This window comes from Streptomyces sp. NPDC127100, from assembly GCF_042724095.1.
Lineage (GTDB): Bacteria > Actinomycetota > Actinomycetes > Streptomycetales > Streptomycetaceae > Streptomyces.
On the sequence record NZ_JBHXFL010000001.1, the window covers coordinates 556558 to 597074 of the forward strand.

Below are 40517 nucleotides of genomic sequence, written 5' to 3' on the forward strand. Positions count from 1 at the left end.
TCGCCACCGACGGGCCCGGCACCGCCGGCAGCAACGGCTGGCTGGTGAGCGGCGAGCGGACCGTGACCGGGCACGCGGTCATCGCCGGCGACCCGCACCGCTACATCGAGGAACCCGGCGTCTACCAGCAGATCCACCTGTCCTGCCCGGAGTTCGACGTGATCGGCCTCGCCGTGCCCGGCGTCCCCGGCATCGCCCACTTCGGCCACACCGGCACGGTCGCCTGGGCCATCACCAACGCCATGGCCGACTACCAGGACCTGTACCGCGAACGGCTGCGCCGCACCGGCGCCGGCATCGAGGCGCTGGGCCCGGACGGCGCCTGGCACCGGGCCGCCCGGCACACCGAGCTGATCACGGTCGCGGGGGAGGAGCCCGTCGAGGTCGAGGTCGTCGAGACCGACCGGGGCCCGGTGATCGCCGGCGGACCCGAGGGCCTGGACGACGGCACCCCCCTCGCCCTGAGCCTGCGCCACCCGCCCCGCGTCACCGCCGACCTGGGCTTCTCCGCCCTGTTGCCGCTGCTGCGGGCACGCCGGGCCGCCGACGTGGACCGGGCCCTGGACGCGTGGACCGAACCGGTCAACGTGGTGCAGGCCGCCGACACCGAGGGCGGGCTGCTGCACCGCGTCGCGGGCCGGGTGCCGGTGCGGGCCGCAGCCAACGGCACGGGCCCGGTGCCCGCGTGGGAACCCGGCCACGAGTGGACCGGCTGGCACACCCCGCCCCGCGCCGGGTTCACCGACGGCGTCGCCGTGATGGCCAACCAGCGGGGCCCGGCCGGCCCCCTCGGCGTCGAGTTCGCCCCGCCGCACCGCGCCGAGCGCATCGCCGCCCTGCTCGCCGCCAAGGACCGCTGGTCGGCCGCCGACATGCCCGCGATCCACACCGACACCCACCTCGCCTCCGCCGGACCCCTCCTCGACCACCTGGCGGCCCTCGAAGACCTGCCCCCCGAGGCCGGCGCCCTGCGCGACCGCCTCCTCGCCTGGGACCGGCGCATGGACGCCGGCAGCACCGGCGCGGCGGCCTACGCGGCCGTGCGGGGCGCGGTCGTCCGGCGCCTGGCGGCCCACCCGGCCCTCGCCGCGGCCGCCGTCCCGCCCGCCTACCCCGAGGTGTTCCAGCCCTGGCTCGCACTCGTGCCGCGCGTCGCCTACGCCCTCGAACACCTGCTGCGGGCCGAGGATTTGTACGGCGTCGACCGCGCCGGAGCGGTCCGCGCGGCGCTGGAGGAGGTGGCCGCGAGCGAGCCCTCGGGCACCTGGGGCGACACCCACCGCCTCGCCCCCTGGCGGGCACTGCCGGACGCCTCCCCGCAGGAGCCCGGCCTCTCCGGCGACCACGACTGCGTGCTGTGCACCTCCGCCGTCCCCGGCCTCACCGACCGGGCCGCGCGCGGCCCCGCCGCCCGCTACGTCTGGGACCTGGCCGACCGCCAGGACAGCCGCTGGGTGGTTCCCCACGGCGCCTCCGGCGTCCCCGGCTCGCCCCACCACCGCGACCAGCTGCCCCTGTGGCTCGCCGGGGAACTCGCCCCGGTGGTCACCGACTTCGACCGGCTCGTGAAGGAGACCGATGTCTGACCCGTACCTCTCCCGCAGCGCCGTCCACGAGCAGGTGCTCGACGGTTTCGGCACCGTCCGGGTCCTGCCCCTCGACCCCGCCGCGGACGCCGGGGTGATCCACGGCTGGGTGAGCGAGGAGCGGGCCGCCTTCTGGGGAATGAACGGCCTCACGCGGGATCAGGTGGCCGGGATCTACGCCCACATGGCCGGCCTGGACACGCATCACGCCTTCCTGGTGGTCACGGACGGCGTCCCCGTCGCGCTGTTCCAGACCTACGAGCCCGGGGCCGACCGGGTGAGCGAGTGCTACGACGTTGAACCCGGCGACATCGGCGTCCACCTGCTGGTCGCGCCCACCGGGCCGGGCGGCACGCGGCCCGGCTGGACCGCCGCGCTGACCGGCGCCCTCCTCGCGTACGTCCTGCTGGGCCTGGACCGCGAGCGGGTCGTGGTCGACCCGGACGTGCGCAACGCCAAGGCCATCGCCCGCTTCGCCAGGCAGGGCTTCACCGCGGGCCCGCGGGTCGTGCTGCCGGAGATCGACCTGCCGGACGTGTACCTGCCCGAGAAGAGAGCGCAGCTCGCCTTCCTCCGCCGGGAGGTAGCGTTCCCGGGGTGACCCCGGTGACCCCTGAGGACCTCGTCGCGCACTACGGGCTGGAGCCGATCCCCCGCGAGGGCGGCCTGTTCCGGCAGACCTGGGCCGGCCCGCCGCGTCCGGACGGACGCCCCGCCGGCACCGCGATCGTCGCCCTGCTGACCGCCCGGCCGGGCGACTTCTCCGCCCTGCACCGCCTGCCCACCGACGAGGTGTGGCACTTCTACCTCGGCGATCCGCTGGAGCTGCTGCTCCTCGCCCCGGACGGCAGCGCGCGCACGGCGGTGCTCGGACCGGACGTCCTGAGCGGACAGCACGTGCAGTGCACCGTCCCCGCCGGCACCTGGATGGGCGGCCGGGTGGCGGCGGGCGGCGCGTGGACGCTGTTCGGCTGCACGATGGCACCCGGTTTCACCTACGGGGACTACGAGCACGGTGACGCGGCCGCCCTCACGGCACGCTGGCCGGCCGAGGCCGCGCGGATCGCGGCACTGTCCCGGCCGTGACGCCCCCGGCGACCGCACGGCCCCGGGCGAACACGACGCAGTGAGGGCCGCCCGCTCCCCGGTGAGCGGGACGGCGCCCGCGTCCGTACACATCGCCGACGGCGAGTCCCGGCGACGGAGATGTGACGTGAGGCGTGGCGGCACGGGTGGCACGGGTGTCACCGGCGGGACCGGCGGTACGGTCCGAAGTCCCCGGCGGCCCCGTGGCCGTCGGCTGGTGCGGGGGCCGGCGCTGCTGGCGGCCGTGCTGGTCCTGCTCGTCCTCGGCGGCGCGGCGCCGGCGTCCGCCCACGCCGCCCTCCGCTCCACCGACCCCGGGGACGGCACCGTCCTCCCGCGGGCGCCCCGCGCCGTCACCCTGACCTTCACCGAGTCCGTCGGCCTGCGCGACGACTCCTTCCGCGTCCTCGACCCCGGCGGCCACCGCCTGCGCACCGAGGACGCCGGGCACGCGGACGGACGCTCCGACACGGCCCGCGTGACCCTGCCGGACGCGCTCGGCGAGGGCACCTACACCGTGGCCTGGCGGGTGGTCTCGGCCGACAGCCATCCCGTCTCCGGCGCCTTCACCTTCTCCGTCGGCAAGCCCTCCGCGACGACCGCCGCGAACGCCGCCGGCCCCACCGAGGACCCGCTCACCGCCACCCTCCACCGGATCGCCCGCTACCTCGCCCACCTGGCCGCCGCCCTGCTCGTCGGCACGGCCGCCTTCACCGCCCTGTGCCGCCCGCCGGACCCGGCCCCGCTGCGCCGCCTCCTGGTGACCGGCTGGTGGACCCTGCTGGCGGCCACCGTGGCGCTGCTGGTCCTGCGCGCCCCGTACGAGGCGGGTACCGGCCCCGCGACGGCCCTGAACGCGGACGCCCTCGGCCGCACAGTCACGAGCCGTCCCGGCGCGCTGCTGCTGACCCGGCTGGCGCTGCTCGCGCCGGCCGCGCTGTTCCTCGCCCGCGTCCCCCGCCGCCGCGAGCACGGTCCCCTCACGACCGTGGCGGGCGCCGCCGTGGCCGTCGGGCTGGCCCTGACCTGGGCCGCCGCCGAGCACGCCGTCGCCGGTCCCCTGGTCCCCCTGGCGGTGACGTCGGCCGTGCTCCACCTGCTGGCCACGGCCGTCTGGCTCGGCGGCCTCGTGGCCCTGCTCACCTCCCTGCGCGGGTCCCCGGACACCGCCACGGTCGCCCGCTTCTCCCGCGTCGCCCTCGTCTGCGTGACCGTCCTGGCCGTCACCGGCGTCTTCCAGTCCTGGCGCGGCCTCGGTTCCTGGCCGGCGCTCACCGGGACGACGTACGGGCGGCTGCTGCTCGCCAAGCTGGCCGGGGTGTCCGTACTGCTGTCGGCGGCTGCGGTGTCACGGCGGTGGACGGCCGCGCTGGTGACGACGGAGGCGGCACGGGCTCCCCGGCCGAAAGCGGCACGGGCCCCGGCGGTGGAGGCTCCCGTGCCGGTGGGCGCCTCGCCGCGGACCGCCGCGCCCCTGCCACCGCCCGCCCCCTCGCCGGCCGGGCCGGGACCGGGGCCCGCCGGTCCGTCCGCCGGGGACGAGGCCGCCGACCCGGTCGCCTCCCACCGCCGGGGCCTGCGCCGGTCCGTCCTGGCCGAGGCCGTCGTCGCGGCCGTCGTCCTGGTGCTCACAACCCTCCTCGCTGGCACCGTGCCGGGCCGGGCGGCGGTCGAGGCGGCACGGTCCGCACCGGCGGGCGGGGTGCTGCCCGCGTCGGTCACCACTATCCCCTTCGACGCGGGCACCGCCGGCGGCCGGGGCACGGTCCAGATCACCCTGGACCCCGGCCGCACCGGCGACAACGCGGTCCAGGCCGTCGTCTTCGGCCCCGACGGGAGCCTCGCCGCCGTTCCCGAACTGCGCCTCTCCTTCACCCTCCCCGACCGGGGCATCGGCCCGATCGCCGCCGAGCTCGTCGACCGGGGCGGCTACTGGAGCGCCAACTCCCTGACCCTCCCCCTCCCGGGCACCTGGACCATGAAGGCGACGGTCCGCGTGACGGAGGTGGACCAGGTGAGCGAGTCGCGAAGGATCAGGATCCTGCCCTGAACCGGTGCGCAGCGGGCGGCAACGTCGAAGGGCCCCACCGCGAACGGTGGGGCCCTTCGACTTCGTGCCCGGTGAGGCACTGGCGGAGGATACGAGATTCGAACTCGTGAGGGGTTGCCCCCAACACGCTTTCCAAGCGTGCGCCCTAGGCCTCTAGGCGAATCCTCCGCGGCAAACATTACATGACGCCGGAGAGTGCTTGCGAACTCGTATCCGGGGCCCCTGATCGGGTAACGTGTGGGCCAGCCCCTCACGCGGCGCTATCTGACTGAACTCCCCCAGGGCCGGAAGGCAGCAAGGGTAGGTCGGCTCTGGCGGGTGCGTGGGGGGCGCCTGCGTTCGCGGGGCGGTCCGGTTGTCGGTGGGCGCCTATAACCTCGTATGCGTGTCGTCTCTCGCGCTCTACCGCCGTTACCGCCCGGAGTCCTTTGCCGAGGTCATCGGGCAGGGGCATGTCACCGACCCGTTGCAGCAGGCGCTGCGGAACAACCGGGTCAATCACGCGTACCTCTTCAGCGGTCCGCGCGGGTGCGGCAAGACGACCAGCGCGCGCATCCTGGCCCGGTGCCTGAACTGCGAGCAGGGCCCCACGCCGACGCCGTGCGGCGAGTGCCAGTCCTGCCGCGACCTGGCGAGGAACGGGCCGGGGTCGATCGACGTCATCGAGATCGACGCCGCTTCGCACGGTGGTGTGGACGACGCCCGTGACCTGCGGGAGAAGGCCTTCTTCGGGCCCGCCTCCAGCCGGTACAAGATCTACATCATCGACGAGGCCCACATGGTCTCCCCGCAGGGCTTCAACGCCCTGCTGAAGGTCGTCGAGGAGCCCCCGGAGCACCTGAAGTTCATCTTCGCGACCACCGAGCCCGAGAAGGTCATCGGGACCATCCGGTCGCGGACCCACCACTACCCGTTCCGGCTCGTGCCGCCCGGCACCCTGCGCGACTACCTCGCCGAGGTGTGCGGCAAGGAGGACATCCCCGTCGCGGACGGCGTGCTGCCGCTCGTCGTGCGGGCGGGTGCCGGTTCCGTGCGTGACTCCATGTCCGTCATGGACCAGCTGCTCGCGGGTGCCGGTCCCGACGGTGTGACATACGACATGACGACCGCCCTCCTCGGCTACACGGACGGCTCGCTGCTCGACTCCGTCGTCGAGGCGTTCGCCTCCGGAGAGGGCTCGGCCGCCTTCGAGGTCGTGGACCGGGTGATCGAGGGCGGCAACGACCCGCGGCGCTTCGTCACCGACCTGCTGGAGCGGCTCCGCGACCTCGTCATCCTCGCCGCCGTGCCCGACGCCGCGGAGAAGGGGCTCATCGACGCCCCCGCCGACGTCATCGAACGGATGCTGGCCCAGGCGCGGTCCTTCGGCGCCGCGGAGCTGAGCCGCGCCGCCGACCTCGTCAACGAGGGCCTCACCGAGATGCGCGGCGCCCACTCGCCCCGCCTCCAGCTGGAGCTGATCTGCGCCCGCGTGCTGCTGCCCGCCGCGTACGGCGACGAGCGGTCGGTGATGGCCCGGCTGGACCGGATCGAGCGCGGGGTGCAGTTCTCGGCGGGGGCCGGGGCGCCCGCCGCGGGGTACGTGCCCGGGCCCGAGGCCCATGCCGGTCCGGCCGGTGCCGCGGGCCCGGCGGCCGCCGCGCCGCTCCCGCCGGGCGGCGGTCCGGCCGCGGCCCGGGCGGCGGTACGGGGGCCGGGTGCCGGCGGTGGCACGGCGGCCGGCGAGGGCGCGCCCTCCATGCCGGGCGCCGGTCCCGCTCCCGCCCCTGCCCCGACGCCCGCACCTGCCCCCGCCCCTGCTCCGACGCCCGCACCTGCCCCCGCCCCTGCTCCGACGCCCGCTCTGGCGTCCGCACCCGCCCCCGGCGCCCCGGCTCCCACCGCGCCCGCGCCGGGCGCCTGGCCCACCGCGGCTCCGGCGGGCGGCGGGCGGCGGCCCGGAGGTTTGCCCACGGCAGCTCCGGCGGGCGGCGGACAGCCCCCCGCCCCGGCCGCGCCGGCCGCCCCGGCCCAGGCTCCGGCCGCGTCCGCCCCGGCACCCGCGCCGGCCGCCGCCGTGCCGCCCGCGGCCCCGGTGGCCCCGAGCGGCGGCCCCGACCCGCGCTCGCTCTGGCCCAACATCCTGGAGGCGGTCAAGAACCGCCGCCGGTTCACCTGGATCCTGCTCAGCCAGAACGCCCAGGTGACCGGATTCGACGGCACGACCCTCCAGATCGGCTTCGTCAACGCCGGGGCCCGCGACAACTTCCTGAGCAGCGGCAGCGAGGACGTCCTGCGGCAGGCCCTCGCCGAGCAGTTCAACGTGCAGTGGAAGGTCGACGCGGTCGTCGACCCCTCCGGCGGTTCGGCACCCCCGCCCCCCGCCGGCCCGCCCGGCGGTTACGGCGGCGGCGGTGGCTACGGCGGCCACGGCGGGCCGGCCGGCGGTGCGCCCGCTCAGCGTCCGGCGGCACCGGCACCCGCGAGCTCGCCGTCCCGGGGCCCCGGCTCGCCCGCGGCGCCCTCCGCGCACGGCTCGGCGGCGTCCGCCCCGGCGGCCGACCCCGCTCCCCGGCCCGCCGCGCCCGAACCGCCGCCACCGGTCTCCCCGGAGGACGACATCCCGGAGGACGACGACCCGGACCTCGACGAGTCGGCGCTCTCCGGCAAGGACCTGCTCGTGCGGGAACTGGGAGCGACGGTGGTCGAGGAGATCGCGCACGAGTAGACGCCCGCCCGGGGTGCACCGGGCACAGGCGCTGTACAGGAGGACGGCGACTGGAGGAACGCACGAGCCCCCGCCGTCCGCCCCTTCGGAAGCCCGCACAAACCGGCCGGGCCCCTGCCCATTAGGCTGGCCCCCGTGAAGGTCCTTGTCATCGGCGGCGGCGCCCGCGAACACGCCCTGTGCCGTTCCCTGTCCCTCGACCCCGACGTCACCTCGCTGCACTGCGCACCCGGCAACGCCGGTATCGCCGAGGTCGCCGAACTGCACCGGGTCGACGCCCTCGACGGCGCGGCCGTGACGGCGCTGGCCACCGAGCTCGGCGCCGACCTGGTCGTGGTCGGGCCCGAGGCGCCCCTCGTCGCCGGGGTCGCCGACGCCGTGCGCGAGGCGGGCATCCCGGTCTTCGGCCCCTCCGGTCGGGCCGCGCGGCTCGAGGGCTCCAAGGCCTTCGCGAAGGACGTGATGGCCGGCGCCGGGGTCCCCACGGCCCGTTCGTACGTCTGCACGAACCCGGCCGAGGTCGACGCGGCGCTCGGCGCCTTCGGCGCCCCGTACGTCGTCAAGGACGACGGGCTCGCCGCCGGCAAGGGCGTCGTCGTCACCGACGACATCGAGGCGGCCCGGGCGCACGCCAACGCCTGCGAGCGCGTGGTCGTCGAGGAGTACCTCGACGGCCCCGAGGTGTCCCTCTTCGCCGTCACCGACGGCGAGAACGTCCGGCCGCTCCAGCCCGCCCAGGACTTCAAGCGCGCCCTTGACGGCGACGAGGGCCCGAACACCGGCGGCATGGGCGCCTACTCGCCGCTGCCGTGGGCGGACCCCAAGCTGGTCGACGAGGTCGTCGAGACCGTCCTGCAGCCGACCGTCGACGAGATGCGCCGCCGCGGCACCCCCTTCTCCGGCCTGCTGTACGCCGGACTCGCGATCACTTCGCGCGGTGTCCGCGTGATCGAGTTCAACGCCCGCTTCGGCGACCCCGAGACCCAGGTCGTGCTGGCCCGCCTCAGGACCCCGCTCGCCGGTCTGCTGATGGCCGCCGCCACCGGCAACCTCGCCGACCTCGAGCCCCTGCGCTGGAGCGACGACGCGGCCGTCACCGTGGTCGTCGCCTCCCACAACTACCCCGGCACCCCGCGCACCGGCGACCCGATCACCGGGCTCGACGAGGTGGCCGCCGAGGACGCCCCGCACGCCTACGTCCTGCACGCCGGCACCCGTCGCGAGGGCGACGCCGTCGTCAGCGCCGGCGGCCGCGTCCTGTCCGTCACGGCCACCGGGGCGGACCTCACCGAGGCCCGCGACCGTGCCTACCGGGCCGTCGCCCGCATCGGCCTCGACGGGTCCCAGCACCGTACGGACATCGCGGCGAAGGCGGCGGCGGAGAGCACGACCGGGGCCTGACCGCCCCGGCGCGCGTCCGCGCCGCACCCCGCCCGACAGGCCCCGGCTCCGACCCAGGAACCGGGGCCTGATCCTTGCTGTCCGTCATCCACCTTTCCCCAAAGCCATTCCATCGAGTGACCGATCCGCCATACGGCTGACGGGCGTGAAGGCCCCAACTAGGGTGCCGCGCAAGCGTTCCGGCACTTGGCCCACCGGCATTGCGATGTCGGTGCCGGGTGCCACAGTGGGGGAGTGAGCAACAGCGGGAGCGCAGTCCCAGGGCAGCGAGGAGGGGGTGAGGTCCGGTCGTGACCGGTACCGGTGGTGTGGAGATGGGCGCGCGTGCGGCGCGCTCCCGGGCGCTGGCCGTGCTGCGCGTCCGCGGCCGGGCACTGGCCGTCGCCCTGCTGCCCGCCGCCGCCGCGGTGATCCTGCTCGCGGGCGGCGCCACCGGCCACCTCGTGGGCACGGGCTGGGACGCCGCCCGCTGGACCGTGTCCGCGCTCGCGCTCCTCGTGCTGGCGGCCGCCGCGGGGGTCGCCCTGGTCGTCGCCCGCGCCCGGCCCGCCATGACCCCGACGGTCCCCGTCGCCGAGGAGTCGGCGCCGGACCTCTACCGGATGGTGCGCGACCTCGCCGACCGGCTCGAGGTGCCCGCCCCGTCCGCGATAGCGCTCACCCCGGACTGCGACAGCTGGCTGGAGGACCGCACCCACCCCGCCCACGGCCCGCCCTCCGGGGAGCGGCACGACGACGTCCCGGGCGGGTCCGGCCGCCGGCGCGCCCCCGCCGCGCCCGTCCTCGTCATCGGCTCGCCCTTCCTGTGGTGGATGCGCGTGGGCGAGCTGCGCGCGGTCCTCGCCCCGGTCGTCGCCGGTACGGGACCGTCGGCGCACCCCGACATAGCCGCCGCCCGGCGCTTCGTACGGGGCCTGGACGCGGCGGTGGCGGTGGCCGCGGCCCGGGACCGCTGTCTGCTGTCCCGTGCGGTGTGCGCCGGCCTCGGTCGGGTCTCCCGGCTGCTGCTGCGCGGCTGCCGCGTCCACGCCGCCGAGATGGAGCGGGGGGTCGCGGCGGCGGCCGCCGAGCGCGCGCAGGCCGTGGACTACGGGCTGCGGATCGTCGCCCAGGAGCAGGTCGGGCTGGCGTACGCGGGCTGGGACCGGCTGCTGACCCGGGTGGCGCTGCCCGCCTGGCGGATGGGCCGCTGGCCCGCCCGGCTGGACGTGGGCGTCGTCGCGGCCCTCACGGAACTCTCCCGCCGCGACCGCCTGGCCGAGGGCTTCACCTCGCGCCTGGGCGAGCGTCCCGCCTGCGACCTGCTCGAGGAACCCGGGTTGATCGACGAGTCGGTCTCCCTGCTCGCCGCGCGTCTCTTCCACGGCGGACCGGCGGAGAGAGGCCCGGACTGGGCGCCGGTGGGGTGGGACGAGTATCCGGAGGAGGTCGTCGACCGGACCTGGCGCACGAACGCGGCCCGTCTCCACCGCGTCCTCGACACCCTGGGCGTCCGCCGCACCGCCGAGGAGACGGCCCCCGGCACCGACGGCCCCACCCTGGCCCGCGTCCTGGACCACCTCACCGGCCGCTCCGCCCAGGTCGCGTCCGGCCCGTCGCCGGACCGTGACGGGCGCCCACGGCCGGAGACTCGGCCGGAGACACGGCCCGGGACGCGCACCGAGCACGGCACGGAAGCCGCGTCGGACGTCCCCGACCCGCTGCCCCCCGCCGACGCCGGCCCGAACCGGGCCCCCGAGCCCGGCACCCCCGCCCCCGGCGACGACGATGACGACCTCGCCGACACCACGCCCCGCGGCGCCGCCCTGGCCGCCGGCCTGAGTGCGCAGCTGGCCCGCGAGGAGGCCGGGACCGCCGGAGCCCTCGCCCCCGCCCCGGGAACGGCGGCCGCCGGGCAGGCGGGCCCCGACAGCGTCCTCTGGGACGACCGCGCGCTGCCTCTCCTCCCGCTCCAGCCCCCGCGCACCGGCCGGGAGGTCCTCACCGACCACATCACGGCGATGGTGTGCTGCGCGGCGATGGACACCGCCGGCGCCGCTCCCGGCCTCGACTGGCTCGACGGCCCGTCCCTGCTGGTCAACGGCGTCCGCGCCGCGGACCTGGCCCCCCGCGTCCGCAGCCTCGTCGAGACCGGCGACCCGGCTCCCCTGCGCGCCTGGCTGACGGAGCTCGGCGTACGCGCGGAGAAGCCGGTGCGCCTGGTCTGACACCGCGATCCCCTGGAAGCGGATTCATGCACTCCACTTTCGGTCACTTCGCGACGAACAGTGACAGGACACGCGCTGAATGTGATGTGCTGGGACCGATCGCGCACATGGCAAGAGCGTTCGTCATACGCACGACCACGGGGGCACGAGGGAGGGGGCAGTCCCATGGGGCCCGAGCACATCCGCCGCTGGGAGTCGGGAGCACTCGCGCACGCCGTGACGGACCCTTTCGGCCAGGGGCCCGTGCCCTGGCTGCGCGGTGACGAGGCCTACTTCGGCGACACCGGCCAGGTCGTCCCCTGGTACGCGGACCCCGACCCGGCCGGAGCCGAGTCACGCACCCGGACGGGCCGGCAAAGTTCCGAGCGGCGCACCACCGGTGGCGGTCCCCGCGCCGCCGACGACGTCCGCCGCCAGATCAAGGGCTTCACCGCCACCGGAGCCGCCGCCCCCGGCGAGGCCATCGACTTCCACATCACCGTCGACCCGCCGCAGGAGTTCGCCGTCGACGTCTACCGGATCGGTCACTACGGCGGAGACGGCGCGGCCAAGATCACCACCAGTCCCCGGCTGTCCGGCATCGTCCAGCCCGCGCCGCTCACCGCCGACCGCACGGTCTCCTGCCACCACTGGTGGCTGTCCTGGCGGCTGCAGATCCCGTCGTACTGGAACATCGGCGCGTACGTCGCCGTCCTCACCACCGCCGACGGCTACCGCTCCCACGTCCCCTTCACGGTCCGCGACGACCACCCGGCCGACCTCCTGCTGCTCCTGCCGGACATCACCTGGCAGGCGTACAACCTCTACCCGGAGGACGGCCGTACCGGCGCCAGCCTCTACCACGCCTGGGACGAGGAGGGCCGGCTGCTGGGGGAGGCGGACGCCGCGACGACCGTCTCCTTCGACCGCCCCTACGCGGGTGCCGGGCTGCCCCTGCACGTCGGCCACGCCTACGACTTCATCCGCTTCGCCGAGCGCTACGGCTACGACCTCGCCTACGCCGACGCCCGCGATCTGCACTCAGGCCGCGTCGACCCGACCCGCTACCGGGGCCTGGTCTTCCCGGGCCACGACGAGTACTGGTCCGTGCCCATGCGCCGCACCACCGAGCTGGCCCGCGAGCACGGCACGTCCCTGGTCTTCCTCTCCGCCAACACCATGTACTGGCAGGTGGAGCTGGCGCCCTCCCCCTCCGGCGTCCCCGACCGCCTGCTGACCTGCCGCAAGCGCCAGGGCCCCGGCCGGCCGGTGCTGTGGCGGGAGGCCGACCGCGCCGAGCAGCAGCTGCTCGGCATCCAGTACGCCGGACGCGTCCCGGAACCGCACCCGCTGATCGTCCGCAACGCCGGCCACTGGCTCTGGGAGGCGACCGGCGCCCAGGAGGGCGACGAGATCGAGGACCTGGTCGCCGGCGAGGCCGACCGCTACTTCCCGCGCGCCCCGCTCCCCCGGCACGACGAGCGCGTCCTCCTCGCCCACTCCCCGTACACCGACGTCGACGGTGCCCGGCGCCACCAGGAGACGTCCCTGTACCGGGCGCCGTCCGGCGCCTGGGTGTTCGCGTCCGGGACGTTCGCCTGGTCCCCGGCCCTGGACCGCCCCGACCACGTCGACCCGCGTGTCCAGCGGGCCACCGCCAACCTCCTGGACCGCATCTGCAAACGCGACTGACCGCGTCCGCGGCCACCCCGGGCGGAGACCGATCGCCGCATACGGGAGAATCGACGTACTTGGACAGAACCACGGGGAGGAACCGTGTCCGGATTCGTCGAAAAGCCCGAGCCGCTTGAGGTTCCGGGCCTGGTGCATCTGCACACCGGCAAGGTGCGCGACCTGTACCGGAACGAGGCGGGCGACCTCGTGATGGTCGCCAGCGACCGCATCTCCGCCTACGACTGGGTGCTGCCCACCGAGATCCCCGACAAGGGACGGGTGCTCACCCAGCTCTCCCTGTGGTGGTTCGACCAGCTCGCCGACCTGGTGCCCAACCACGTCCTGAGCACCACGCTGCCCGAGGGCGCCCCCGCCGACTGGCGCGGCCGCACCCTGGTCTGCAAGTCACTGCGGATGGTCCCCGTGGAGTGCGTGGCCCGCGGCTACCTCACCGGCTCGGGCCTGGCCGAGTACAAGGAGACCCGTACCGTCTGCGGCCTCGCCCTCCCCGAGGGTCTCGTCGACGGCTCGGAGCTGCCCGCCCCGATCTTCACCCCGGCCACCAAGGCCGAGGTCGGCGAGCACGACGAGAACGTCTCCTACGAGGAGGTCGCCCGCCAGGTCGGCGCGGACACCGCGGCCGCCCTGCGCCAGGCCACCCTCGCCGTCTACTCCCGCGCCCGGGACATCGCCCGCGAGCGCGGGATCGTCCTGGCCGACACCAAGTTCGAGTTCGGCTTCGAGGGCGAAGAGCTCGTCCTCGCCGACGAGGTCCTCACCCCGGACTCCTCGCGCTTCTGGCCCGCCGACCAGTGGCAGCCGGGCAGCGCGCAGCCGTCCTACGACAAGCAGTTCGTGCGGGACTGGCTGACCTCGGCGGCCTCCGGCTGGGACCGGAAGAGCGAGCAGCCCCCGCCGGCGCTGCCGCAGCAGGTCGTGGAGGCGACCCGCGCCAAGTACGTCGAGGCCTACGAGCGACTGACGGGCGTGCGCTGGTAGACACGGAGACACGAAGAAGCCCCCGGCCTGGACCGGGGGCTTCCTTCGTGGAGCGAACGACGAGGTTCGAACTCGCGACCTCAACCTTGGCAAGGTTGCGCTCTACCAACTGAGCTACGTTCGCCTGCGCCGCGGGCTGCGCCGTGGTGCGAGAGCAACTATACCCAACCCCGCTCCCGTGCGAGGCGCACTGCCGCGTGCCGGTTTTCCGCGCCGAGTTTCGTGGCGGCCGACGACAGGTAGTTCCGCACGGTCCCCTCGGCGAGCGCGGCCCGCTCGGCGATCTCCGCGACGGGCGCCCCGTCGGCCGCGTGCTCCAGCACCTCGGCCTCCCGCGCGGTCAGCGGCGAGTCCCCGGCGGAAATCGCGTCCGCGGCCAACTCCGGGTCGACGTAGCGGTTTCCGGCGTGCACGGTGCGGATCAGCTCGGCCAGCCGCTGCGCGCTGACGGTCTTGGGGACGAACCCGCGCACACCCGCCGCGAGCGCCCGTTTCAGATGCCCGGGCCGCCCGTGGCTGGTCACGATCAGCACCCGGCAGCCGGGCAGCTCGGTGCGCAGGGATGTGGCGACCTTCACACCGTCGGCGCCGGGCATCTGGAGATCCAGGACCGCGACATCCGGTGCGTGCGCCCGCGCCATCGCCAGGGCCTCGGGACCGGTGGCCGCCTCGGCGACCACCACGAGATCGTCCTCCAGGGACAGCAGGGCGGCCAGCGCGCCGCGGATCAGGTGCTCGTCGTCGGCGAGCAGCACGCGCACCGGGGCCGTCACGACGCGGCCTCCAGCACCACGCCGGCGGCCTGCGGCAGCGGCACCTCGGCCGTGAGCCGGAACACGCCCCCGCCGACGGGCCCGGCCTCCAGCGTGCCGCCGACGGCGGACAGCCGCTCCCGCAGCCCGGCGAGTCCCGAGCCGTCGGAGGCGGCAGCGCCGCCCGGAGCACCGGGCGAATCCGCCCCGGCCGGCTCCGTCACCCCGTCGTTCTCCACCGTCAGCACCACATGCCCCTCCGACAACCGCACCACCACGGCACACTTTCCCGCGTCCCCGTGCCGGAGCACGTTCGTGGTCGCCTCCCGCACCACCCAGCCGAGCGCCGACTGCACCTCGGCGGGCAGCCCGGCCGGGTCGCCGCGGACCTCGCAGGAGATCCCGGCCGCCCCCAGCACGCCCCGGGCACCGGCGAGTTCGACCTCCAGGTCGGCCTCCCGGTAGCCGCGGACGACATCGCGGACCTCCCGCTGCGACTCCTGCGCGATCCGCTGCACCTCGATCATCTGCTCCACCGCCTCGGGCCGTCCCCGCCGGGACAGCTGCACGGCCAGCTCGCTCTTGAGCGCGATCACGGCCAGGTTCCGCCCCATCACGTCGTGCAGGTCACGGCCGAACCGCAGCCGCTCCTCGGCGACGGCGAGCCGGGCCCGGGTCTCCCTGGCCTCGTCCAGCGCGTAGACCGCGTTGAGCAGCCACACGGAGAAGACCGAGGTGAAGGCGAGGAACCCGCCGCCCAGCAGGACGACGCACGCCACCACCAGCGAGCCGAGCCCCGGCATGCCCAGCGGGAAGGACACGATCCCGGCACCGAACGCGAAGCCGCTGACGACGGCGACCACCCGGCGCCGGTTGTGCACGCCGAGCGTGATCATGCCGGCGCCGAAGCACAGCACACCGCCGAAGACCCCGCCCGCCGCGGAGTCCACACCGGGCCCGGCCGGTCCGCGCTCGGCGACACCGACCGCCCCGACGGCGATCACCGCGGTGAGCGCGGCGAGCGCCCACAGCAGCCGGACCGGCTGCGCCCGCCGCCCGCGCGTCCAGTCCAGTGCCCGCGACGCGACCAGCATGCAGAGCACGGCGTGCACGACGACCAGCGAGCACAGAACGGTCGCGAGCCGCGGCCCGACCTGGTGGAAGTTCGGCACCCCCAGCGCGAGGACCTCGAGGACGCCGAAGAAGTGGAACGACCACCGGGTGTAGGTCTCCACCTTCGCCGGCGTGCTCTTCCGCCGCCACCAGTGCCGCGTTCCGCGCATGTCCCCGCTCACCCCGTCTCCCCGGTCCCGGCCCGTCCGTGCCTCAGCGTCGCGGTTCCCAGCGGAACCACCGCCGTACAGCAAACACCGCCACCACCGTCCAGGCCACCGCCGTGGCCAGCGCGCCCAGGGCCGCGGACGCCGACAGGTCGCCGGTCCAGGCGCCCCGGACCAGCGTGACGACGGGCGTCAGCGGCAGCAGCTCGCAGACGCCGGCCAGCCGGTCGGGCATCAGTTCCAGCGGGACGGTCACACCGGAGCCGAGCATCGAGACGATCATCAACGGCATCGGCGTGACCTGCGCGCTCTCGCCGGTCCGGGTGAAGCCGGCGGTGACCGCCGCGAGGCCGGCGCACATCACGAGGCCCAACAGCACGCCGGCGACCGCCAGATGCGGCGCGGGCGGCACGGGCAGGTCCAGCAGGACCGCGCAGCCCGCCGTCAGCAGCAGGCACTGCACGAGCCCGATGACGGTGGCCGGGAGCGCCGCGCCCCCCAGGATCTCGGCGTCCCGCAGCTCGCCGGTGCGCAGCCGCTTGAGCACGAGTTCCTCGCGCCGGACGACGAAGACGCCGACGAGGGCCGAGTAGACGGCGAACAGCAGGGAGAAGCCGACGGCGGCGGGCAGGACGACGGTGCCGACCGTCAGTCCGGCCCCGGTGAGGTCCATCTCCTTGGCCGCCGAGCGCACGCTGAGCGGCAGTACCAGCGGCACGAACAGGGCGGCGACGAGCGTGCCCCTGCTCCGTCCCAGCAGGGTCAGTTCGGCCCGGGCCAGCGCGGTCATCCGGCCCAGCGGCGTGGTGGCGCCCGCCCCGCCGGCCCGCGCCGTGCGTCCCTCGGTACCGATGGCGGTGCCGCTCACGCCGCGTACTCCTTCGTCGCCGTGGTCCCCGCGGACGCGTCCTCCGCGATCCGCAGGAACGCCTCTTCCAGGGACGCGGACCGCACGTCCAGCCCGCGCAGTTCGACACCGGCGCCGTCGGCCCACTTCAGCAGCGCGGTGGCCGCCCGCTGCAGCTCCCGGGTGCGCAGCCGGACCGTGCGGCCGTCGACCCGGTGCTCGCCGACGCCGAGCTCGCCGAGCGGCGGCAGGTCGCCCACGAACCAGCCGTCGGGCAGCTCGAAGGAGATCCGGGAGGGCTGGGTGGCGGTCACCTCGGCCGGGGTCCCGGTGGCGGCGATGCGGCCCTCGTGCAGGATCGCGAGCCGGTCTGCGAGGTCCTCGGCCTCCTCCAGGTAGTGCGTGGTCAGCAGCACGGTCGTCCCCCCGTCGCGCAGCGAGCGCACCAACTCCCAGGTGTCGCGGCGGCCTTCGGCGTCCAGTCCGGTGGTGGGCTCGTCGAGGAAGAGCACCTCGGGCTCGCCGAGCAGCGCGAGCGCCAGGTCCAGCCGGCGCCGCTCGCCGCCGGAGAGCTGCTTCACGCGGGTGCCCCGCTTGTCCGACAGCCCGACCAGCGCCAGCACCTCCGCCTCGGGCCGGGCCCCGCTCACGCAGCCCGCCCACATCCGCGCGGTCTCGGCGACGGTCAGCTCGGAGGGGAAGCCGCCCTCCTGGAGCATGACCCCGGTGCGGGGGCGTACGGCGGCCCGCTCGGTGTACGGGTCGTGCCCGAGGACGCGCACCCGGCCGCCGGCCGGTGCCGCGAGGCCCTCGAGGAGTTCGACCGTCGAGGTCTTGCCGGCTCCGTTCGTGCCCAGCAGCGCGAAGATCTCCCCGCGGCGCACGGAGAAGTCGATCCCGCGCACCGCCTCGAACCCGCCCCCGTACACACGCCGCAGGTCGGTGACCTCAATCACGTGTTCGTGTCCGTTTGCTCGCATGCTCCGAGCATCCCGGCACCGCGGACCGCGCGGCAGTGCGGAGCGTCATCGCTCGGCATGACAAATGTCAGGAGGGGTTCCGGTCCGGGGCACACGAAAAGACCCCGGTCCTCGGAGGACCGGGGTCTGATTCCCGAGCGGACGACGAGGCTCGAACTCGCGACCTCAACCTTGGCAAGGTTGCGCTCTACCAACTGAGCTACGTCCGCATTGCCGCCGACCGGCTTTCACCGATCGGTGCGAGCACCAGCCTACCTGATCCAATCGAGTGGCCGGTACGGCGATGCAGAGCGGGTGACAGGAATTGCACACTGCGCCTTCCCCCTGGAAGGGGGATGTTCTACTACTGAACTACACCCGCATGTTCCGTGAGCTGGGCCTTTCGGCCTCGCCCCTCGGCGTGCTCCAGACTTTAGCTGATCACCCGGGGTGCTGCGCAAGTCGGTTGCCGTGGGGGGCGGCTGAGCGGCCGTCGGTGATCCGCGCGGGACCGCCGGCCGCCGGTGCGGGGGTGTCCGGCGGGCGCGCGACCGGCGCGCGCCACGGGCTTCCCGCGCCACGGGCTCGCCGCCCACGGCTCACCGTGCGCCGGCTCACTGCGCCTCGGCGAACGCCTCGTAGACCTTCTTGGGGATCCGGCCCCGCGCGGGCACGTCCATCCTGTTCGCCTGGGCCCAGGCGCGGACGGCCGCCGGGTCGGGGGCGACCTCCGTCTGCCGGTACGCCTTCCCGGACCGCGAGCGCTTCCGGCCCGCCGACACGTAGGGCTCGAGAGCCTTGCGCAGTTCCCGGGCATTGGCTTCGTTCAGGTCGATCTCGTACATCCGGCCGTCGACTCCGAAGGCGATCGTCTCCGCCGCTTCCGAGCCGTCGATGTCGTCAAAGAGAGTGACCACGACACGCTGCGCCACGAATATCGGTCCCTTCGTGCGGCATCTCCGCGATGACGTGCCAGGACACGGCGAGGATGCCGACTGTTCGCCTGTAATTGGGCAAAGTATCGGCTAATGACATTTCATTTGTACAGTGCCCGGCATTGCAATGGGAAGCCCGACTAAATCTCTCCGCGTGTCTGTTGCGCAATAGACATCCGCAGGGGATCGGAGATCTTTCCCGAAGATTTTCGCGCGGACCTCTCCCCGATACCCGATCGTGACAGGGCTCACGTACTTTCCTCCAAGGCTACGCGCGTAGAAATTTTGTACGGGTAGTCTGAAGGAACCTGCTCAGCACCACACACCGGGAGTGCCAGTGGCACGCGTCGTAGTCGACGTCATGCTCAAGCCGGAGATCCTCGACCCCCAGGGCCAGGCGGTGCAGCGCGCACTGCCGCGACTGGGTTTCGAAGGGATCTCGGACGTCCGCCAGGGAAAGCGTTTCGAACTGGAAGTTGACGGGCCGGTCGACGAGGCCGCCCTCGCCCGCATCCATGATCTTGCGGAATCCTTCCTCGCCAACACCGTGATCGAGGACTTCACCGTCAAGGTCGAGTCCGCGGATGCGGCCGCGGAGGCCGTGAAGTGACCGCTCGTATTGGCGTCGTCACTTTCCCCGGCAGTCTGGACGACCGGGACACGCAGCGCGCGATCCGTGTGGCGGGCGCCGAACCCGTCTCCCTGTGGCACAAGGACAAGGACCTCAAGCAGGTCGACGCCGTGGTGCTCTGCGGCGGTTTCTCGTACGGCGACTATCTGCGCGCCGGCGCCATCGCGCGCTTCTCGCCGGTGATGGACACCGTCATCGACCAGGCGAAGGCCGGCCTCCCGGTGCTCGGCATCTGCAACGGCTTCCAGATCCTCACGGAGGCCCACCTGCTGCCCGGTGGGATGCTCGGCAACGACCACCTGCACTTCATCTGCCGTGACCAGAAGCTGCGGGTGGAGAACGCGGACACCTCCTGGACCAGCGACTACAGCGCCGGCCAGGAGATCCACATCCCGCTGAAGAACATGGACGGCCGCTACGTCGCCGACCGGCGCACGCTGGACGAGCTGGAGGGCGAGGGCCGCGTCGCCTTCCGCTACCTGGACGTCAACCCCAACGGCTCGCTCAACGACATCGCCGGCATCACCAACGCCGCGGGCAACGTGGTCGGCCTGATGCCGCACCCCGAGCACGCCGTCGAGCCGCTGATCGGCACCGGCCGCACCGACGGTCTCCCGTTCTTCACCTCGATCCTCAAGAAGCTGGTCAACGCATGAGCCGGACGCCTCTGGACACGGTCGAGCACGCGGCCGCGACCCCCGACGTCGAGCTGCCCTGGGCCGAACTGGGCCTGAAGAAGGACGAGTACGAGAGGGTCGTGGAGATCCTCGGCCGCCGGCCCACCGGTGCCGAACTCGCCATGTACTCGGTGATGTGGTCGGAGCACTGCTCCTACAAGTCCTCCAAGGTCCACCTCCGCCAGTTCGGCGAGAAGGCCCCCGAGTCCGACGCCCTCCTCGTCGGCATCGGCGAGAACGCCGGTGTCGTCGACGTCGGCCAGGGCTACGCGGTCACCTTCAAGGTCGAGTCGCACAACCACCCGTCGTACGTCGAGCCCTACCAGGGCGCCGCGACCGGTGTGGGCGGCATCGTCCGCGACATCATCGCCATGGGCGCCCGCCCGGTCGCCGTGGTGGACCCCCTGCGCTTCGGCGCCGCGGACCACCCCGACACCAAGCGCGTGCTGCCCGGCGTCGTCGCCGGCATCGGCGGCTACGGCAACTGCCTGGGCCTGCCCAACATCGGCGGCGAGGTCGTCTTCGACGCCTGCTACCAGGGCAACCCGCTGGTCAACGCCGGCGCCATCGGCGTCATGCGGCACGAGGACATCCACCTCGCCAAGGCGTCCGGCGCGGGCAACAAGGTCATCCTCTACGGGGCCCGGACCGGCGGCGACGGCATCGGCGGCGCCTCGATCCTGGCCTCGGAGACCTTCGACGACGCCAAGCCGTCCAAGCGCCCCGCGGTGCAGGTCGGCGACCCCTTCCAGGAGAAGCTCCTCATCGAGTGCACCCTGGAGGCGTTCCGGGAGAAGCTCGTCGTCGGCATCCAGGACCTCGGCGCGGCCGGCCTGTCCTGCGCCACGTCCGAGCTGGCCTCCAACGGCTCCGGCGGCATGCGCGTCACCCTGGACGACGTCCCGCTGCGCGACTCCACGCTCTCGCCCGAGGAGATCCTCATGAGCGAGTCGCAGGAGCGCATGTGCGCGGTGGTCGAGCCGGAGAAGGTCGACCGCTTCCTCGAGATCTGCGACAAGTGGGACGTCATCGCCACCGTCATCGGCGAGGTGACCGACGGCGACCGCCTGGAGATCTTCTGGCACGGCGGCAAGATCGTCGACGTCGACCCGCGCACGGTCGCCCACGACGGCCCGGTCTACGAGCGCCCCTACGCCCGCCCGGAGTGGCAGGACGCCCTCCAGGCCGACGACGCGGGCAAGCTGCCCCGGCCGGGGTCCGGTGAGGAGCTGAAGGACCAGGTCCTGAAGCTGGTGTCCTCGCCGAACCAGGCGTCCAAGCAGTGGATCACCCAGCAGTACGACCACTTCGTGCAGGGCAACACCGTGCTCGCCCAGCCCGAGGACTCCGGCATGATCCGCGTGGACGAGGAGAGCGGCCTCGGCGTCGCGATCGCCACGGACGGCAACGGCCGGTACGCCAAGCTCGACCCGTACACGGGCGCGCAGCTGGCCCTCGCGGAGGCGTACCGCAACGTCGCCACCACCGGTGCGAAGCCCCTCGCGGTCTCCGACTGCCTGAACTTCGGCTCGCCCGAGGACCCGGCCGTCATGTGGCAGTTCGCCGAGGCCGTGCGCGGTCTCGCCGACGGCTGCCGGCAGCTCGGCACCCCGGTGACCGGCGGCAACGTCTCGCTCTACAACCAGACCGGCGAGGCCGCCATCCACCCGACCCCCGTGGTCGCGGTCCTCGGCGTCATCGACGACGTGGCCCGCCGCACGCCGGTCGCCTTCCAGGAGGACGGCCAGCTCCTGTACCTCCTCGGCGACACCCGCGAGGAGTTCGGCGGCTCGGCCTGGTCCCAGGTGATCCACGACCACCTCGGCGGCCTGCCCCCGAAGGTCGACCTGGAGCGCGAGCGGCTGCTCGGGGAGATCCTGATCTCCGCCTCCCGCGACGGCATGATCGACTCCGCCCACGACCTTTCGGACGGCGGTCTGATCCAGGCGGTCGTGGAGTCGGCGCTGCTCGGTGGCAAGGGCGCGCGTCTGGTCGTCCCCGACGGCCTGGACGCCTTCACCTTCCTGTTCTCGGAGTCGGCGGGCCGCGCGGTCGTCGCCGTCCCGCGTTCGGAGGAGCTCCGCTTCAACGACATGTGCGGCGCGCGCGGCCTGCCCGTCACCCGCATCGGTGTCGTGGACGGAGACGCGGTGGAGGTCCAGGACGAGTTCGCCCTGCCGCTGACCGTCCTGCGCGAGACCCACGAGGGCACCATCCCGGCGCTGCTGGCCTGACCGGCCCCCGCACGGCAGTCGGAGCCCCCGCCCGGACCACCGGGCGGGGGCTCCTTCGCGCGGCACCGTCGGGAAATCCCCGCCGGACCGGCGCCGCTCCCGCATAGGCTCGCCCCCATGGCCACTCCCAGGAAGCGCCCCCGCAGTTACGACCCCGCCCGGACCCGCGCCGCCGTGTTCGCCCAGCTCGGGCACGTCCGGGACGCCGTCCGCACCCTCGGACCCGAGCAGTTCGCGCTGCCGACACGACTGGGGGACTGGACCGTACGGGAACTGGTGGCGCACATCGGGATGGCCCTGACCGCCGTGCACCGCGCTGTGGACCGGCCGGCCCCGCCCAAGCGGGACGTCCAGGTCGTCGAGTGGGTCTTCGCCACCTCGTCGAACGCGGCCGCGATCGACGACTTCACCCGGCGGCTCGCCGCGGACCACCCCGACCTCGGCGCCCACCTCGCCGACATCGAGGAGCGCCTGCGCGCGCTGCTCGCCGAGCACCCCGGCGGCCGCCTCCTGGAGACCAACGCGGGCGCGCTGCCGCTGGACGACTACCTCGTCACCCGCACCGTCGAACTCGTCGTCCACACCGACGACCTCAACGCCGCCGTGCCCGGCCTCGGCATCCCCCACGACCGGCAGGCCCTGGCCGCGGCGACCCGGCTGCTCGCCGACGCGCTCGCCGTGAAGGCACCCGGCGGGTCGACGGAGGTGCGGGTGCCGCCGTACGCCGTCGTGCAGTGCGTCGAGGGACCCAGGCACACCCGCGGCACCCCGCCCAACGTCGTCGAGACCGACCCGCTGACCTGGATCCGGCTCGCGACCGGGCGGCTGACCTGGGCGGACGCCGTGACGGAGGCCGAGGTCGGCGCGAGCGGCGAGCGGGCCGACCTCGGGGGCCTGCTGCCGCTGCTGAGCTGAGGGGGAACCAGATCCTCCGCACCTCCGTCGAATGGGCATGTACAGGCAGAGGAAGCAGCGCAGCATGACCCTGACCGTGGCCGCCGTCGCCGCGCTCGTCCCGCTCGCCGCGGCCTGCGGCAGTGAGAAGGCGGACGGCGGCAGCGGCTCCGTGGGAGCGGACCGGCCCTTCACCGGCGTCCGGTGGAGCATCGACAGCGTCACCGTCGACGGCACCACCCACAAGGCGCCGGACACGGCACGGGTCCGGATCGACGACACCGGCGAGGCGGCGGGCAGCACCGGCTGCAACACCTTCAGCGCCCGCGCCGACGTCGACGGCGAACGCGTCCGGCTCAGCGACGCCGCGTTCACCGAGAAGGCCTGCGAGAAGACGCCCGTGGACTTCGAGAAGTCCCTCGGCCGCGTCCTCTCCGACGGCTCCCTCACCGCCGACACCGGAAGCGACCGCCTGACCCTCACCACCTCCGCCGGCGACACCGTCCGGCTGAGCCGGCCCGGGAACGCGTCCCTCTACGGCACGGAGTGGGCCGTCACGGCCCCCGGCGGGCAGGGCCGCGCCCACCTCACCTTCGACAAGGAGGCGGGCACCGTGTCCGGCCGCCTCCCCTGCAACCACGTCGACGCCAGGGCCACCGTCCGCGACGGACATATCACCCTGAGCGGCGTGACCACCACCCGAATGATGTGCGAAGGCTCACTCATGAACGCCGAGAAGCGGATGCTCCGCTTCTTCGAAGGCCGGATCGACTACCGGACCGATGCCGAAACCCTGACCCTGACCAGCGAAGACGGCACCGTCGTCCGGGCCGTCGCCGCGGAGTGATCCGCAGGTCGGGCCGGGATCCCCAATTCGGACCAGTGGTCGATCTCGCCTACACTCGGGAGCGTGCCACGTGGTGACGGTCGACTCAATCACGATCTACTCCCCGGCGAGAAGGGCCCCCAGGACGCTTGCGGCGTCTTCGGTGTCTGGGCTCCGGGCGAAGAGGTCGCAAAGCTCACGTACTTCGGGCTCTACGCCCTCCAGCATCGGGGCCAGGAATCCGCGGGAATCGCGGTCAGCAACGGCTCCCAGATCCTCGTCTTCAAGGACATGGGCCTGGTGTCCCAGGTCTTCGACGAGACCTCGCTCGGTTCGCTCCAGGGTCACATCGCGGTCGGTCACGCCCGCTACTCGACCACCGGCGCGTCCGTGTGGGAGAACGCCCAGCCAACCTTCCGGGCCACCGCGCAGGGCTCCATCGCGCTCGGCCACAACGGCAACCTCGTCAACACCGCCCAGCTCGCCGGGATGGTGGCCGACCTGCCCAAGCAGGAGGGCCGCTCCACCCGCGTCGCGGCGACCAACGACACCGACCTGCTGACCGCGCTCCTCGCGGCCCAGGTCGACGAGGACGGCAAGCCGCTGACCATCGAGGAGGCCGCTCACCGCGTCCTTCCGCAGGTCATGGGCGCCTTCAGCCTCGTCTTCATGGACGAGCACACCCTGTACGCCGCCCGTGACCCGCAGGGCATCCGCCCGCTGGTCCTCGGCCGGCTGGAGCGCGGCTGGGTGGTCGCCTCCGAGTCCGCCGCCCTCGACATCTGCGGCGCCTCCTACGTCCGCGAGATCGAGCCGGGCGAGTTCGTCGCCATCGACGAGAACGGTCTGCGCACGTCGCGATTCGCGGAAGCGAAGCCCAAGGGCTGCGTCTTCGAGTACGTGTACCTGGCCCGCCCGGACACCGACATCGCCGGCCGCAACGTCTACCTCTCGCGCGTCGAGATGGGCCGCAAGCTCGCCGCGGAGGCCCCCGCCGACGCCGACCTCGTCATAGCGACCCCGGAGTCCGGCACCCCCGCCGCGATCGGGTACGCCGAGGCCTCCGGCATCCCCTTCGGCAACGGCCTGGTGAAGAACGCCTACGTGGGCCGCACCTTCATCCAGCCCTCGCAGACCATCCGCCAGCTCGGCATCCGCCTGAAGCTGAACCCGCTCAAGGAAGTCATCAAGGGCAAGCGGCTGGTCGTCGTGGACGACTCCATCGTCCGCGGCAACACCCAGCGGGCCCTGGTCCGCATGCTCCGCGAGGCCGGCGCCGCCGAGGTCCACATCCGGATCTCCTCCCCGCCCGTGAAGTGGCCCTGCTTCTTCGGCATCGACTTCGCCACCCGGGCCGAGCTCATCGCCAACGGCATGAGCATCGACGAGATCGGCACCTCGCTCGGCGCCGACTCCCTGGCGTACATCTCCATCGACGGCATGATCGAGGCGACCACCATCGCCAAGCCGAACCTGTGCCGCGCCTGCTTCGACGGCGAGTACCCGATGGAGCTCCCCGACCCCGAGCTGCTCGGCAAGCAGCTCCTGGAGACCGAGCTGGCCGCCGGGCCCGCCGGTACGGCCGCCTCCGACGCCATCCGTCGCCCGTAGCCGTCCGTCCGCAATACCTGCCGTACGACACAAAGGTTCTCATCGTCATGCCTGACACAACTGGTGCCAGCTACGCAGCCGCGGGCGTCGACATCGAGGCGGGCGACCGCGCCGTCGAGCTCATGAAGGAATGGGTCAAGAAGACGCAGCGTCCCGAGGTCCTCGGTGGCCTCGGCGGCTTCGCCGGCCTCTTCGACGCCTCCGCCCTCAAGAACTACGAGCGCCCCCTGCTCGCCTCCGCCACGGACGGCGTGGGCACCAAGGTCGACATCGCCCGGCAGCTGGGCGTCTACGACACCATCGGCCACGACCTGGTCGCCATGGTCATGGACGACATCGTCGTGTGCGGCGCCGAGCCGCTGTTCATGACCGACTACATCTGCGTCGGCAAGGTCCACCCCGAGCGGGTCGCCGCCATCGTCAAGGGCATCGCCGAGGGCTGCGTGCTGGCCGGCTGCGCCCTGGTGGGCGGCGAGACGGCCGAGCACCCCGGCCTGCTCGGCCCGGACGACTTCGACGTCGCCGGCGCCGGTACGGGTGTCGTGGAGGCCGACCGGCTGCTGGGCCCGGACCGCATCCGCGAGGGCGACGCGGTCGTCGCGATGGCCGCCTCCGGCCTTCACTCGAACGGGTACTCCCTCGTTCGCCACGTCCTGCTGAACGAGGCCGGCCTGGCCCTGGACGCACACGTGGACGACCTCGGCCGCACCCTCGGCGAGGAGCTCCTGGAGCCGACGAAGATCTACTCGCTGGACTGCCTGGCCCTGACGCGCACCACCGAGGTGCACGCCTTCAGCCACGTCACCGGCGGCGGCCTCGCGGCCAACCTGGCCCGCGTGATCCCCGACGGCCTGCACGCGACCGTCGACCGCTCCACCTGGACCCCGGCGCCGGTCTTCGACCTCGTCGGACGGACGGGCCGGGTCGAGCGCCTGGAGCTGGAGAAGACCCTCAACATGGGCGTCGGCATGATCGCCGTCGTGCCCCAGGAGTCCGTGGACGTGGCGCTGGCGACCCTCGCCGACCGCGGCGTCGACGCCTGGGTGGCCGGCGGGATCACCGCCCGCGGCGACCAGGCGACGGGCGCCACGATGACCGGTGACTACGCCGGCTGAGCCGAGCCCGGCACGGCGATGCGGGTAGCACAGAACCCGGTCGGTGACGGGAGTCACCGACCGGGTGAGTGTTCAGTGCAGGGTCAAGCGCCGCGACGATGCTGCGGGGACTGGCCGTCCTCGTCCTCGTCGTCCTCGTAGAGGTCGGCGTACTTTGCGTACAGCTCGTCGTCCTGCTCATCGTCCTCGAACCGCTCGCCGTTAGGCGGTGGCGGATTCGACGTCGATGCGCCCAGCTCCTCGGCCAGGCGGGAGAGATCAGTCCCACCGCTGTTGTACTTCAGCTGGCGGGCGACCTTCGTCTGCTTGGCCTTGGCCCGGCCGCGCCCCATGGCTCGACCCCCTCAACGACGGGGCTCGACGGCCCCAGAGTCTTGACACGCGTTCATGATCCGGAACGGGCTCTCCGTGGAGAGACCGGTCCGTAGGGCTTCCACGGTACCTGAGCCCACGCCCATACGGTACGTCGCCCGCAGGACGTGGCTACGCCCAGGACCTTCGAGGCGCCCCGTCCTCGCTGGTCAAAGGCGATTTTAACCACCTTTCGACGGTCGACCCGCCGGGAGAAGTGAGAGTTCTCTCCAACTGCCCGCCGGCGGGTACCGCTCAAACCTTCGAATACCGCCTCCGGATCATGCTCCGGAGCGTGCGGGGCGCCGCGCGCGATCAGAGCCGCGCGCGTGCCTCCGACATCCGCTGCTCGGCGATCCGGTCGGCCGCGGCGGCCGGCGGAATACCGTCCTCCTTCGCACGTGCGAAGATGGCCAGCGTCGTGTCGTAGATCTTCGCGGCCTTGCCCTTGCAGCGTTCGAAGTCGAAGCCGTGCAGCTCGTCTGCGACCTGGATGACACCGCCGGCGTTCACCACGTAGTCCGGCGCGTAGAGGATCCCGCGGTCGGCGAGGTCCTTCTCGACGCCCGGGTGGGCGAGCTGGTTGTTGGCCGCGCCGCACACCACCTTCGCGGTCAGCACCGGCACCGTGTCGTCGTTCAGTGCGCCGCCGAGCGCGCAGGGGGCGTAGATGTCCAGGTTCTCGATCCGGATCAGCGCGTCCGTGTCGGCGACGGCGATCACCGACGGGTGCCGCTCGGTGAGGTCCCGCACGACGTCCTTGCGCACGTCCGTGACGACCACGTGCGCGCCCTCGGCGAGCAGGTGCTCCACCAGGTGGTGCCCGACCTTGCCGACGCCGGCGATGCCGACCGTGCGGTCGCGCAGCGTCGGGTCGCCCCACAGGTGCTGGGCGGCGGCCCGCATGCCCTGGTAGACGCCGTAGGAGGTGAGCACGGACGAGTCGCCCGCGCCGCCGTTCTCGGGGGAGCGGCCGGTCGTCCAGCGGCACTCGCGCGCTACGACGTCCATGTCGGCCACGTAGGTGCCGACGTCGCAGGCGGTGACGTACCGGCCGCCGAGCGAGGCGACGAACCGGCCGTAGGCGAGGAGCAGTTCCTCGCTCTTGATCTTCTCCGGGTCGCCGATGATCACGGCCTTGCCGCCGCCGTGGTCGAGACCGGCCATGGCGTTCTTGTACGACATCCCGCGCGCGAGGTTCAGCGCGTCGGCGACGGCCTCCGCCTCGTTCGCGTACGGGTAGAAGCGCGTACCGCCGAGCGCGGGGCCCAGGGCGGTGGAGTGGAGGGCGATGACGGCCTTGAGACCGCTGGCACGGTCCTGGCAGAGCACGACTTGCTCATGACCCCCCTGATCCGAGTGGAACAGGGTGTGCAGTACATCAGCAGGTGCGCCGGTTACGTCGGTCACGGTGGTGACTCCTGTGTAGGTGCGGCGGGTGAGACGGGTCCCCGTGCGGGTGGCGGGGACTGTGGCATGAGATTAGAGCCTGGTGGTGCCCGCCCGCCGCACAGTGCTCAGGATCACCTCCGCACGGAGTACAGGCGTGCGACGATTTGCAGAGATTCCCGCGTTTTTGTGATCGGCTCCCGCAGGTTTTCGAGGCGGTGCGCGGGGGAGGGAGCAGGCGTGCCCAAGGTGTCCTCGGTGATCGTCCCCTACGCGGCGTACCTGCGCGTGTACGAGCCGCTGGCCGCCTTCCCCGAGCCCGAGCGCGGCCACTGGGCCCGCTACGCCCGCCGCACCGACCTGCCGTCGTACCAGGACGAACTGCGTCGGTCCCTGACCGATCTGCTGCCCACCCCGCCCGTGCCGGTCCCCGTGCACGAGAGCGGCGACGCCTTCGTGACCGAGGTCGACGGAGTGGTGTGCGTGTGTCCCTGGCGGACCCGGCTGCGCGGCTGGCAGGCCCTCGGGGAGCTGGCCGACGACTTCCCCGAGCCCGTCCTGAACGCCCTGCTCCCTCCCGTCGTCCGCCGCCAGACCACGCAGGACTACGAACGCTGGCGGGAGGGCAACCCCGACGCCCGCCCCTGGATTCGCACGGCCACCTGGCAGGTGCCGATCAACTGGTTCGTGCTGGTCTCCGACGCGGAGCGGGAGTACGACAAGGGCGGCGACGGCACGGCGACGGCGGCGCCGGTGCTGCGCTACCGGACGCCGATGGTGCAGGCGCGGCGGCGGGTGGCCCGGGGGCTGCGGGCGCTGAAGGAGGCCGTGGACGAGGGGCCGCTGATCGACGGCCTGGTGGACGTGGGGCGCTGGCTCGAGGAGTTCCACCCGCGCTCGCTGGTGGAGCTGGACTACGGCGGTCTGGTGCACGCCCTGCCGGCCGGAGAGCTGGAGGACGACCACTCGGCGGCGGACGTGGCCGAGGGCATCGAGGCCCTGCGGCACGGCGACGGGGCGACGGCCGGCGCCGCGTACGGGCGGCTGGTGGAGCGGTGGCGGTCGGTGCGCGACCGGCGGTCGGCGAACTGACGTTTGACGTACCGCCCGATTTGGGGTTTCGTCTCTCGCTCAGACACCTGTTCGGTGTGACCTGATACTTCGTCACCAGGGGACGTAGGTCCCGATCCGGGCGTATGCGTCAAGCGTGACGGACCGCACGTACGCCACTCTTGCGCCGCTTCCCCCTCCTCATGCCAAAATAGGACAAGGAGTCCGGGGAGGGCTCCATCCGTCCTGCTGTGGTGCACTGTGGGCGGAATCTCAGCATTGCACGCTTTGGGGGGTCTGGTGACTCCTGATCGCCACTGTGACTGATCGTCACAGTGGCGTGACTGTCCGCTATGGCATGGTCCATCGGCATCCGTCGCTGATGAACACCTGGGAGGGCAATTCCATCGGTTTGGCCGACGCGGCTGGACAGATGGTGTAGTTGTAGTGCCGAGGACAAGCCGTTCGTCCTATAACCGACTCGACTCGCGTCCGCCATTTCGGGCAACGCGGGTCAAGGTGCAGAATTTAGAGGAAAGAACCGAGAAGGTTCGGTTCTCCCGAGGAGGCCGCTCATGACCGCTCGCACCCCTGATGCCGAGCCGCTGCTGACCCCGGCTGAGGTCGCCACCATGTTCCGCGTCGACCCGAAGACGGTCACGCGCTGGGCGAAGGCCGGCAAGCTCACGTCGATCCGCACGCTCGGCGGGCATCGCCGCTACCGCGAGGCCGAGGTCCGCGCTCTGCTCGCGGGCATTCCGCAGCAGCGCAGCGAGGCCTGAACAACCGCATAACCGGGCACAACGGCAGGTCCCCCAACCTGCCGAAGCGCCTGGACCTCAGCTCCGACCGACGCGGGTCCTGCCCCAACAGGCCCCACGCCCAAGCCGTTCGACCAGGTCTGAACGACCGGCCGGGTACGTCGTGGATCGCGCTGGACTCCGCCGGGTCCAGCGCGATTTTTTTGTGTCGGCTCACGGTCGGCCGAGAGCGGCCTTGTCGGAGTCTGGGCGAGGCTGTCGGATCCGCTGTGGGCGGGCCCCGGGGGAAGACGCGGGAGCACCCTTCGGGAGAGTGCAATTGCACATATTAAATCGACCCGTTGTAGGAGGGGTGTAAGTGCCGCAGTTTCAAAAACTCATGCGGTGACACCCGTCACACGTGCTGGCGCTTGTTGGCTCTGGCATATGTGCGCTAGAGGAGCTGATGGTTCCACCGTCCCGCAGCGGCACGGGTGTTGGGACCGTCGGAGGTTCACGTGGTGGCGGCGCTCCCGTCCTCGACGCCCTCTTGACGGCTCGTCGGGGGCGGGGCCGGACGCGAGGGCGGGGCCGGCGGCGCGGCGGAGTCCCACGCGAGCCGCAGCAGCCGGTGGCAGACCGGGCAGCGGCTCGTCAGGTGGCCGTACGACGACGCGGCCGACAGATGCGCGCGGAGCAGTGCCCGCGTCTCGTGCCTGACCGATGCCGCCATACGCCACCTCCAGGGGCCGCACGCAGAACGTGCCCTGCCTTTGGAGTACCGAGCGAATGTGACGCCGTCAAGGCCGCGAGAGGGCCACTGAGAGCCTCCGGGGCCGTGCCGGGGGTGGCGGGGCCCCGCGTCGTGCCGGGGAGGCGCGCACGTCGCGGCAGGAGAAAACGAGAAGACCCGCACCGGACGGTGCGGGTCTTCTCTGCTGCGGTCCTGACGGGATTTGAACCCGCGGCCTCCACCTTGACAGGGTGGCGAGCACTCCAAACTGCTCCACAGGACCAGGTTTTGCGGCGCTTTCTGCTGCGTTGCGCTGCGAGAAGAGACTCTACAGGAGGGTGGGCCCGGGGTCGAACTCACCCTCCGTGCGCTCCTCGTCACGGTGTCGCCCTTACGGCGCCAGCGCGTCGATCGCCTTCACGATCCGCTTGTCGGAGACCGGGTACGCCGTCCCCAGCGCGTGGGCGAAGTAGCTGACCCGCAGCTCCTCGATCATCCAGCGGACGTCCAGGACCTGGCGCGGGACCGGCCGCCCGCGGGGCATCTGCTCAAGGAGCCAGGCGTACTCGTCCCGCATCTCGTGGACCTTCTCCATGCGGGTCGTGTCCCGCTGGACGTTGGCCGGCATCTGCTGGAGGCGGCGGTCGGCGGCGACCAGATAGCGCATCAGGTCCGGCAGCCGTCCGATGCCCGTCTCCGTCACGAAGCCGGGCTTCACCAGGCCGTCCAGCTGGGCCCGTACGTCCTGGAGGTTCGGCAGCAGCGCGGGGCTCCGCACCGCCTTCAGCCGGCGCTCACAGGCCTGCCAGGCGGCCAGCACCTGCTGCACCTGCCCCACCGTGCGGACCGTCGTGTCGACGATCTCCGCGCGGACCTTGTCGTAGAGCTTCCGGTACGACTCCTCGTCCCACGCAGGGCCGCCGAAGTCCGCGATCAGCCGGTCCGCCGCCGCCGTCGCGCAGTCGTCGAACAGGGCCTGGACGGAACCGTGCGGATTCGCGGACAGGGCCAGCTTCTGCTGGTTGGTCAGCTTCTCGGAAGCGAACTTCGCCGGGTTGACCGGGATGTTGCGCAGGATCAGCCGGCGCGTGCCCGTCCACATCGCCTGCTCCTGCTCGGCCTCGGTGTCGAAGAGGCGCACGGACACCGTGTCCCCGTCGTCGACCAGGGCCGGGTAGGCCTTCACCGGCTGACCGGCGCGGCGCGTCTCGAAGACCCGGGACAGCGTGCCGATCGTCCAGTCGGTCAGGCCGGCGCGCTCCACCGACTCGCCGCCACTGCGTTCGGCGGTGGCCGCCGCGGCCTGCGACAGCGCCTTGCGCGCCTTCGGCTTCAACCGGAGCTTCAGGGCCTCCAGGTCCTTGTCCTCGGCCAGCTTGCGGCGTCGCTCGTCGACGATCCGGAAGGTGATCTGCAGGTGGTCGGGGACCTTGGACCAGTCGAAGTCCTCCGGCTCGAAGGGCACTCCGACCATGCGCTTGAGCTCCCGCGCCATGGTCACCGTCAGCGGCTCCTGAAGGGGCACGGCCCGTTCCAGGAACGCCTGGGCGTAGTTCGGCGCGGGTACGTAGTTGCGGCGGATCGGCTTGGGCAGGGACCGGATCAGCTCCGTGACGACCTGCTCCCTCAGACCCGGGATCTGCCAGTCGAAGCCCTCGTCGGTGACCTGGTTGAGCACCTGCAGCGGAATGTGGACGGTCACGCCGTCCGCGTCCGCCCCCGGCTCGAACTGGTACGTCACACGGAACTTCAGCGGCCCCTGGCGCCAGGAGTCGGGGTAGTCGTCCTTGGTGACCGCACCCGCCTTCTCGTTGATGAGCATCTCGCGCTCGAAGTCGAGGAAGTCGGGCTGCTCGTGCCGCTTGTGCTTCCACCACGAGTCGAAGTGCGCTCCGGAGACGACGTGTTCGGGGACCCGCTGGTCGTAGAAGTCGAACAGCGTCTCGTCGTCGACCAGGATGTCCCGTCGCCGCGCGCGGTGCTCCAGTTCCTCGACCTCGGTCAGCAGCCGGCGGTTGTCCGCGAAGAACTTGTGGTGCGTACGCCAGTCGCCCTCCACCAGGGCGTTGCGGATGAACAGCTCGCGGCTGGCCTCCGGGTCGATCCGCCCGTAGTTCACCTTGCGCTGCGCCACGATCGGCACGCCGTACAGCGTCACCTTCTCGTACGCCATGACCGCCGCCTGGTCCTTCTCCCAGTGCGGCTCGCTGTAGGTGCGCTTGAGGAGGTGCCCGGCGAGCGGCTCCACCCACTCGGGCTCGATCTTCGCGTTGACGCGGGCCCAGAGCCGGGAGGTCTCCACCAGCTCCGCGGACATCACGAAGCGCGGCGGCTTCTTGAACAGCGCCGAGCCGGGGAAGATCGCGAACTTGGCGTTGCGGGCCCCCAGGTACTCGTTCTTCGCTGTGCCCCTCCCGCCCTCGCTCCCGGCGTCCTTCACGTCCTTCATGCCGACGTGGGAGAGCAGGCCCGCCAGCAGCGACACGTGCACGCGGTCGTCGGGCGCGGCGTGGTCGGCGTCGTTGAGGTGGATGCCCATCTGCTTGGCGACCGTGCGCAGCTGCGTGTAGATGTCCTGCCACTCGCGAATGCGCAGGAAGTTGAGGTACTCCTGCTTGCACATCCGGCGGAAGGACGACGAGCCGCGCTCCTTCTGCTGCTCGCGCACGTACCGCCAGAGGTTGAGGAACGCGAGGAAGTCGCTGGTCTCGTCCTTGAACCGGGCGTGCTGCTGGTCGGCCTGCGCCTGCTTCTCGGAGGGGCGTTCCCGCGGGTCCTGGATGGACAGGGCCGCCGCGATGACCATGACCTCGCGGGCGCAGCCGTTCTTGTCGGCCTCCAGCACCATCCGGGCCAGCCGCGGGTCGACGGGCAGCTGGGCCAGCTTGCGGCCGGTGTCGGTCAGCCGCTTGCGCGCGTCCTTCTGCGCCGGGTCGAGCGCGCCCAGCTCCTGGAGGAGCTGCACGCCGTCGCGGATGTTGCGGTGGTCCGGCGGGTCGATGAACGGGAACTTCTCGATGTCGCCGAGGCCGGCCGCGGTCATCTGGAGGATGACGGAGGCGAGGTTCGTCCGGAGGATCTCCGCGTCCGTGAACTCAGGCCGCGCCTCGAAGTCGTCCTCGGAGTACAGCCGGATGCAGATGCCGTCGCTGGTGCGTCCGCAGCGGCCCTTGCGCTGGTTGGCGCTGGCCTGCGAGATCGGCTCGATCGGCAGCCGCTGCACCTTCGTGCGGTGGCTGTACCGCGAGATCCGGGCGAAGCCGGGGTCGATGACGTACTTGATGCCCGGCACGGTCAGCGACGTCTCGGCGACGTTCGTGGCGAGCACGATCCTGCGCCCGGTGTGCTGCTGGAACACCCGGTGCTGTTCGGCATGGGACAGGCGGGCGTACAGCGGCAGGATCTCGGTGAACCGGTACTTCTTCTTCTCCAGGGCGTCCGCGGTGTCCCGGATCTCCCGCTCACCGGAGAGGAAGACGAGGATGTCGCCCTTCCCCTCGCCCATCAGCTCCTCGACGGCGTCGGTGATCGCGGTGATCTGGTCCCGGTCGGCGTCGTCGCCGTCCTCCTCCAGTAGCGGGCGGTAACGCACCTCCACCGGGTACGTCCGTCCGCTGACCTCGATGATCGGCGCGTCGCCGAAGTGCCGGGAGAAGCGCTCGGGGTCGATGGTCGCCGACGTGATGACGACCTTCAGGTCCGGCCGCCTCGGCAGTAGCTGGGCCAGATAGCCCAGCAGGAAGTCGATGTTGAGGGACCGCTCGTGGGCCTCGTCGATGATGATCGTGTCGTAGGCGCGCAGCTCGCGGTCGGTCTGGATCTCGGCGAGCAGGATGCCGTCCGTCATCAGCTTGATGAACGTGGCGTCCGGGTTCACCTGGTCGGTGAACCGCACCTTCCAGCCGACGGCCTCGCCGAGCGGCGTGTCCAGCTCGTCCGCCACCCGCTCGGCGACGGTGCGCGCGGCGATCCGGCGGGGCTGGGTGTGCCCGATCATGCCGCGGACGCCCCGGCCGAGCTCGACGCAGATCTTCGGGATCTGCGTGGTCTTCCCGGACCCGGTCTCACCGGCGACGATGACGACCTGGTGGTCGCGGATGGCCTCCGCGATCACGTCCTTCTTCTGGCTGACCGGAAGCTGCTCGGGATAGCTCACGGCGGGCACGCGGGCCCGGCGCTCGCCGATGCGCTGCTCGGCCTTGGCCACGTCCGCCTCGATCTCGGCGAGAACGGCGGCTCGGGCTTCCGGTTTGCGGATCTTCCGCGCACCCTCCAGCCTCCGGCCGAGCCGATGCGCGTCACGCAGGGACAGCTCGGTCAGGCGGGGAGCGAGGGCGCCGAGGGCGGGGGCGGGATGCGTAGACATACGGGTTCCAGGATCGCATCCCCGGGAAATTACTGGCGAACGCTTTTGCCCGGGGCCGGCGGGTGCGGGACGCACGGGACCGGAGCGGGCCGGAACGGCACCGGGCTGGGACCGGGCTGGCACCGGAAACAACAAGGCCCCGATCCGTAGATCGGGGCCTCACTGTGGCTGGGGCCGGGGTCGAACCGGCGACCTATCGCTTTTCAGGCGATCGCTCGTACCAACTGAGCTACCCAGCCGCGAGGTTTCACGTGAAACCTCAGCGGTCCTGACGGGATTTGAACCCGCGGCCTCCACCTTGACAGGGTGGCGAGCACTCCAAACTGCTCCACAGGACCAAGTGGCTGTGTGCGAACCAGCGAACCAAGTGTCGCACACGGTACTGCGTGCCCCCAACGGGATTCGAACCCGTGCTACCGCCTTGAAAGGGCGGCGTCCTAGGCCGCTAGACGATGAGGGCTATCGGCCCGCCTGCGCGCTTCTCAGCGCGTCGGGGACGTGAGAAGCATATGGGATGGCGGGAGCTATCGCCAAAACGGTTTACGGAGCGCCGGGGGCCGGGCTGCCCGGGGTGCCGGCGGAGCCCGTCGGGGAGGGACCCGTCCCGCTCGGCGACGGCTCCGCGCCCGGCTGGTTCTCCTTCGGCAGATGGCGGCGGACCTCGGCCGTCGTCAGACCCAGGCCGCCGAGCTCGATCTCGTCCCAGGCCTGGAGGCGTCGGCTGTCCCGGTCGAAGTAGAGGATCGACGCCTGCACCGGGTCGGGGTGCTTGCCCTCCACGGCACGCAGGCCGCTGCCGCCGGTGGAGCCCTCGACGCGGAGCCGCGTGCCGTACTTCATGACCTCCATGTCCTCGTGGTGGACATGACCCGCCAGGACCAGCGGGACCGTCCCGTCGACCTCGCGGGCCGCCGACGGCTCGTGCGCGATGGCGACGTCCACGGGGGTGCCGGCCCGGGTCTGGTCGCGCAGGGCGGAGGCCAGGCGGGCGCCGGCCAGTTCCTGGGAGGCCTCGGCGCCGGGCTTGCCGGAGCGGTCCGGCGTGTACTGCGGGTCGCCGATGCCGGCGAAGCGCAGGCCGGCGATCGTGCGGGCCCGGCCGTCGTCCAGGACCTGCACGTTCTTCAACCCCTCGAGGTAGTCCTGGGTGACGCGCGAGTCGTGGTTGCCGCGGACCCAGACGTAGGGGGCGCCGAGGTCCTCGATGGGGTCCAGGAAGCCGTTCTCCGCCGCCGTGCCGTGGTCCATGGTGTCGCCGGAGTCGACGATCACGTTGACCCGGTACTGCTCGACCAGCGAGCCGATGATCTTCCAGCTCGCGGGGTTGAGGTGGATGTCCGACACGTGCAGGACACGGATCGTGGTCGGGTCGGGCTGGTAGGCGGGGAGCGTGGACGTGACGTCGTAGAGCTTGGTCACGTTCGTCACCAGGCGGGCCAGTTCCTTCTGGTAGACGTCGAACTCGGTGACGATGCTGCGCGCGTTGCCGACCAGGGACGGCGCGGAGGAGAGCAGGCCGGAGAACCGCGGTTCCAGGACCGAGTCGGGGTTCCAGGTCGCGTACGCGGTGCCGCCGGAGGCGACCAGGAGGGTGAGGGCCAGCCCGCCGGCCGCCATGGCGCGGCGCGGGCGGCGGTAGACGGCGAGGCCGAGGGCGGTGGCGCCGGTGACGACGGCGACGCAGGAACGGGCGGCGAGGTCGAGGGTGCCGTGTTCCACGTCCTTCGCGACCTCGTCCTGGAGGCCGGAGAGGCGTTCGGGGTGGTCGACGAGGGCCTGGGCGCGCTCCGGGTCGAGCTGGTCGACGTTGACGTCGAGACGCACGGGGGCGACGTGGCTGTCGAGCTCGAGGGCGCCCAGCGGTGAGACGTTGATCTTCGTGCCGCCGGTCAGGGAGGGACGCAGGGTCATCGTCGTGTTCATGGGGCCGACCGGGACGCGCACATTGCCCACGATCAGCAGGCCGAGCCAGGCCCCGAGCAGGACGACGGCGACGAGGCCGAGGGCGCGGGTCCAGGGGTGGGAACGGGGGGTGAGCTCCGCCGTCGGGGGCACCGGGCGGGCGCGGTGGCGGCGGGTGAGGGCGCGCGGGGCGCTGCGGATGCGGTTCATCTCCTCGGCCAGGACGTGCAGGACTGCGGCGGGGACGCGGGCCATTGGTCCCGTATGCCCATGTCCTCGGGCTGATATGCGAGCGGGTGGTGGTGGGCGGCGGCGGTGTCGTACCCGATGTGTCGTACCCGACAATGGGGCTGTGCTGGAGATGACGCGCGAGGAGTTCGAGGAACTGGTCGCCGAGGCGCTGGACCGGATTCCGCCGGAGCTGACGCGGCTGATGGACAACGTCGCGGTGTTCGTCGAGGACGAACCGCCGGCGGACGATCCCGAGCTGCTCGGGTTGTACGAGGGGACGCCGCTGACCGAGCGCGGGGAGTGGTACGCCGGTGTGCTGCCGGACCGCATCACCATCTACCGGGGGCCGACGCTGCGGTTCTGCGAAACCCGTGAGGACGTGGTCGCGGAGACCGAGGTGACGGTGGTGCACGAGATCGCGCACCACTTCGGGATCGACGACGCGCGCCTGCACGCCCTCGGGTACGGGTGAGACGCGGTGGTGCGGTGACCGGGTGACGGCCTTCGGCGCGGCGCGCGTGTCCTCTTGCGGGTGACGGGAGTTGGGCACGGCGACTCCTGATCCCCGGAGGTGGCCGCCGTGCGCCCCTTGTACGTACCCGTCCGTTTGGCCGCCGCGGTCGTCGCCGTCGCCGCCGCAGCCGGCTGCATGAGCGTCGGTGACGAGTCCGGCGGGGACGCCAGGCCGTCGCACTCGGCCGGGGAGCGGGGTGGCGGGGCGCCGGCGGACGGCTCCGCGGTGTCGGGCGGCGCGGCCGGGTACGGCCCGGCGGCGGCCGGCGAGGGGCGCGGACACGGCCGGGGGAACAAGGGCGCGGACGACCGCGGCAAGGGGAAGGGCGACGGTCGCGGCGAGGACGGTGAGGGAGAGGACGCGTCCCCCTCGGGGCCGCCGTCCGCGCACGCCGGCGGATCCGCCCCGGCGAAGGGGGGACCGGACGGGCCGACGCCCCCGCGGACGGCCGACCCGGAGCCCCCGCGCACGGTGGACCCGGAGCCGACCCCGCCCCCGGAGCCGCCCGCCTCTCCGACGCCGGAGCCGACACCGGAGCCGTCCTCGTCGGCGCACGAGCCGCCGGGAACGCAGCTGGCGCACCGGGAGCCGGCACCCGAGGCCGGCGCGCCGGTGTAGGCCGGCTGCCGGGCCCGCGACGGGGTCCCGACACGGGGCGGCGGACTGGCTGAGCTGGGCATGTGCTACCCGGTTTGCCTTCAGGGGTGGTAGGTGCGTATGGTGGTAGATCGTTTGATCCCATTTGCCCGGCGCCACCGCAGAGCGCGCCGTGTGGCGCGTACTCTCCCTTGCCGTGATGGACCGCATCGAGGCGGTCGTATTGCGAATCGCGATTCACGGAGTTGACGGGCGCGTGCCGACTGAGAGACTCCGGAAGGTTTCGCATTCGCATGTCCATCATCAGTACTGATCACGTCGTCGTGCCCGAGAACGCCGAGGGCGTGACCGAGGGCCAGGAGGCCGTCGAGGCCCCCAAGGCCGTCGAGGCCCCCGAGGCCGTCGAGGCCCCCGAGACGACCTTCGCCGACCTCGGCCTCCCCGAGGGCATCGTGCGCAAGCTCGCGCAGAACGGCGTGACCACCCCCTTCCCGATCCAGGCCGCGACCATCCCGGACGCGCTGGAGGGCAAGGACATCCTCGGCCGGGGCCGCACCGGTTCCGGCAAGACCCTCTCCTTCGGTCTGCCGACCCTGGCCACGCTGGCCGGCGGCCGCACCGAGAAGCACAAGCCGCGCGCCGTCATCCTGACGCCGACCCGCGAGCTGGCCATGCAGGTCGCCGACGCGCTCCAGCCCTACGGCGACGTCGTCGGGCTGCGGATGAAGGTCGTCTGCGGCGGTACGTCCATGGGCAACCAGATCTACGCCCTGGAGAAGGGCGTCGACATCCTGGTCGCCACGCCGGGCCGGCTGCGCGACATCATCAACCGCGGTGCCTGCTCGCTGGAGAACGTGCAGATCGCCGTGCTCGACGAGGCCGACCAGATGTCCGACCTCGGCTTCATGCCCGAGGTCACCGAGCTGCTCGACCAGGTGCCGCCGGGCGGTCAGCGGATGCTGTTCTCCGCGACCATGGAGAACGAGATCAAGACCCTCGTCGACCGGTACCTGAACAACCCGGTCAGCCACGAGGTCGACGCGGCCCAGGGCGCGGTGACGACCATGTCGCACCACATCCTGGTCGTGAAGCCGAAGGACAAGGCGCCGGTCACCGCGGCCATCGCCTCCCGCAAGGGCCGCACCATCATCTTCGTCCGCACCCAGCTCGGCGCCGACCGTGTCGCCGACCAGCTGCGCGAGTCGGGCGTGAAGGCGGACGCGCTGCACGGTGGCATGACCCAGGGCGCCCGCACCCGCACGCTGGCCGACTTCAAGGACGGTTACGTCAACGTCCTGGTCGCCACCGACGTGGCCGCCCGCGGCATCCACGTCGACGGCATCGACCTGGTGCTGAACGTGGACCCGGCCGGCGACCACAAGGACTACCTGCACCGCGCCGGCCGTACGGCCCGTGCGGGCCGCACCGGCACGGTCGTCTCCCTGTCCCTGCCGCACCAGCGTCGCCAGATCTTCCGGCTGATGGAGGACGCGGGCGTCGACGCCACGCGCCACATCATCCAGGGCGGCGCGGCCTTCGAGCCGGAGGTCGCCGAGATCACCGGTGCCCGGTCGATGACCGAGGTCCAGGCCGAGTCCGCGGGCAACGCGGCGCAGCAGGCCGAGCGCGAGGTCGCCCAGCTCACCAAGGAGCTGGAGCGGGCCCAGCGGCGTGCCACGGAACTGCGCGAGGAGGCGGACCGGCTGGTCGCCAGGGTCGCGCGGGAGCGGGGCGAGGACCCGGAGACGGTGCAGGCCGAGGTGGCCACGGCCACTGCCGCGGCCACCGAGGCCGAGGTCACGGTGCCGGCGCAGTCGGGCCCGCGCGAGGTGGAGCAGACCGAGCGGACCGAGCGGGCCGGGAACGGCCGCTTCGCCGACCGGGACCGCTCCTACGACCGCGACCGCGGCGGGCGCTCCTTCGACCGCCGTGACGACCGCGGTGACCGCGGTGACCGTGGCGGCTTCCGTCGCGACGACCGTCGTGACGACCGCGGTGACCGTGGCGGGTTCCGCCGTGACGACCGTCGTGACGACCGCGGTGGCCGTTCGTTCGAGCGTCGTGACGACCGTGGCGGCTTCCGCCGTGACGACCGCGGTGACCGCGGTGACCGTGGCGGCTTCCGCCGTGACGACCGTCGTGACGACCGCGGTGGCCGTTCGTTCGAGCGTCGTGACGACCGTGGCGGCTTCCG

31 protein-coding genes, 8 tRNA genes and 1 other RNA gene (1 of these 40 running past the window's edge) are annotated in these 40517 nt (G+C 72.6%); 22 read left to right on the forward strand and 18 right to left on the reverse strand.

Annotated features, from left to right (window positions below):
- The 4 genes from ACFWJB_RS02680 to ACFWJB_RS02695 all read left to right on the forward strand — a co-directional run.
- Positions 1-1586, forward strand: the 3' portion of a protein-coding gene (locus ACFWJB_RS02680) for a penicillin acylase family protein (protein ID WP_386919818.1). Its footprint begins 484 nt before the window's first position; the window shows 1586 of its 2070 coding nt (coding positions 485-2070); its start codon lies off the left edge, out of view; the stop codon is at positions 1584-1586.
- Complete coding sequence (locus ACFWJB_RS02685; RefSeq protein ID WP_386919820.1) at positions 1579-2187, forward strand: GNAT family N-acetyltransferase; 609 nt, start codon at positions 1579-1581, stop codon at positions 2185-2187. Before ACFWJB_RS02680 ends, ACFWJB_RS02685 begins: the two co-directional genes overlap by 8 nt.
- A gap of 5 nt (positions 2188-2192) precedes the next feature.
- Positions 2193-2672: a cupin domain-containing protein gene (locus ACFWJB_RS02690; RefSeq protein ID WP_386919822.1), complete on the forward strand. Its 480-nt coding sequence runs from the start codon at positions 2193-2195 to the stop codon at positions 2670-2672.
- Positions 2673-2886: 214 nt separating this feature from the next.
- Positions 2887-4722: a copper resistance protein CopC gene (locus ACFWJB_RS02695; RefSeq protein WP_386919874.1), complete on the forward strand. Its 1836-nt coding sequence runs from the start codon at positions 2887-2889 to the stop codon at positions 4720-4722.
- Positions 4723-4802: 80 nt separating this feature from the next.
- Here ACFWJB_RS02695 and ACFWJB_RS02700 read toward each other — a convergent pair.
- Positions 4803-4890, reverse strand: a tRNA-Ser gene (locus tag ACFWJB_RS02700).
- 74 nt (positions 4891-4964) lie between these two features.
- On the opposite strand from ACFWJB_RS02700, the gene ffs reads away from it, so the two are divergent.
- The 6 genes from ffs to ACFWJB_RS02730 all read left to right on the forward strand — a co-directional run bounded on the left by ffs (position 4965) and on the right by ACFWJB_RS02730 (position 13689).
- Positions 4965-5059, forward strand: an RNA gene (ffs, locus tag ACFWJB_RS02705) — signal recognition particle sRNA small type.
- Positions 5060-5107: 48 nt separating this feature from the next.
- Positions 5108-7429: a DNA polymerase III subunit gamma and tau gene (locus ACFWJB_RS02710; RefSeq protein ID WP_386919824.1), complete on the forward strand. Its 2322-nt coding sequence runs from the start codon at positions 5108-5110 to the stop codon at positions 7427-7429.
- Positions 7430-7564: 135 nt separating this feature from the next.
- The gene (purD, locus tag ACFWJB_RS02715) at positions 7565-8830 is read left to right on the forward strand and encodes a phosphoribosylamine--glycine ligase (RefSeq protein WP_386919825.1); all 1266 of its coding nucleotides are present in this window, start codon (positions 7565-7567) and stop codon (positions 8828-8830) included.
- A 290-nt stretch (positions 8831-9120) separates the two neighbouring features.
- Entirely contained in the window at positions 9121-11037 is a 1917-nt protein-coding gene (locus ACFWJB_RS02720; protein ID WP_385466754.1) for a hypothetical protein, read from the forward strand.
- Between the two features lie 165 nt (positions 11038-11202).
- Positions 11203-12708, forward strand: coding sequence for a N,N-dimethylformamidase beta subunit family domain-containing protein (locus ACFWJB_RS02725; protein ID WP_386919827.1), 1506 nt, complete (start codon positions 11203-11205; stop codon positions 12706-12708).
- 84 nt (positions 12709-12792) lie between these two features.
- Complete coding sequence (locus ACFWJB_RS02730; RefSeq protein WP_385466760.1) at positions 12793-13689, forward strand: phosphoribosylaminoimidazolesuccinocarboxamide synthase; 897 nt, start codon at positions 12793-12795, stop codon at positions 13687-13689.
- Between the two features lie 48 nt (positions 13690-13737).
- Here ACFWJB_RS02730 and ACFWJB_RS02735 read toward each other — a convergent pair.
- From ACFWJB_RS02735 to ACFWJB_RS02770, 8 genes are all read right to left on the reverse strand, one after another.
- Positions 13738-13813, reverse strand: a tRNA-Gly gene (locus ACFWJB_RS02735).
- Positions 13814-13847: 34 nt separating this feature from the next.
- Complete coding sequence (locus ACFWJB_RS02740) at positions 13848-14462, reverse strand: response regulator (RefSeq protein WP_385466763.1); 615 nt, start codon at positions 14460-14462, stop codon at positions 13848-13850.
- Entirely contained in the window at positions 14459-15724 is a 1266-nt protein-coding gene (locus tag ACFWJB_RS02745) for a sensor histidine kinase (protein WP_386919829.1), read from the reverse strand. The genes ACFWJB_RS02740 and ACFWJB_RS02745 overlap by 4 nt, the downstream gene beginning before the upstream one ends.
- Positions 15725-15767: 43 nt before the next feature.
- On the reverse strand, positions 15768-16511 hold the full coding sequence (locus ACFWJB_RS02750; RefSeq protein WP_386919876.1) for an ABC transporter permease: 744 nt from the start codon (positions 16509-16511) through the stop codon (positions 15768-15770).
- A gap of 74 nt (positions 16512-16585) precedes the next feature.
- A complete protein-coding gene (locus ACFWJB_RS02755) occupies positions 16586-17548 on the reverse strand; it encodes an ABC transporter ATP-binding protein (RefSeq protein WP_386919831.1) in 963 nt (320 codons plus the stop codon).
- A gap of 136 nt (positions 17549-17684) precedes the next feature.
- A tRNA-Gly gene (locus ACFWJB_RS02760) sits at positions 17685-17757 on the reverse strand.
- An 80-nt stretch (positions 17758-17837) separates the two neighbouring features.
- Positions 17838-17909: transfer RNA gene (locus tag ACFWJB_RS02765), tRNA-Gly, on the reverse strand.
- Positions 17910-18141: 232 nt separating this feature from the next.
- Positions 18142-18459, reverse strand: coding sequence for an Lsr2 family protein (locus ACFWJB_RS02770; RefSeq protein WP_385466775.1), 318 nt, complete (start codon positions 18457-18459; stop codon positions 18142-18144).
- 340 nt (positions 18460-18799) lie between these two features.
- Between ACFWJB_RS02770 and purS the strand changes: the two genes are divergently transcribed.
- The 7 genes from purS (at position 18800) to purM (ending at position 26450) form a co-directional block, all read left to right on the forward strand.
- Positions 18800-19072, forward strand: coding sequence for a phosphoribosylformylglycinamidine synthase subunit PurS (purS, locus tag ACFWJB_RS02775; RefSeq protein WP_385466778.1), 273 nt, complete (start codon positions 18800-18802; stop codon positions 19070-19072).
- Complete coding sequence (purQ, locus tag ACFWJB_RS02780) at positions 19069-19749, forward strand: phosphoribosylformylglycinamidine synthase subunit PurQ (RefSeq protein ID WP_385466781.1); 681 nt, start codon at positions 19069-19071, stop codon at positions 19747-19749. The genes purS and purQ overlap by 4 nt, the downstream gene beginning before the upstream one ends.
- Positions 19746-22004 carry a phosphoribosylformylglycinamidine synthase subunit PurL gene (gene purL, locus ACFWJB_RS02785; protein WP_386919833.1) on the forward strand — a complete coding sequence of 753 codons (2259 nt, stop codon included), beginning with the start codon at positions 19746-19748 and terminating at the stop codon, positions 22002-22004. Before purQ ends, purL begins: the two co-directional genes overlap by 4 nt.
- A 117-nt stretch (positions 22005-22121) precedes the next feature.
- Positions 22122-22919 carry a sterol carrier family protein gene (locus tag ACFWJB_RS02790; protein WP_386919835.1) on the forward strand — a complete coding sequence of 266 codons (798 nt, stop codon included), beginning with the start codon at positions 22122-22124 and terminating at the stop codon, positions 22917-22919.
- A 64-nt stretch (positions 22920-22983) separates the two neighbouring features.
- Positions 22984-23745 carry an META domain-containing protein gene (locus ACFWJB_RS02795; protein WP_386919837.1) on the forward strand — a complete coding sequence of 254 codons (762 nt, stop codon included), beginning with the start codon at positions 22984-22986 and terminating at the stop codon, positions 23743-23745.
- A 63-nt stretch (positions 23746-23808) separates the two neighbouring features.
- Positions 23809-25335, forward strand: coding sequence for an amidophosphoribosyltransferase (gene purF / locus ACFWJB_RS02800; protein WP_385466793.1), 1527 nt, complete (start codon positions 23809-23811; stop codon positions 25333-25335).
- Positions 25336-25382: 47 nt separating this feature from the next.
- Entirely contained in the window at positions 25383-26450 is a 1068-nt protein-coding gene (gene purM / locus ACFWJB_RS02805; protein WP_385466796.1) for a phosphoribosylformylglycinamidine cyclo-ligase, read from the forward strand.
- A gap of 83 nt (positions 26451-26533) precedes the next feature.
- Here the strand turns inward: purM and ACFWJB_RS02810 are convergent, their stop codons facing one another.
- Together ACFWJB_RS02810 and ACFWJB_RS02815 are read right to left on the reverse strand one after the other, a co-directional pair.
- Positions 26534-26782, reverse strand: coding sequence for a DUF3073 domain-containing protein (locus ACFWJB_RS02810; protein ID WP_385466799.1), 249 nt, complete (start codon positions 26780-26782; stop codon positions 26534-26536).
- 334 nt (positions 26783-27116) lie between these two features.
- A complete protein-coding gene (locus ACFWJB_RS02815) occupies positions 27117-28211 on the reverse strand; it encodes a Leu/Phe/Val dehydrogenase (protein WP_386919840.1) in 1095 nt (364 codons plus the stop codon).
- 219 nt (positions 28212-28430) lie between these two features.
- Between ACFWJB_RS02815 and ACFWJB_RS02820 the strand changes: the two genes are divergently transcribed.
- Positions 28431-29282 carry a hypothetical protein gene (locus ACFWJB_RS02820; RefSeq protein ID WP_386919841.1) on the forward strand — a complete coding sequence of 284 codons (852 nt, stop codon included), beginning with the start codon at positions 28431-28433 and terminating at the stop codon, positions 29280-29282.
- A 533-nt stretch (positions 29283-29815) separates the two neighbouring features.
- Positions 29816-30022, forward strand: a complete 207-nt coding sequence (bldC, locus tag ACFWJB_RS02825) for a developmental transcriptional regulator BldC (RefSeq protein ID WP_003949541.1) — start codon at positions 29816-29818, stop codon at positions 30020-30022.
- A 472-nt stretch (positions 30023-30494) separates the two neighbouring features.
- Here bldC and ACFWJB_RS02830 read toward each other — a convergent pair whose 3' ends face one another.
- The 7 genes from ACFWJB_RS02830 to ACFWJB_RS02860 form a co-directional block, all read right to left on the reverse strand.
- Positions 30495-30713, reverse strand: a complete 219-nt coding sequence (locus tag ACFWJB_RS02830; RefSeq protein WP_386919843.1) for a DUF6274 family protein — start codon at positions 30711-30713, stop codon at positions 30495-30497.
- Between the two features lie 208 nt (positions 30714-30921).
- Positions 30922-30996 (reverse strand) — tRNA-Asp (locus ACFWJB_RS02835).
- Positions 30997-31104: 108 nt separating this feature from the next.
- Entirely contained in the window at positions 31105-35079 is a 3975-nt protein-coding gene (hrpA, locus tag ACFWJB_RS02840; RefSeq protein WP_386919845.1) for an ATP-dependent RNA helicase HrpA, read from the reverse strand.
- A gap of 165 nt (positions 35080-35244) precedes the next feature.
- Positions 35245-35318 (reverse strand) — tRNA-Phe (locus tag ACFWJB_RS02845).
- A 24-nt stretch (positions 35319-35342) separates the two neighbouring features.
- Positions 35343-35417: transfer RNA gene (locus ACFWJB_RS02850), tRNA-Asp, on the reverse strand.
- Positions 35418-35466: 49 nt separating this feature from the next.
- Positions 35467-35539, reverse strand: a tRNA-Glu gene (locus tag ACFWJB_RS02855).
- Positions 35540-35619: 80 nt separating this feature from the next.
- Positions 35620-37236 carry a metallophosphoesterase gene (locus ACFWJB_RS02860; protein ID WP_386919847.1) on the reverse strand — a complete coding sequence of 539 codons (1617 nt, stop codon included), beginning with the start codon at positions 37234-37236 and terminating at the stop codon, positions 35620-35622.
- A 97-nt stretch (positions 37237-37333) separates the two neighbouring features.
- On the opposite strand from ACFWJB_RS02860, the gene ACFWJB_RS02865 reads away from it, so the two are divergent.
- The 3 genes from ACFWJB_RS02865 to ACFWJB_RS02875 form a co-directional block, all read left to right on the forward strand.
- A complete protein-coding gene (locus tag ACFWJB_RS02865; RefSeq protein WP_043383624.1) occupies positions 37334-37684 on the forward strand; it encodes a metallopeptidase family protein in 351 nt (116 codons plus the stop codon).
- A gap of 108 nt (positions 37685-37792) precedes the next feature.
- Positions 37793-38344 (forward strand): hypothetical protein, encoded by a 552-nt coding sequence (locus ACFWJB_RS02870; RefSeq protein ID WP_385466819.1) that lies wholly within the window; start codon positions 37793-37795, stop codon positions 38342-38344.
- 272 nt (positions 38345-38616) lie between these two features.
- The coding region (locus tag ACFWJB_RS02875; RefSeq protein WP_386919849.1) for a DEAD/DEAH box helicase at positions 38617-40517 on the forward strand (1901 nt) is incomplete at its 3' end.

Coding starts and splice junctions, on each gene's coding strand:
- bldC (WP_003949541.1), top strand. CDS start 29,816: ATGACCGCTCGCACCCCTGATGCCGAGCCGCTGCTGACCCCGGCTGAG.
- ACFWJB_RS02750 (WP_386919876.1), bottom strand. CDS start 16,511: ATGACCGCGCTGGCCCGGGCCGAACTGACCCTGCTGGGACGGAGCAGG.
- ACFWJB_RS02810 (WP_385466799.1), bottom strand. CDS start 26,782: ATGGGGCGCGGCCGGGCCAAGGCCAAGCAGACGAAGGTCGCCCGCCAG.
- ACFWJB_RS02830 (WP_386919843.1), bottom strand. CDS start 30,713: ATGGCGGCATCGGTCAGGCACGAGACGCGGGCACTGCTCCGCGCGCAT.
- ACFWJB_RS02685 (WP_386919820.1), top strand. CDS start 1,579: ATGTCTGACCCGTACCTCTCCCGCAGCGCCGTCCACGAGCAGGTGCTC.
- purL (WP_386919833.1), top strand. CDS start 19,746: ATGAGCCGGACGCCTCTGGACACGGTCGAGCACGCGGCCGCGACCCCC.
- hrpA (WP_386919845.1), bottom strand. CDS start 35,079: ATGTCTACGCATCCCGCCCCCGCCCTCGGCGCCCTCGCTCCCCGCCTG.
- ACFWJB_RS02755 (WP_386919831.1), bottom strand. CDS start 17,548: ATGCGAGCAAACGGACACGAACACGTGATTGAGGTCACCGACCTGCGG.
- ACFWJB_RS02790 (WP_386919835.1), top strand. CDS start 22,122: ATGGCCACTCCCAGGAAGCGCCCCCGCAGTTACGACCCCGCCCGGACC.
- ACFWJB_RS02745 (WP_386919829.1), bottom strand. CDS start 15,724: ATGCGCGGAACGCGGCACTGGTGGCGGCGGAAGAGCACGCCGGCGAAG.
- purM (WP_385466796.1), top strand. CDS start 25,383: ATGCCTGACACAACTGGTGCCAGCTACGCAGCCGCGGGCGTCGACATC.
- ACFWJB_RS02795 (WP_386919837.1), top strand. CDS start 22,984: ATGACCCTGACCGTGGCCGCCGTCGCCGCGCTCGTCCCGCTCGCCGCG.
- ACFWJB_RS02725 (WP_386919827.1), top strand. CDS start 11,203: ATGGGGCCCGAGCACATCCGCCGCTGGGAGTCGGGAGCACTCGCGCAC.
- ACFWJB_RS02860 (WP_386919847.1), bottom strand. CDS start 37,236: ATGGCCCGCGTCCCCGCCGCAGTCCTGCACGTCCTGGCCGAGGAGATG.